Below are 55678 nucleotides of genomic sequence, written 5' to 3'. Positions count from 1 at the left end.
GCTACCTGCACCTCTGCGTCGCGGTCGAGCAGCTCGCGCGGGTCGACCAGTCGATCGCCGTGACGCTCGAGGCGGGCCTCGGGCTCGGCGCGATGCCCGTGTACCGCTTCGGCACGGACGAGCAGAAGGACACCTACCTGCCGTCGTTGGCACGCGGTGAGAACCTGGCAGCGTTCGGTCTCACGGAGGCCGAGGCCGGGTCTGATGCGGGCGGTACCCAGACCACCGCCATCCTCGAGGACGGGTGGTGGACGATCAACGGAACGAAGCAGTTCATCACGAACTCGGGGACGCCGATCACGAACATGGTCACGGTGACGGCGGTCACGGGCGAGCGCGTCGGACGCGATGGATCCGTGGGGCCCGAACTGTCGACGATCATCGTGCCGGTTCCGATCGAGGGGTTCACGGCTCTTCCCGCCTACGACAAGGTCGGCTGGCACACCTCCGACACCCATCCGCTCGTCTTCGACGGAGTCTGCGTGCCGGAGGAGAACCTGCTCGGGGAGCGCGGCCGCGGCTTCGCGAACTTCCTCAGCGTCCTGGACGAGGGGCGTGTCGCGTTTGCCGCCCTGTGCGTCGGCGCCGCACAGGGCTGCCTGGAGGAAGCGGTCGACTACGCGAAGCGGCGCCGCGTCTTCGGCAAGGCCATCGGCGACAACCAGCACATCGCGTTCACGCTCGCCCGCATGCAGTCGCGCGTCGCGGCCGCGCGCGCGGTAATGCACGATGCCGCGCACCGCATCGACGTGGGGATGCCGTTCACGAAGGAGGCGTCCCTGGCGAAGCTCATCGCCTCGGAGGCGGCGGTCGCGAACGCGAACGACGCGACGCAGATCTGGGGTGGCTACGGCTTCCTCAACGTCAATCCCGTGGCCAGGCACTACCGGGACGCTCGGATCCTCACGCTGGGCGAGGGATCGACCGAGGTGCAACTCGGCATCATCGCACGCAGCCTCGGCTTCGACAAGGCGTTCGGGTAGGCCACAACGCGAGACACGACCTTGTGGGCGGTTCGGGTCGCGGGCAGGATGAGTCCGGAGCGCCGAGAGCGCGGCGTTCCGGACGGGACCGGAGAGCGATGAGCACTGACATTGCGAAGAAGCTGCAGATCAAGCCCGATTCCACGACGTGGAAGTGGCCGCCCGAGCACCCGGAGCCGATAGCCGAGGACGTCACGTTCGCGGAGGACCTCGGATCCGCGGACGTCGCCGTCGCGTTCGTCGACACCTCGGCCCAGGTCGACGAGGTGATGACGGCGCATCGCGGCGCGCTCGCCGCGACGCGGGTCGTCTGGTTCGTCTACGCCAAGGGCGGCGCCTCCAGCGTCAATCGCGACACACTCTGGAAACAGGTCGCCGCGTACGGGTGGAAGGCCGTGGCGAACGTGTCGTACAGCGACGCGCTGTCGGCAGTCCGCGTGCGCCCACTGAAGCCGGGGGAACCAACCGCCGCCTGATTGCGGCCGCGATCGATCGCGCCGTCGAGGGTGCGTACTCACACAACCGTATGTAGTATGTCTGCTACATATTGTTGTGACTATCTAGCGAGGTGAATAGTGAGTACTGCACCGTCAACGCCGCACGGCGCGCCGATCATCTCGGTGTCCGACTTGCGGATGCGTTACGGCGACAAGGTCGTGCTCGACGGCGTCGATCTCGAGATCCGGCGCGACGAGATCGTCGCGATGCTCGGCCCGAACGGTGCCGGCAAGAGCACGACGATCGAGATCCTCGAGGGCTTCCGGAGGCCCACCGCCGGCACCGTCTCCGTGTTGGGCGCAGATCCCGCGCACGGCGACGATGGGTGGCGTTCGCAGATCGGCATCGTGTTGCAGTCGTCGAGCGACCACGGCAAGTGGCGGCCGCGCCAGTTGTTGCGCCACATGTCGAACTACTACCGGCCGTACGTCGACCCCTGGCCTGTGGACGACCTCCTCGATGTCGTCGGTCTGACCGAGCAGGCGAACCAGAAGCTGCAGTCCCTCTCGGGCGGCCAGCGTCGGCGCCTGGACGTGGCGCTCGCCGTCATCGGTCGGCCGTCCCTGCTCTTCCTCGACGAGCCGACGACCGGCTTCGACCCGCGAGCCCGTCGTGACTTTCACGATCTCGTGCATCGCCTGAGCGATATCGATGGCGTGACGATCATGCTCACGACCCACGATCTCGCCGAGGCGGAGGCTCTCGCGAGCCGCATCGTGATTCTCGCGGGCGGCCGCATCATCGCCGACGGCTCGCCGCTCGAGCTGACCAGCTCGGCCTCGCGCACGGCCGAGATCAGCTGGATCTCCGGAGGACAGCGGCACCTGCACGCCGCGGAGGGCTCGACGCAGTTCGTCCGTGACCTGTTGATGCACGATGACTCCGTCCGCGATCTGCAGATCCGCCGGGCGACCCTCGAAGACGCCTACCTCTCGCTCGTCGAGGAGTTCGAGGCCGGGCGAGACGTGTCCACGACGCATTTCGAGGAGGTCGGTTCATGAGCGACGTGATCGAGCGGCGAGTGCCGCGCAGCAACCCCACCGTCAACGCCTACCGGACGGGCGTGCGCCGCGGCCTGACGTCGGCGCGCATCCAACTGACGACCCCCGGCGAGATCTTCGGCACACTCGTGATGATGGGCGTCATGATCACCGTGCTGGTGGTGATGTCGAACGGTGATTTCGCGGGCGCCGGCGTGGACCTCGGATCGATGGGCCTCCCGGGCGTGATCGCGATGTCGGTCCTGTTCGGCAGCACGATGGGCATCGTGGGCGTGCTGTCGATGGACCGCACCAACGGGACCCTCCTCCGGTCGAAGTCCGTGCCCGGGGGAACGACCGGGTATCTGGTCGGCGAAATGGTCGCGAACATCCTCACGAATCTCGCCGCGGCCGTACTCATGCTCGTGGTCGGCCTGATCGTGTTCGACGGGCTCGAGTTCGTCTCGCCGCTGCGCTGGCTTCTTTTCACTGCCGTGCTCGTGCTCGGAATGGCCTCGACGATGGCGATCGGCGCGGTTCTCGGCGCCCTCATCTCGAACCCGAAGCACATGGGGTTGGTGATGCTTCCCGTCATGGGGCTCATCGGAATCTCGGGCATCTTCTATCCCCTTGTCGCCCTGCCCGGGTGGGTGCAGGGCATCGCGCAGGTGTTCCCGCTGTACTGGTACGGCCTCGGCCTGCGCGCGTCGTTGCTGCCCGGTGAGACCGCCGCGGTCGAGATTGCCGGATCCTGGCGTCTCGAGTGGGTCTTCGTCGTGCTGGGCGTCTGGGCGATCGTCGGGCTTTCGCTCGCACCGAAGCTGCTCAGCCGGATGGCGCGCCGGGAGTCGGGCTCGACGCTCGCCGCACGCCGCCGCGATGTGCAGCAGCAGTGGGGGGTGTAACGCGGCGTGGCCGAGAGCGTGCACAACCGCATCGCGATGCTGCGCGCCGAGCGCAAGGTGTCGCGCCGCGAGCTCGCGGAGGCGCTCGACGTGCACTATCAGACCGTCGGCTACCTCGAGCGCGGGGAGTACAGCCCGAGCCTCTACCTGGCCCTTCGGATCGCGGCGTACTTCGAGGTCCCGGTGGAGGTGCTGTTCTCGACCGAGCCGTTTCCCCGTATCGGGTAACCGGGGCGCAGGTCGGCGAGTGAGGGTCACCTAACTAAATCCGTGGGAGGATGAGGGGCATGTCATCACCGAAGAAGCCGCGCCGCCAGTACACCTTCCAGGTCGTCGAGAGCGTGTGGCTGTCGCCGCACATGGTGCGTGTCGTCATCGGCGGTGACGAGTTCGATGAGTTCGCCGACGCCGCGGCAGAGCGGCACAGCACCGACCTCTACATCAAGATGCTGTTCGCGAAGCCCGAACTCGGCCTCACCCCGCCATACGATCTCGACGCGCTCCGTGCCGAGCTGGCGCCGGACGACATGCCGAGCCAGCGCACCTACACCGTGCGGAGCATCGACCGCGACGCGCGCACGATCGCGATCGACTTCGTCGTACACGGCGATGAGGGAGTCGCCGGCCCCTGGGCGGCGACAGCGGCGCCGGGTGACTGGGTGTGCTTCTCCGGGCCCGGCGGAAACTACACGCCGAGCCCCGACGCCGACGAGCACCTGTTCTTCGGCGACGACGCCGCGCTTCCCGCGATCGCGGCGGCGATCGAAACGCTGCACGTCGACGCCCGCGGACTCGCGCTCATCGAAGTCGGATCCCCCGACGACGAGATCCCGTTCGCAGCGCCCGCGGGCGTCGAGGTGCGCTGGCTTCACCGCGACGGTACGCCGCACGGATCCGTGCTCGTCGCGGCCGTCGAAGCGCTCGCCGCGCCGACGGCGAACGTCGACGTCTTCGCGCACGGTGAGCGCGGCGCGATGAAGCGGCTTCGTCCGCTACTCCACAAGGAGTGGGGGATCGACCGCTCCGTCCTGTCGCTGTCGGCGTACTGGGCGGCGGGACGCGTCGAAGACGCGTTCCAGGCCGAGAAGCGCGAGCCGATCGGCCAGATCTTCGACCCGGAACCCGGCGACGCCGCGCGCCGAGCCTGATGACGCGAGCGCGAATCGCTCGGATGCGGCCCGCCGCGCAGGGACGTCCCGGCTCGTCCCGGTAGCGTGTCATCCATGCCCCAAGAGAGCCTGGCCGAGGTGGCGCGCGTCGCGCGCGACCTCATCCGCATCGACACCACCAACTACGGGGGCGGCAGGGCGAAGGGCGAGCGCGAGGCCGCGGAATACGTTGGTGCGTATCTCGAAACTCTCGGCCTCGAGCCCCACTATTACGAGGCGTTCCCACGTCGCACGAATGTGATGGCGCGCGTGGAGGGCATCGATCCGACCCGCCCCGCCCTCGTGCTCCACGGACACCTCGACGTCGTGCCGGCGATCTCCGAGGACTGGTCGGTCGATCCGTTCGCCGGCGAGATCATCGACGGCATGCTGTGGGGCCGTGGCGCGGTCGACATGAAGAACATGGACGCGATGATCCTCACCGCGGTCGCCGGCATGCTCCGTGCGGGCGAGCGGCCGCGCCGTGATCTGATCCTCGTCTTCTTCGCCGACGAAGAGAACGGCGGTGTCGAGGGGTCCGCGCAGGTCGTCCGGCACCGCCCCGAATGGTTCCGCGGCGCGACCGAGGCGATCAGCGAGGTCGGCGGGTACTCCATCCCCGTCGGCGATAAGTCGGCCTATCTGCTGCAGGTCGGCGAAAAGGCGCTGATGTGGATCACGCTTCGCGCGAGCGGTCGAGCGGGACACGGCAGTCGCCTGCATGCCGACAACGCCGTGACCCGACTGGCGCGAGCGGTCGAGCGGATCGGCTCGCGCACCTGGCCCGTTGAGCTCACGGACACGACGCGGGCGCTCCTGGACGGGATGCGTGGGATCTGCGGATCCGACGCCGAGGATCCAGACGAGATCGCGGCGATGGCGGGTCCCGCCGAAGCCTTCCTCGCCTCGACATGGCGCACGACGGCGAACCCCACGGGGTTCACCTCCGGATACAAGCACAACGTGATCCCCGACGCGGCGGAGGCGACGCTCGACGTACGCGTGCTGCCCGGGACCGAGGATCGTGTGCTCGCCGAATTGCGGACGCTCGTGGGTGATGACGTTCAGATCGACATCTTCCACCGCGACATCGGTCTCGAGGCGCCGTTCGAAGGGGAGCTGGTTGAGCGGATGGTTGCCGCGATCGGCGTGCACGACCCCGGCGTCCCCGTCCTGCCGTACCTGCTCGGTGCCGGCACCGACAATAAGTCTCTTGCCGCGCTCGGCATCACCGGCTATGGCTTCGCGCCGCTGAAGCTGCCGCGCGAGCTCGACTTCACCGGCATGTTCCACGGCGTGGATGAGCGGGTGACGCTCGACGCGCTCGATTTCGGCCAGCGGGTCCTGACCGACCTGATCCGCACCTGTTGACACTCCAGAAAGCACGAGAATGCACATCATTGAGGCAATCGTCCTGGGCCTCGTCCAGGGGCTGACCGAGTTCCTTCCGATCTCGTCGAGCGCGCACCTGCGCATCGTCGGTGAGTTCCTGCCGTCTGCTGCCGACCCCGGCGCCACCTTCACCGCGATCTCGCAGATCGGCACCGAGGTCGCCGTCCTCGTGTACTTCTGGTCGAAGATCGTGCGCATCATCGGGCGCTGGGCACAGTCCCTCGTGGGCAAGGTCCCGCGCAACGACCCGGACGCGCGGATGGGGTGGCTCGTCATCGTCGCGTCGATTCCGATCGGGGTGCTCGGCTTCACACTGCAGGACTACATCCGCGACGTGTTCCGCAACCTGTGGCTCGTGGCGATCGTGCTGATCATCTTCGGCGTGATCCTCGGCGTCGCCGACCGCTTCGCACGGCGCACCCGTGAGATGTCCGATGTCACGTACCCGCACGGCATCATGATCGGCACGGCTCAGGCCCTCGCGCTGGTGCCCGGCGTCTCGCGCTCGGGAGCGACGACCACGGCCGCGCGTGCGCTCGGCTACAAGCGCACAACTGCCGCCGAGTTCTCCTTCCTCATGGCGATTCCCGCAGTGTTCGGATCCGGGCTGTACGAGCTCAAGCACGGGCTGGAGACGAACGACCTCGGCCCGTACGGGTGGAGTGGCACGGTCGTGGCGACAATCGCCGCGTTCCTCGTCGGCTGGGCCGTCGTCGCGTACCTGATGCGGTATCTCGAACGCGGCACGTTCATGCCGTTCGTGATCTACCGGATCATTCTCGGCGCCGTCATCATGGTGCTGCTCGGCACCGGCGTGCTGTCGGCGTACTGACCCGTCAGCCGCGCGGGGGGCGGCCCTTGCCGCCGCCGTCTCCCCGCAGGTACTTCTCGAAGGCCTGGGCGATCGCGTCTCCCGAGGCGTCGGGGGAGTCCCATGTGTCGCGCGTCTCCTCGAGCTGATGGATGTAGTCCGTCATCTCGTCGTCGTCCGCGGCGGCCGCATCGACCGTCGCTTCCCACGCGGCGGCTTCGGTCGGGAGCGAGCCGAGGTCGATCTCGCGCGCCGTGAGGTCGCTGAGCCGCTCGAGCAGCGCGAGCGTCGCCTTCGGCGACGGCGACGTGCCGGCGACGTAGTGCGGCACGCTCGCCCACAGCGACATCGTCGGAATTCCCGCGCGCTCGGTGGCATCGGTGAGGACGCCGAGGATCCCCGTGGGGCCCTCGTAGCGGCCGCGGTCGATGTCGAGCTGGTCGCGGAGAAGCTCGTTCTCGCTCACGGCGTGCACGGCGATCGGACGCGTGTGCGGCACGTCGCTCATCATGGCGCCCACCGCGATGAGGCCGGTGACATCCTCAGCCAGCAGCGCATCGACGAACTCCGAGGTGAAGCTGCGCCACGCGCGCGCCGGTTCGACGCCGCGCAGCGTCCAGAAGCCGTTCGCATCGCGAGGGCGATACAGGCTGGCCTCGGGCCAGTCGATGTGGCGCCGCCCCTCGCCGTCGGTGCGGAGGAACGGCCGGGTGTACTGATAGTCGAAGAAGAGCTCCGGATCCACCGACGCGACCTCGATGCTGGGGGTCGACTCGCGCAGCACGCTCGTGGCGTGTGAGGCCGCCTCGCCCGCGTCGTTCCACCCGTCGAATGCGGCCACCGCGATCCGCGGACCGAGGGCATCTCGTGTCGTGTCGTCCACCCGTGTCCCTCCTGCTCGATTCCCACCAGGCTATCGCCATCACGGACCCCATAGTCTGGTGAGGTGACTTTCACCGACACTGCCTGGCCGAAGGCCGTCCTGTGGGACATGGATGGAACGCTGATCGACTCCGAACCGTACTGGATGGCGGCTGAGACGCCGCTCGTCGAGCGCTTCGGCGGCACCTGGACGCACGAGGACGCCCTCCAGCTGATCGGCAACGACCTCGAGGGGTCCGCGCGGATCCTCCAGGGTCGCGGTGTGGAGATGGCCGTGCCGGAGATCGTCGACTACCTCACCGACAGCGTGCTGCAGCAGCTCACCGAAAACGGCGTGCCGTTCCGTCCCGGAGCATGGGAATTCCTGCGCGAGCTGCGCGAACGGGGCGTGAAGACAGCGCTCGTGACGATGTCGCGCCACCGGATGGCTGCTCACGTCGCAGGACTCATCGAGTTCGACGCGTTCGATGTGATCTTCGGCGGCGACGACGTCGAGCGACCCAAACCGTATCCGGACCCCTACCTCGCGGGAGCTCGCGCACTCGACGTCGACATTCGCGACTGCGTCGCCATCGAGGACTCGCCGACCGGCCTGCGGGCGGCGGTGTCATCGGGCGCCGCCACGATCGGCGTGCCGAACCTCATCGGCCTGGATGGCCTCGGCGCCGACGTGATCTGGGACACGCTCGCCGGGCGCACCTTCGACCACGCCGCGGACGTCTGGCGAGCGGCGCACTCCGGGACGGGCGCGTGACCCCGATTCGCGGACCCTTCCGCTACGGCGACCGCGTGCAGCTGACCGGGCCGAAGGGCAAGCTGCAGACGATCACGCTGCGCGAGGAGGGTGAGCTGCACACGCACCTCGGTGTCCTCCGCCACGAGGACGTCGTCGGCCGCGACGACGGCTCGGTCGTCCCGAACAGCGATGGTCACGAATACCTGTGCCTGCGGCCGCTGCTGCGCGACTTCGTGATGTCGATGCCGCGCGGCGCGGCGATCGTGTACCCGAAGGACGCCGCGCAGATCATCGCGCAGGCCGACGTGTTTCCCGGAGCGGTCGTCGTCGAGGCGGGCGTCGGATCCGGCGCTCTGTCGGGAAGCCTGCTGCGCGCGGTCGGCGAAACCGGGCGCCTGCATTCGTTCGAGAGACGCGAGGACTTCGCAGAGGTCGCCCGCGCGAACATCGAAACGTTCTTCGGCGAGCTCCCGCCGCAGTGGCGGATCCACCTCGGCGACCTCGCGGAGGCGCTGCCGCGCGAGTTACCCGCCGGGTCCGTCGACCGTGTTGTGCTCGACATGCTCGCGCCCTGGGAGGTCCTGCCCGCCGTCAGCGATGCGCTCGCGCCGGGCGGCGTCGTCACGTGCTATGTCGCGACGGCCACGCAGCTCAGTCGCATCGCCGAGTTCCTGCGGGGGATGGGAAGCTTCACCGAACCCGAATCGAGCGAGACGATGGTGCGCGGGTGGCACGTCGACGGTCTGGCCGTGCGGCCGGATCACCGCATGGTCGCGCACACGGGTTTTCTCATCACGGCGCGCAAACTCGCCGACGGGAGCGTGCCGCCGGAGATCAAACGTCGCGCCTCGAAGCGCAGCTACGGCGACGAGGACGAGCGGCTGTGGACTCCCGGATCCGTCGGAGACCGCGAGATCACCGACAAGAATCTCCGCAAGCGTGCCCGCGAGGCGCAGAAAGCCGCAGACGGAGTCCGCCGCGCGACCGCGGAGCGCGATCAGGGGACGCGCGGCGAATCCAACGGCGACGTGGCCTAAACTGATCCGGTGCGCAAGACGACAGCCGTAGCCAGTGTTCTCGGATTCACCGCGCTCGCCCTCGCGGGGTGCGCCTCCGCACCCGCGACGGCGGAGTCGTGTGGGCGAGAGGCCGTGACCGGCCCCGCCATCGATGCGATCGAGGTCTCGGGTGAATTCGGACCCGACCTGACGGTCGATGCACCCGCCGGATTCACGGCCGCGGGGGCCGCGCACAGCGACATCGTCCCCGGCGACGGCCGCGTGATCGAGTCGCTCGGCCAGGGGGTCGCGCTCGACCTGCTGTTCGTCGACCCTGCCACCGGCGCCACCGTGCCGATGTGGGGCGAGCCGGGCAGCCTCACGCGCATCGTGACGCCGAGCGTCGTGAGCGAGCAGATGCTCCCCGGGATCGACGACGCTCTCCTGTGCGCGAGCGAGGGAACGCGCATGGTCGCCACGTTCGGCGATGACGGCGTTGTGCCGGAATTCGGCGCGCAGGTGCAGCAGGTGCTGCAGCAGGTCGCCGTGCAGCAGGGCAACGACGGCGCCGAGACTCCCGACCTGTCGAGCATCGTGGCCGTGATCGACGTGAATCGCGTGCTGCCGGCCTCGGCCGAGGGGTCGCTCGTCTACAACGCCGACTCCGGCATGCCGCGTGTCGTCCGCGACGCGAACGGTGTGCCCGGAGTGACGATTCCGGCGGGCTCCGCGCCCGCCGAGCAGGAGACCCAGACCCTCATCGCGGGCGACGGCGCCGAGATCGCCGAGGGCGAGCTGCTCACGCTGCAGTACACGAACGTGCGCTGGTCGTCGGGATCCGTGGCGAACTCGACCTGGCAGAGCGACTCGCCGGAGACCGCGACGCTCGAGGAGCTGCCGGAGGGCTTCGCCGAGGCGCTCGAGGGCGCGACGATCGGCTCGCAGATCCTCACCGTGGTGCCGGATGGCGACGGCGACGCGACCGTCTCCGTGATCGATGTGCTCGGAGCCGTGCCCGCCGCCGAGTGATTCCGCTCGGCCGGTCGTAGGATGACGGCGTGGCTGACAGGATCCGCGCCGAAGAACGGCTGATGAACCTCACGGTCGCCCTACTGGGCACCGAGGTCGGCCTCACGCGCGCCCAGATCTTCGAATCCGTCACCGGATACGTCGACCGCGCACGCGAGGGCGTCGACGAGCCGGCGCTCGAGCGCATGTTCGAGCGCGACAAGCAGCAGCTCGCGGAGCTCGGTTCGCGCATCCAGGTCATCGGCGACAGCGACAACCCGCTCAACCTGCGCGAGGCGCGGTACCGGATCCCCCGCGAGGACAACGGCCTCCCAGAAGACCTCGAGTTCACCCCCGCCGAGCTCGCCGTGCTCAGCCTCGCCGCCGACGCCTGGAGCGAGGCGACGATGTCACGCGAGGCCCGCGCCGGCCTGCGAAAGATCCGCGCGCTCGGTCTCGACGTCGACGAGCCCATCATCGGCTTCACGCCGCGTCTGAGCGCCAGGGACGAGTCGTTCGAGCCGCTGCAGCGCGCGATCGACCGCGGGTCCGAGGTCAGATTCGACTACCTGCGGCCCGGAAGCCAACGCATCCGCAACCGCCGGGTGCGGCCGCTCGCGCTCGTGCAGTTCGAGGGGCGCTGGCACCTGCACGCCGACGACGAGGGGACCGGCGAGCCGCGCACCTTCCTCCTGAGCCGCATCGTCTCCGAGGTCCGGACCACGGGAACCCGCTTCGATCCCGCTGACTCAGTGGGCGCCGCCGATCGCGCGCTCGCAGGACTGCGCGCCCTCGCGGATCGCCAGCGGGCGGTCATCGAGGTGACGCCCGGATCCGAGGCGTGGCTGCGCCTCTCGCGCCGCGCGGTGCCGTCCGACGAGCAGGGCCTCACGGTGCCCTACGTGGACGCGCCGGTGCTCGCCGATGAGGTCGCCTCGTACGGACCGGACGCGCGGATCGTCGCGCCGGCGGAACTGCGGGACCTCGTGCTCGACCGCCTCCGAGCCGTCCGCGTGCTGCACGCGCGACCGGCCGACCTCGACCGAGCCGAGTCCGCCGCACCCGAGAAGCCGAAGCGGCGCCCCGCATTCGACTCGTCCGAGCGCATGCGCGTGTACCTGACGCTCGTGCCGTGGCTGCTGGAGCGTGGCGAGGTGCCGGTCGCCGAAGCGGCCCGAGAATTCGACGTGACGCCCGAGCAGATGCGATCGATGCTGCGCACCCTCACCGTCGTCGGCGGACCGTCCGGCGGCTACTACACGGGCGACATGTTCGACATCGACTGGAATCTGCTCGAGCAGCAGGATGCGATCCTGCTGACGCAGACGGTAGGGATCGATCGGGTCCAGCGCTTCACGACGCGCGAGGCGGCCGCGCTCATCGCGGGGCTCCAGCTCGCCCAGGCCATGACGGGGCTGCTCGACGACGACGGGCTCGAGGACCTCAGACGCAAGCTCGCCCGCGGCTCGAGTGGCGCGGGTTCCGCTGCCGTCGCGGTCGACGCGCCGATCGACGAAGCGCGCGCGGAGCTGTCCCGCGCGGTGCGCGAGCGGAAGGTCGTGCGCTTCACGTACCGCAGCCTCAAGGGAGACGCGACGACGCGCACGGTGGATCCCGCGGGAATGTTGCTCTCGAGCAGCGAGTGGTACCTGCAGGGCTGGTGCCACCTGCGCGAGGCGACCCGCACGTTCCATCTCGAGCGGATGAGCGATGTCGTCGTGACCGACGAGATCGCGAATCACGCGGCCGACGTGCGCCCCGAGCTGTTCGTCCCCGGCGCGGCCGACGTCGTCGCCACGCTGCGATTCCCCACGCGGATGCGCGCGATGCTCGCGCAGTTCCTCGAACACGCCGAGGTCGCGGAATCCGGTACGGAGACCTACGCCCGGATTCCGATCGCGGACATCGGCACCCTGCGGCGGATCGCGGCGCGCGGCGGGGGAGACGTCGAGGTGGTCGCACCCGCCGCGGCGCGCGACGCGGCCCGCGAATGGGCGGTTCTCACGGAGAGTCTGTATGTGTCGACGGTAGACTGAGGCCGACGACGCACAGGACGGAGTGCTCATGGGCTTTCTCGGTAACGCCGGGGGTATGCAGATTCTGCTGATCCTCGTGATCATCCTGCTCATCTTCGGCGCGTCGCGGCTGCCCGCGCTCGCGAAGAGCATGGGACAGTCCGCGCGTGCCTTCAAAGGCGAGATGAAGCAGATGCGCGAGGACGGCACGGCCGAGAACACGGCCGAGCCGCAGGACGAGGCATCGACCAGCCGCACCGACGGCGACGCGCCGTCGGGCTCGAAGGACACGTAGCCGGCAGTGGTGGGTTCCCTCCGAGGCGAGGGTGCCTCGGACGGGCGCGGTCTGTCGAACGACCGGAAGATGACGCTCGCAGGGCATCTTCGCGAGCTTCGCAAGCGACTGATGTTCGCCGTGATCGGCCTGATCGCGGGCATGATCGCGGCTGCGTTCGCCACCGAATGGGTCATCGGGTGGCTGACACAGCCGATCGTGCAGGTGGCGGAGAACATCGGGGACGAAGAGTTCACGAGGCTCACCTTCACGACCGTGACCGGACCGTTCGAGATGCGGTTCCGGATCTCGCTGGTCGCGGGCATCGTCATCTCCTCGCCGGTCTGGCTCTGGCAGCTGTGGCGCTTCGTCACCCCGGGCCTGAAGCGCCGGGAGTTCTGGGTCGGCATGGGATTCATGGGCGCCGCGATCCCGCTGTTCGCCGGCGGCATCACGCTTGCGATCTTCCTGCTGCCGAACATCATCACGATCATGGCGTCGTTCTTCCCAGACGACGTCGCGAGCGTCGGACAGCTCTTCGACGCGAGGGAGTACTACAACTTCGTCTTCCGCACCCTCATGATCATCGGCATCGGGTTCGTCACCCCGGCCGTGCTCGTCGCACTGAATCTCGTCGGCGTGGTGCAGGGCAAGCAGGTCATGCGCGCGTGGCGGTGGGTCCTGCTCCTCTGCCTCGTCTTCGGGATGTTCGCATCGCCTCCGGCCGACATGGTGACGTTCCTCGTCGTCTCAGCCATCATGTTCGTGCTGTACATGATCGCGGCGTGCGTCTGCCTGCTGTTCGACTGGCGTCGGCGCAAGCGGAACCCCGATCTGTTCGTCGCATACGACTGACGGCGCCGGGTCGTGGTGGGATGGGACCATGTCCTCCGCCACACCGTCCGAGCGATACGCCGAGGCGAAGAGCGTCCGCGAGCACCCCGTCACCGCTGAGTTCGCCGACGCGCAGCGATTTGAACTCGATCCGTTCCAGGCCGCCAGCTGTCGTGCGCTGGAAGGCGGGTCGAGCGTGTTGGTCGCCGCGCCGACAGGCGCCGGCAAGACGATCGTCGGCGAGTTCGCGATCCATCTCGCGATGCGCTCTGACACGGACAAGGCGTTCTACACCACGCCGATGAAGGCGCTGTCGAACCAGAAGTTCCGCGAGCTGCAGGAGGTCTACGGGGCAGAGAACGTCGGTCTGCTCACCGGCGACACGAACATCAACTCGCACGCGCGCGTCGTCGTGATGACGACCGAAGTGCTGCGGAACATGATCTACGCCTCCTCGCGCGCGCTCCTCGATCTGCGCTACGTCGTCATGGACGAGGTGCACTACCTTGCCGATCGGTTCCGCGGCGCCGTGTGGGAGGAGGTCATCATCCATCTCCCCGAGAGCGTGCGGCTCGTCGCCCTGTCGGCGACGGTGTCGAACGCCGAGGAGTTCGGCGATTGGCTCGGCACGGTGCGCGGATCCACGGAGGTCATCGTCTCCGAGACGCGACCGGTTCCGCTGGAGCAACATGTGCTCACGCGCGGCGAGCTCCTGCCCCTCTTCGATGAGCGGGCCCGCCCCGGCGAGCCGAGCGTCAACACGCAGCTGCTGCGGATGGGGCGCGGTCTCCCGTCCGATGGCGGACCGCCGCGGCGCGGCCGCGGGAACCGACGCCCGCCGCGCGCGCCGCGCATGGGAGCGCGCCTCGACAGGGCCGAGGCGATCGGTCTGCTGGATCGACAGCAGCTGCTTCCGGCGATCTTCTTCATCTTCAGCCGCATCGGGTGCGACCAGGCCGTCGCGCAGGCGCGGCGCGCGGGGATCCGCCTGACGACGAGGGAGGAGCGCGAGGCCATTCGCGAGATCGTGCGTCGGCGCACGGCGTCGCTGCAGGACGAGGACCTCGGCGCACTCGGCTACTTCGAGTGGGCGAACGATCTCGAGCGCGGCCTCGCGGCGCACCATGCGGGGCTGCTTCCGGCGTTCAAGGAGATCGTCGAGGAGCTCTTCCAACGCAAGCTCGTCAAGGTCGTCTTCGCGACCGAGACGCTCGCGCTCGGCATCAACATGCCCGCGCGCACTGTCGTGCTCGAGAAGCTCGAGAAGTTCAACGGCGAGGCGCGGGTTCCGATCACCTCGGGCGAGTACACGCAGCTGACCGGGCGTGCCGGCAGACGCGGCATCGACGTCGAGGGCCACGCCGTCGTGCACTGGACGGACGGCCTCGACCCGCACGCGGTCGCCTCGCTCGCGTCGCGGCGCACGTACCCGCTCAACTCGTCCTTCCGGCCGACATACAACATGGCCGTGAATCTCATCGACCAGTTCGGCCGCTCGTCCGCCCGCGAGATCCTCGAATCGTCGTTCGCCCAGTTCCAGGCCGACCGCGCGGTGGTCGGCCTCGCCCGAGAGGTGAGGCGCGCGGAGGAATCGCTCGAGGGGTACCTCACGGCCATGCGTTGCCATCGGGGGGACTTCGCCGAGTACGCGGCGATCCGGCGCGAGCTGAGCGATCTCGAGAAGAAGGCGCGCAGAGACCAATCGACGTCGAAGGCGCGCGAGGAACAACGTCGACAGCAGATCACGAGCCTCAAGAAGAGCATGCAGCGGCACCCCTGTCACCGGTGCGAAGATCGCGAGCAGCACGCGCGATGGGGCGAGCGCTACTACAAACTGAAGCGGCAGACCGACAAGCAGCGGCGGCAGATCTCGTCACGCACGGGAACGGTCGCACGGCAGTTCGACCGCATCGTCGACGTCCTCGCCGCGCTCGACTACGTGCGGACCGCGGAGGGCGACACCGTGCTGACCGAGGCCGGCAGCCGCATGAAGCGGATCTACGGTGACCGCGATCTCCTCGTCGCCGAGTCGCTGCGACGCGACCTGTGGCGGCGACTCGACCCCGCAGCGCTGGCGGCGCTCGCCTGCACGCTCGTGTACGAACCGCGCCGCGGCGAGCAGAACGGCGACTACGGGCTACCCCGCGGGCCCTTCCGGGAGGCGCTGGACGTCACCGAACGGCTCTGGGCCGAGCTCGACGACCTCGAGCACGACCACCGCCTCCCCGGCACCGCTCCGCTCGCCCCCGGTCTCGCCCAGGCGATGACGATGTGGGCGCGCGGGCAATCGCTGGATCACGTACTCGGCACGGCGGACATGGCGGCGGGCGACTTCGTGCGCTGGACGAAGCAGACGATCGATCTGCTCGACCAGATCTCCCTCGTCGCCGACGGCGACCTCGCCCGCACGGCCCGTCGCGCGCTCGAGGCCGTCCGGCGAGGAATCGTGGCCCACACCGGCCTGTAGCTCCCGCCCCCACGCGCGCCGCGTTCGCACGGTCCCTCCTCCTAGGCGGGTGTCACCGTGACGACCGCGTGCTTGAACTCCGGCATCGCGCTTCGGGGGTCGGTGGCGTCGCTCGTGAGCAGGTTCGCGCTTTCGTCGCCCGCGTAGTGGAACGGCAGGAACACCGTGTCGGGGCGGATCCCCGGAGTCAGCCGAGCCTCCGCCTCGACGACTCCGCGCCCGTTTGCCACCCGGACGCGGCCGCCCTCGACGATCCCACGATCGCGCGCTGTGACGGGATGCAGCTGCACCGTGAGACGCGGGTTCGGATCGTTCAGCTCCGCGACGCGGCGCGTCTGCGTTCCCGACTGGTAGTGCTCGAGGATCCGTCCCGTGACGAGGTTCACCTCGGATCCGTGCGGCGCCGCCGGACCACGGGGGCGCACCGGCACGAGTCGCGCGCGACCGTCGTCGTGCGCGAAGCGGTCGAGGAAGACGCGCGGCGTGCCTGCGGACCCGTGAGGAAACGGCCAGTGCGCTGCCACGCCCGTGTCGAGCAGCGCGTGGGAAAGGCCAGAATAATCACTGAGGCCGCCCGCGCTCGCTCGCGCGAGTTCGTCGAACACGTCCGCGGGATCCAGCGACCAGACGCCGGGCGCATCGAGGCGCGCCGCGAGTTCGCGCAGGATCCACAGCTCGCTCCGCGCGAGGGGCGGCGGCGCGACGGCCTGGCGACGACGGATCACGCGCCCCTCGAGGTTCGTCATCGTGCCCTCCTCCTCCGCCCATTGCAGGACGGGGAGCACGATGTCCGCCAGCTGCGCCGTCTCGGAGAGGAAGAAGTCGCTGACGACGAGCAGGTCGAGCAGGCTGAGCGACTCGCGCACGCGCGACACGTCCGGCGCCGAGACGACCACGTTGGATCCGTGGATGAGCAGTGCCCTGATGCCACCGGCGGCACCGCAGGATGCGAGCAGCTCCACCGCGGGGATCCCGGGGCCGGGGATCGCCGCGGGGTCAACGCCCCAGACCGCCGCGACGTGGGCGCGCGCGTCGGGATCCGTGATTTTGCGGGAACCCGGCAATTGGTCGCACTTCTGCCCGTGCTCGCGTCCGCCCTGGCCGTTGCCCTGCCCTGTGAGCGTGCCGTAGCCGGCTCCCTCGCGACCGACGAGGCCGAGCAAGAGCGCGAGATTGATCGCGGCGGTCGCCGTATCGGTGCCGTCGACGTGCTGCTCCACGCCGCGCCCCGTGAGGATGTAGGCCGAGCGCGCGCCCGCGAGGCGGTGCGCGATATCGCGGATGACGCGTGCGGGAACCCCCGTCACCTGCTCGGTGCGCTCTGGCCACCACGCGGCGACAGAGCGACGTACCGCGTCTGAGCCCGTGGTCCGCGCGGACAGGAAGCCGTCGTCACACAGGTCATCGGCGATCACGACGTGGCTGATGCCGAGCAGGAGCGCCATGTCCGTTCCGGGAGCGGGCTGCGCGTGGAGACCCGAGCCGTTCGCGGTGAGCTGCGCCGTCGTCGATCGCCTCGGGTCCACGACGATGAGTCCGCCCCGCGCCCTGACGCCCTGCAGATGCTGGACGAACGGCGGCATCGTGTCGCCGACGTTCGAGCCGAGCATCAGCACGGCGTCGGCCGCGTCGAGATCGTCGAGGGGGAAGGGCAATCCGCGGTCGAGCCCGAAGGCGCGGGTGGCGGCCGCCGCCGCCGACGACATGCAGAAGCGTCCGTTGTAGTCGATGCGGCTCGTCCCGAGCGCGACGCGGGCGAACTTGCCGAGTTGGTAGGCCTTCTCGTTCGTCAGCCCGCCGCCGCCGAACACGCCGACAGCGTCGGCGCCGACCTCGTTGCGGATTCGCGTCACCTCGCGCGCGATCCGGTCCAGCACCTCGTCCCAGGACGCCTCGGCGAAGGAACCGTCCGCTAGCTTGACGAGCGGGGCCGTGAGCCGGTCGCCGCGCCCGAGGAGCTCGGCCGACGTCCACCCCTTCTTGCACAGCCCGCCGCGGTTCGTCGGGAACTCCCGCCCCGTCACCGTGGGCGGCGCCGCCGCGTCCGTCCCGGGGGTGAGCGTCATGGCGCACTGGAGAGCGCAGTACGGGCAGTGCGTGTCGGCGGGGCGCGATGTCACGCGGGCTGCCCTTCGGACTCGCGGAGCATCTCGGCGATGCGGGCGCGGCATCCGCCGCATCCCGTTCCCGCTCGCGTACAGCGCCCGACGGCCTCCACCGTGGTGCAGTCGTGTTCGCGGACCGCGTCCTCGATCGCGCCGGCCGTGACAGCGTTGCAGAGGCAGATGGTCTGGTCGCGGTCGTTCGCCGATGGCGCTTCGTCAACGGCATCGAGCCGGAGGAGGAGCGAGCGATCGCTCGGCAGCTCTCCGCGCCGCTGGTACAGCACGCTCAGCTCCGCGGCCGCGCGCGGCATGCCGACGGTGACGAAGCCGTCGAGCACGCCGCCCGTCGTCGCCATCGCGACGTACGTGCCGTGCTGCGGATCCGCCCACATCGCCGTGTCGGTCACGGGCTCGTCGCGCGGCGTGGGGGCGAAGGGATCCGCGGGCACGCGGCCCGCCGCGACCAGGTCGAGCTGAGAGGCCTTCATGGTGACGATGCCCGGCAGGTCCTCGACGTAGTCGGGCTCGGTGTTGCCGTCGAGCTCTGCCAGCAGCGACCGCGCGAGCCATTCGGCCTGGCGCCAGCCGGGCCCGACGAGACCGCTCGCGCCGCCGGGCACGGTGCGCGAATGACGGTGCGCTGACGGATCCGCCACATGCGCAACATCGCCGATCGCGTGGATGCGCGGATCGGACCAGGACCGCAGTCGGTTGTCGACGAGCACGCCGCGCGCCGTCCGCAGACTCGCGTCGACGGCGAGCTCGTCGCGCGGGCGCACGCCGCAGGACAGCACGAGAAGGTCGGCCTCGATGCGCTTGCCGTCACTCGACACGAGCGCCCGGAATGTGCGGCGGCCCGCGACCTCGCGCGTGACGATGGCCTCGGCGCGCGTGTGCGGTACGACAGCGACGCCCGCGTGAGCGAGGAGGGCCGAGAGCACATGCGCGGAGCCGCGGTCGAGCTGGCGCGGCATCGGGATCGGACCGAAGTGCGCGAGGTGGGGGCGGGAGCCGGTGCCCGCGAGGAGCAACGCGAGTTCGAGGCCGAGGACGCCCGCGCCGAGGACCGCGACCCGGCCGCCGGCCGTAACGACGCTCCGTACGCGCTCGGCGTCGGCAATCGACCGGAGCGCGCACACACCGTTCGTGAGCACGGCATCGAGCCCCGGCGAGGAGGGGGCCGACTGGGAGAGGCCGTCGAGGCGCGGGACGTTCGCCTGCGCACCGGTCGCCAGCACGAGGCGGTCGTAGGGGAGCCGTCGTCCGTCGTCGAGCTCGATCTCGCGGCCCTCGGGGCGGATCCGGGTCGCGCTCCGGCCCGCAAGCACTCGCACGCCCCGCGCGGCGAGGTCCGTGGGATCCGCGATCGGCAGGTTCTCGCGCGCGACGTCGCCTGTCGCGTACTCGGCGATCATGATGCGGTTGTACGGATCCTCGCGCTCGGCGCCGACGACCGTGAGGGCGACCCGGCCGTCCTCGACCGCGGGAAGGATCTCCTCGGAAAACCGCACGCCGACCGGACCGAAACCGATGAGAACGATGCGTTGCGGGGCGGTCCGCTCGCCTCTTCTGGCCACGCGTCAGACGATCCGTCCGGCGAGCGAGGCGCGCGGCACGAGGTAGACGACAGCCGTGAGCACGCCGAGCGCGGCGTAGACGCCGATGAACCCGGTGAACGCGACCGTGTAGGCGCCCGTGGCCTGCTGCGAGAGGTTCAGCACCTGCGGTACGACGAACCCTCCGTACGCGCCGAGCGCCGAGATGATGCCGAGCGCGGCGGCACCCTTGCGCTGCGCGCCGACCGCGTGCTCCCCGCCGGCCCTCGTCACCCCGCGACCGGGGGGAGCAGCCTCGCGGCCGCGAGTTGTCCACTCTGCCGCCGTCGCGGCGCCGCGGGCCGCGAAGATCGAGGGGATCATGCGGTACGTGGCGCCATTCGCGATGCCGGTCGCGCTGAACAGCGCGAGGAAGCACGCGAGAAACACCCAGAAGCTCGCGAGAGGCAGCGTGAGCACGACCGCGAGCGTCGCCGCGATCATCGCCGTAAAGGAGGCGACCGTCATGCGCGCGCCGCCGAAGCGGTCGGCGAGCCTGCCGCCGTAGGGGCGCGTGAGCGAACCGACGAGGGCGCCGAGGAACGCGAGGGAGAGCGAGGCGCCGCCCACCTGGAACGTCGAGAACGTGGGGAACTGGTCGGCGATGAGTTTCGGGAACACACTCGCGAAGCCGATGAAGGATCCGAACGTGCCGATGTAGAGCAGCGCCATGATCCACAGATGGGGCTCCCTGAGCGCGGCGGCCGCGCCCGCCACGTCGCTCCTGGCGGTCGAGAGGTTGTCCATGAACCGCCACGCGCCCCAGATGGAGATGAGGATGAGCGGCACCCAGATGAACCCGGCGTACTCAAGGTTCAGCGTGCCGACGGCGCCGAGCGTGACAGCGATCGGGACGATCAGCTGCGCGATCGCCGCACCGACGTTGCCGCCAGCGGCGTTGAGCCCGAGGGCCCAGCCCTTCTCGCGCTGCGGGAAGAAGAACGTGATATTCGCCATCGAGCTGGCGAAGTTGCCGCCGCCGAGGCCGCCGAGGCCCGCGACGAGCAACAAGACCGGGTAGGGGGTCTCGGGGTTCTGCACGACGATGCCGAGCAGGATCGCGGGGATCAGCAGGAGCCCCGCGGAGATCATCGTCCAGTTGCGCCCACCGAACCGGGCCACCATGAACGTGTAGGGGAATCGCAGCGTCGCGCCGACGAGGCTCGCGACCGAGATGAGCCAGAACTGCTGCGCCGAGGTGATGTCGAACCCCGCAGCCGGGAGCATGACGACGACGATGCTCCACAGCTGCCAGACGACGAAACCGAGGAACTCAGCGAACACCGACCAGCCGAGGTTCCGCTTGGCGATCGCGCGCCCCTGGTCCTGCCATTGCACCGGATCCTCGGCGTTCCAGCCGTCGATCCAGCGGCCGCGATGGAACACCAGGCCCGCCCGCCGCGGGATCGGGCTCTCGGGAGCGGTGCTCGTCGTGCTCGTCGGCGTTGCCATGGCGCCTCCTGCGCTGGATTCGGTCGGTGTCGACCCGACCCTAGGTCGGGGGTGTTTCCGCGCGTGCGCCCGTGGGTTGCGTCAGGGTCACCGTTCCGTCACGCGCCCCGCGGGGGCGACGTCAGAGGTGGGAAACGCGCACGAAACACGCGGTCCGCCCCATACAAGTCCGCACGATCCCGCCAGGTCCACACGTCTCCGACGAGTCCGCCGCGAACAGCGACGGACTCGTCGGAGACTTGTCGAATAGCATCGGGGGATGCGCATCGATATCGTCACGATCTTCCCGGCGTTCTTCGACGTGCTCGATGTGTCGCTCATCGGGAAGGCGCGCGAATCCGGCGTGCTCGACCTGCGCGTGCACGATCTGCGTGAGCACACCCACGACCGTCATCGCACCGTCGACGACACCCCTTACGGCGGTGGCGCCGGCATGGTGATGAAGCCCGAGCCGTGGGGAGATGCGCTCGACGGGATCCTCGACGACGACGCCGTTCTCGTCGTGCCGACACCCTCCGGAGAGGTGTTCACGCAGCGCACAGCACGCGAGCTCGCGCAGGAGAAGCACCTTGTCTTCGCGTGCGGCCGCTACGAGGGCATCGACCAGCGCGTACTCGACCACTACGCCACCCGCGGACGCGTCAAGCTCGTGAGCATCGGCGACTACGTGCTCAACGGCGGCGAGGTCGCGTCGATGGCGATGATCGAGGCGATCGGACGCCTCGTGCCCGGTGTCGTCGGCAACCCCGAGAGCCTCGTCGAGGAATCGCACGAGACGGGCCTGCTCGAGTACCCGATCTACACGAAGCCCGCCGAATGGCGAGGCCTCGCGGTCCCCGACGTCCTGTTGAGCGGGCACCACCGCAAGGTCGCCGAGTGGCGTCACGCGCAGGCGCTCGAGCGCACGCGCGAGCGCCGACCCGACCTCATCGAGGGATCCGCGGAATGAGCGCGGGATCCGAGCCGGCACGGCACGCGCATCGGGGCACGGGGGCGGACCGAGCGGCACGAGAACACGCCGCGGTCCTGACCGTGAGCGATCGATCCGCCGCGGGAGCGCGCGAGGACCTCGCGGGCCCCGCCGCCGTCGGCGCGCTGCGCGAGGCGGGCTTCGCGTGCGCCGATGCTGTCATCGTCCCGGACGGCGCAGACGCCGTCGCGCGCGGCATCCGCGACGCCCTCGGATCGGGTGCGCGTCTCGTCGTCACGACTGGCGGCACCGGCATCGCGCCGCGCGACGAGACGCCGGAGGGGACACGAGGGGTCATCGACCGCGAGGTGCCAGGCATCGCTGAGGAGCTGCGCCGGATCGGATCCGCCGCCGCGCCGGGCGGAGTGCTCTCGCGCGGTATCGCGGGCGTCGCGGGCGACGCGCTCGTGGTCAACCTTCCCGGATCCCCGAAAGCCGTCGCGGAGGGCATGCCCGTGATCCTCCGGGTCGCCGCGCACGCGCTCGCACAGCTCGCGGGAGGCGACCATGACTGACGCGAACGGACACGGCGGCGAGGTGCGTCGCGCGGCGCTCAGCGCCGATCCGATCGCGCTCGCGGCGCACACCGCGCTCGTCGACGACCCCCGCATGGGAGCCGAAACCAGCTTCGTCGGCCGCGTACGCGACCACGACCCTGACGCGGCCGGCGCGGTGACGGCGCTCGAGTACACGTCGCACCCTGACGCCGAGCGGATCCTCGGGGAGATCGCGGCGCGCGCCGCCGTCCGTACGGGATCCCTCATCGCGGTCAGTCACCGTATCGGTCGCCTCGCCGTCGGAGATGCGGCGGTCGTCATCGCGGTCGCGTCACCGCACCGCGCGGAGGCGTTCGACGCGTGCCGCGCGGTGATCGAGGACATCAAGCGCGAGTTGCCGGTCTGGAAGCGCCAGATCGAGGCCGATGGCACGACCGCGTGGAAGGGCATCGGCGGCTGAGGCGCTTACCCGCCGGCGAAGGGCGGGAGGATGTCGATCGTTTCGGATCCGGTGAGCGGCAGATCGTCGTCGTGGCGTGCGCCGTCGACGAGCACGGCGCAGCGGGGGAGGATCGCGCCGAGACCGGCGTGGTCGGCGACGAGCGCGTCGCGGAGCGCGTCGAGCGTCGTCTCGGACCGCGTCTCCGAGGCCACGCCAGCGGCTTCCTCGGCCGCAGCGAAATAGCGCACGGTCGTCATGCGTCCCACTCCTCTGCGAGTGCCGTGACCTTCGCGATCGCGGCGCGCGCGGCGTCGGGATCGGTGGATCGCCCCGCTGCGAGCCCCGTGAGGAACGTCGTCAGCGGTGCCGCCGGACGCGCCACGCCGTGGGCGATGTCGCGTGCGAGATCGAGCACGAGGGAGATATCGACGTCCGCCCGGCTGAGCCCCAACTCAGCGCATGCCGCGCGGGTCCACTCATCCAGCGCCTCGGGTGGCAGGTGCCTCTGATCGCTCATGGGGTGTTCCCTCCTCGTCGCTCCGATCCTCCCATGCGACGGCGCTTCCGGGGCGCCGAGAGAGTCCGCGAGTGCGTACGCGCCCATTTCGGCGCGTGAAAGGGCGCGTACGCACTCGCGTACGCCGCCATACCCCTACTCACTCGCCGGGGCGGGTCCAGTCGCCGCTGCGTCCGCCGGTCTTGTTCACGATCCGGGCGTTCTCGATGAGCGCCGTGCGGTCGATGCCCTTCACCATGTCGACGACGGTGAGTGCGGCGACGGTGACGGCGGTGATCGCCTCCATCTCGACGCCCGTGCGGTCGGCGGTGCGGCACGTGGCCTCGATCGCAATGCCGTCGTGTGTCACCTCGAGGTCGACGGATGCGCCGTGCACGCCGATGACGTGCGCGAGCGGCAGCAGGTCGGGCGTCTTCTTCGCGGCCTGGATCCCCGCGATCCGCGCGACGGCGAGCACGTCGCCCTTCGGTACCGTCTGATCGCGCAGTGCCTCGATGGTCTCCGCCGCCACGCGCACGAACCCGCGCGCGGTCGCGGACCGCACGGTGGGCTGCTTCGCGGTGACATCGACCATGCGGGCGTGGCCGGCGGCGTCGAGGTGAGTAAAGGAGGTCATGAGACCAGCATGACATCGACGAGATCGCCCGATGCCACTTCCGCCACGTCTGCGGGGACGACCGCGTAGCCCTCGGCGCGCCCAAGCCCGCCGACGAGATGAGATCCGGATCCTCCCGCCGTCGCGGGACGCACACCCGACCCGTCGACGACGATCGGGAGGACCTGCAGGCGCCCCGCCGGCGTGCGCCACCCCGTCGTGGCGGGGAGGGCGAACCGCGGGCGGTCGATGTCGGCGCGCCCTTGCACGCGGAGCAGGGCGGGCCGGACGAACATCTCGTACGACGCCGCGACGCTCACGGGATTGCCGGGGAGGCCGAAGAACAGCGCGCCGGAATCGAGCACGCCGAACCCCTGCGGCTTACCGGGCTGCATCGCGATGCGGTCGAAGCGGATCCGGCCCGCGAGCGCCTGCTTCACCGGTTCGTATGCGCCCGCACTCACGCCGCCGGACGTGATGACGACGTCGGCGTCGACCTCGTTCAGCAGCGCGCGAAGGGCGGCGGGATCGTCGCCCACCGAGGTACGCAGCGTCACGCGCGCGCCGGAATCGGCGACGAGCTCGGCGAGAAGCGCCGAATTGGAATCCGGGATCTGGCCGGGTGCCGGATCCGTCCCGGGTGGCACGAGCTCGGATCCGGTGGAGACGACGGCGACGCGAGGGCGGCGGACGGCGGACACCTCGCGGACGCCCGCCGCGATGAGGGCGGAGAGCTGCAGCGCGCCGACGACCGCGCCTGCGGACAGAGCCACTCGTCCCGCAGCGATGTCCTCGGCGACCCGGCGAATGTGTGCGCCGCGGGCGCGCGGCGGCACGGAGACGGCCGCTTCCGTCAGCGAGTCGCCAAGACCCCCGATGGTCTGTTCGAACGGGACGACGGTATCTGCGCTCGTTGGCACCCGTGCCCCCGTCATGATGCGCGCGGCCTCGCCGGGCGAGAGCGCCGGATCCGCGGCGGACCCCGCCGCCACGTCGGCGACGACCCTGAGCACCGCGGGGGCATCGCGGCTCGCCTCCGCGACATCGGCGTGCCGCACCGCGAAGCCATCCATCGCCGAGTTGTCGAAGGCAGGAATGTCGAGGCGCGATATCGCGTCGGCAGCGAGCGTGCTCCCGACCGAATCCGCGACGGCCAGCTCCTCGGATTCGAGTGGCCGCGCCGCGTTGAGCACCCGCGTCCGGTGCTCCGCGACGGAAATCAGGTCACTCATCGGTGCCTCCCATCCACGAGTCGATGCGGCGCCGAGAACGTCCCGGGGGACCGTCGAGCTGCCGCGTGGCTGGGGATACGGCCCATCACGCGCTGAACCAGGCGCTCAGGCCGCCGGACAGCGAGCGAGACGGGACCCCTGCGCGAGCGAGGGCAGCCGTGGCGCGCGCGGATCGGGCGCCGGCTGCGCAGACGGTGACGACGTCGCGCCCGGCGGCCTCGGCGCGCAGGCGGTCTGCGGCGGCGGCCGGGTCGGCGAGGATGTCGTCGATAGGGATCCACGCGGAGCCGCCGATCGCGGCTTCCGCGCGCTCCGCCTGGCTGCGCACGTCGACAACGAGCGGCGCGGCGTCGGAGCGGAGCCGCGCCGTGAGCGCACCCACGTCGATTTCGGGCATCATGTGCGGGGCGCGCGGTTCGTCGCCGGCAGACCCCGTCGCCCGCGCGCGGAGCGGCACCTCCCGCGTCGTCGATCGGAGCCCATCGATGAGTGCGATGCGGCCGACGAGCGGATCGCCGATCCCCGCGATGAGGAGGATCGCCTGCGTCGACATGATCGACCCGACGTGCATGACGAGCGCGCCGAGGACGCCGACCGCGGCGCACGTCGGCAACTCGCCGGCGGAACCTGGCGGGTAGAGATCGCCGAGTCGCGTCGGCGGGACGCCGGCCGGGGGCTTCGACCAGAACACGGTCACCTGCGCCTGGAACTCCTGTACAACGCCCCAGACGAGCGGCACGCCGAGGCGCTCGCACGCGCTCGCAACGGCCTCGCGCGTCGCGAGCGTGTCGGTGCCGTCCAGCACGACGTCCGCCCCGGAGAGCAGCCGCTCGGCGTTTTCCGGCGTGACTCGCTCGCGGATCTCCGTGACGTCGCACTCGGGCGCGAGGTCGCGCGCGGCGCGCACGGCGGACGCGGTCTTCGCGGACCCCAGGTCGCTCATGCGGTGCAGCACCTGGCGCTGCAGATTCGAGGCCTCCACGACGTCGTCATCGATGATCGTGATCCGCCCGATGCCGGCCGCGGCGAGCGCGAGCACGGCGGGGGAGCCGAGCCCTCCCGCGCCGACGATGGCGACGTGCGCGGCCGCGAGACGGCGCTGTCCCTCGCCACCGAACGGGTAGAGCGCGGCGTGTCGCGCGGTGCGCGCGGCTTCCGCCTCGGTGAGCGCGGTGATCGGGTCGACGAGCGGTGGGAACGCCATGGCTCGAGCGTACCGACGTGACGGGGCCGCAGGGCGCGAGAGGATGGACGCATGCGCCGACCGTGTCTCATTCTCGCCGCGGCCCTCGGCGTGCTCTTTCTCGCGTCGTGTTCTGCGGCCGACGAGACGCGGACGCTGCGCGTCGCGGCGGCGGCCTCGCTGAATGGCGCGTTGGAGGAGATCGTGACGGGCTTCGAGGCCGCCCACGATGGCGTCGAGGTCGCACCGGTCGTGTACGACGGGTCCAGCACCCTGGCAACACAGATCGCGGAGGGCGCGCCGATCGATGTCGTCGCGTTGGCGGACGAAGACACGATGGCGCGGATCGCGGATGAGATGGATCCGCCGCGCATCTTCGCGACGAACGAGCTCGTGATCGCGGTGCCGGCCGGATCGAGCAAGGTCACCGCGCTGGAGGACCTCACGGATCCGGCGCTCGACGTCGTCGTGTGCGCCAGCGCGGTGCCGTGCGGCGCCGCGACGACCCGGGCGCTCGACGCCGCGGGGCTGGTCGTTGCGGCCGCGAGCTATGAACAGAACGTCGCGGCCGTCGCGCGGAAGGTGGCGAACGGCGTTGCGGATGCGGGCCTCGTGTACCGCACCGACGTGGAGGCGGATGATGCGATCGATGCCGTCGATGACCCGCGCTTCGACGACATCGTGAACTCCTATCCGATCGCCGCGTCGGCGAGCGCGGGGGACGACGCGGACGCCTTCGTCGACTACGTCTTGTCCGCGGAGGGACAGCACGTGCTCGCGCGGTGGGGCTTCGGCACGCCATGATGGACTCAACAGCCACTACGACGACGGGGGAACGGATGACGCGCACGGCACGCAGAATGCGCACGCCGCACCCCCGCCTGCTCTGGATTCCCGCGGCCCTCGCGCTCCTCTTCCTCGCGCTGCCGCTTGCCGCCCTCATCTCGCGCGTCGAGTGGTCGACGCTCTGGCGCGATACGACGTCCGAGGCGGCGCTGAACGCGCTCGTGCTGTCACTCGTGACCGCCGGCACGGCGACCGTCGTGTGCATCGTCATCGGCGTGCCTCTCGCGATCTTCATCGCGAGAGCGCCACGCGGAATTGCCGCCGCCGCGCGGATCCTTGTCGCGATCCCGCTCGTCCTTCCTCCCATGGTCGGCGGTGTCGCGCTGCTGTTCCTCTTCGGCGGATCCAGCGTGCTCGGCGGGTGGCTGAGCGACGCGTTCGACGTCGCCCTGCCGTTCACGACCGTCGCCGTCGTGCAGGCTCAAATATTCGTCGCGCTGCCGTTCCTCGTACTGGCGGTCGAGGGATCCGTGCGCACCGCCGGCACCGAATACGAGCGCACGGCGAGCGCGCTCGGTGCGCGCCGGTGGACGGTGCTCTGGCGCATCACGCTGCCGCTTGCGGGCAACGGCCTGCTCGCCGGCGTCATCCTCTGCTTCGCCCGCGCCATCGGCGAGTTCGGAGCGACGGCGCTGTTCGCCGGCAACGCGCCGGGCGTGACCCAGACGATGCCGCTGGCGATCTACACGGCCTTCAACGGATCCGGCGTCGAGCAGGGTGCGGCCGTCGCGCTATCGGTCATGCTGATTGTCGCGGTGCTGCTCGTGCTGCTCGTCACGCGTGCCTGGCGACCCGGGAGCCTCACATGACGGCGTCGGTGATCGCAGGCCGCGTGGTCGTGCGGCGCTCGGCGCGCTTCGAACTCGACGCCGAGCTCGACGTCGGCCACGGCGAGGTGCTCGCTGTCATGGGACCGAGCGGGGCGGGAAAATCCACGCTCCTGCAGGCGCTGGCCGGCGACCTGAGCGTCACGGGTGGCGAGGTGAGGATCGGAGGCGATGTCCTGACGCGTCGGCGCCGCCCGGACAGGCGCCGACGCGGCGTCGTGATGTTAGGGCAGAATCCGCTCCTGTTCCCGCACCTGAGCGCCAGGGACAACGTCGCGTTCGGGCCCCGCGCGGGGCGCATGCCGCGTCGCCGCGCGCGCACCGACGCCGACGAGTGGCTGTGGCGCGTCGGACTCTCTGGCATCGGCGACCACCGGCCGAACGAGCTCTCCGGCGGACAGCAACAGCGCGTGGCGCTCGCGCGCGCTCTCGCCACGACGCCGCGCCTCCTCTTGCTCGACGAGCCCCTGACGTCGCTTGACGTCGAAACGGCGAGCGACATCCGCTCGCTGCTGCGCGAACAACTGGCGTTCACGATGACGCCGACGATCCTCGTGACCCACGACGCGTTCGATGCGGCCGCTCTCGCGCGCCGCATGATCGTGATCGAGGACGGCGAGGTGACGCAGCGCGGCGCCGTCCGCGATGTGCTCGCGCGACCCGCGACGTCCTTCGTCGCCTCCGCGGCCGGCCTCAACCGGTTGCCGGGCACGGCCGACGATGGTGTCTGGACCGGGTCGAGTTTCGGTATGCCGCTCACCATCACGTCGGCCGACAGCGGTCCGCGGCCCGCGGACGGCGACGAGATCGTCGCGGTGTTCCGCCCCGCCGACGCGCGCATTGCGCGAGCCGAGGAGACCACGTGGACGGGTGCACTGCAGGTGGCGCGCTCGGGCGCGGACGATGAGACGCCCGGCGAATGGCTTGCGCGCGTCGAACGCCTCGAACCCGCGCCGGGCGGGGCCCGCGTGCATGTCTCCGAGCCACTCCTCGCCATCGACGTCCCGACGGCCCAGATCGCCGCGCTCGGCATCGCGCCGGGCGATCCGGTACGCGTGTCAGTGCCTCCAGACGCCGTGCGCCTCATCCCGTCAGAGAGTTCCCTCCCCGGCGCGCCGGGCAGCCGGCCACGTCCTACGCTGGAGGGATGATGCGTCGATCGGGGGCGAGCGCGTGAGCGCCGTGCAGATCCGGCTGGGCGAACGGCGCCCGGCCGAAGTGCTGCCGGACGACATGCCGACATCGGGGGCCCTCGTCGACCGGTTCGGGCGCGTGCACCGCGACCTCCGCATCTCGCTCACTGACCGCTGCTCGCTGCGCTGCACCTACTGCATGCCAGAGCAGGGCAACGAGTGGCTCGCGCGGCAGAGCATCCTCACCCTCGACGAGATCGAGCGCGTCGCGCGGATTGCGGCGGCGAACGGCATCTCGACGTTCCGACTCACGGGCGGGGAGCCGCTGCTGCGCCGCGATCTCGCCGACATCGTCACACGCCTGGCGCGCCTCGAGACCGAAACCGGCCCGGTCCAGATCGCGATGACGACGAACGCGATCGGCCTCGATACCCGCCTCGACGAGCTCATCGATGCCGGGCTCGGCCGACTGAACATCTCGATCGATACCGTGCAGCGCGAGAAGTTCCGCGAGCTCACCCGCCGCGATCGCCTCGACGACGTGCTCGCCGGGATCCGCGCTGCCGCGGCGTCGTCGCTGCGACCCCTCAAGCTCAACGCGGTGGCGATGCGCGGCGTCAACGAGGACGAACTCGTGGACCTCGTGCAGTTCGCGCTCGATCACGACGCCCAGATGCGGTTCATCGAGCAGATGCCGCTTGACGCTGGACACACCTGGGATCGCGCGCAGATGGTCACGCGCGAGGAGATCCTCGAGAAGCTCGCGACGAGATGGCACCTCGAACCCGTGCCCGGCCGCGGGGGCGCGCCTGCCGAGTCGTGGCGCCTTGACGGATCCGCTCATACGGTCGGGGTCATCGCGTCGGTCACGGCGCCATTCTGCGGCGCGTGCGACCGGTTGCGCCTGACCGCAGACGGGCAACTGCGCAACTGTCTCTTCTCGAACCGAGAGTTCGACCTCGTGCCGCTCCTGCGCGGATCCGGAACCGACGCGGATATCGAGCGCACCCTGCGCGGCTGCATCTGGCGGAAGCTCCCCGGCCACGCCATCAACGACGAAGGGTTTCTACAGCCCGCACGCGGCATGAACGCCATCGGGGGCTGAACCGCTGTCGCGGATCAGTGCGTGCACGACAGACGTGCGACGCCCTCGCGGAATCGCTCGGCGACGATCTCAGCGACGCGCGGATCCGTGCCGACCGGCTCCGTGGTGACGTCGGCGCCGGCGTTCGCGATGAGGTTCGCGAAGTGGCCGGGCGCGAGCACATAGCTCGCGACGATCACGCGGCCGGCTGTGCCCCGCGCGTGGGCGACCGCGTCCGCGACCGTCGGAGACGCGCCGTAGGCGTAGCCCGCGGTGACGGGAACGCGGAGCCTCGCCGCGAGCTCCGCGCGGACGTCTGAGACGCGCGCGATCGCCTCCGGCCGTGAGGATCCCGCGGCGGCGAGCACTACGCGATCGCTGTGATCCAAGCCCGCGGCGCGCACGCGGTCCTCGAGCACGTCGAGGAGCAGGGGATGCGGACCGAGGGTGCCGGTGGCGACGACGTCCTCGCGCGCCGCGGCCGCGCGGCCGATGTCGACCTGCGTGTGGTAGCCGGGGGAGAGCAACAGCGGCACGATCACGCCCGGTCCCTCGAGGGCTGCGACGACTTCGTCGACCTGCGGATGCTGCACGTCGACGAAGGTCTCGGCGAGCGGGGCGCCGACGAGCTCCGCGGCGCGCTTCGCGAGCGTCGTCACGACGGCGCGGCCGGCTGCGGAATCCGTGCCGTGGGAGCACGCGACGAGTGTGGGAAGCGTCACGCGGGCTCCTCGACCGAGAGGCGATAGCCGCGCTTGATGACCGTGGTCACGAGGTCGGCGTATCCGAGCGATTCGCGCAGGCGCGCGACGGCCATCTCGACGGCGTGCGAGCTGCGGCGAGACCGTGGCAGGACGGAGTGGAGGCGTTGACGGCTGATGACGGCGCCGCCGGCATCGAAGAGCGCGGTGAGCAGCGCCGTGCTCGCGGGCGAGAGTGGCAGGAACTCGCCATCGAGGATCGCCCCCGAACTGCGCACCTCGAGTCGGCCGCGGGGCGTGGTCACGCTCGGTGCCCCGCCGTCGCCGAAGTGCGCGACGACCAGGCGCACGAGCGACCCGAGCCGGCCGCGCGACGCGATCACAGCGGGCACCCCGCGCCGGTCGAGCGGACGTGCCGTGATCGGGCCGACGGCCGCCATGACGAGGTGTCCGCGTGCGGCGCGATCGCGGATGTCGTCGAGCGCGCCGCGGCTTTCGGCGACGTCGAGCCAGGCGTCCGCCCCCGGCGCCGCGGTGAACAGCACGGCATCGACGGACCCTTCGGCCGCCTGCGCCACCGACTGGCGAACGGCCTCCGGATCTACCGGCGGCCCCCACCGGTACACCGAGAGGCTGACGACGGTGGCGCCGTGCGCGCGCAGCAGCTCATCGAGGCCGTCCGCGCCGGATCCGTGATGCTGCACCGCGATCCTCTTGCCCGCGACGTCGCTTGCGAGGAGGAACTCGCCAACCTCCTGCGCGGTCTCGGACGCGGCTGTCCAGTGCACGTCGAACCCCGCTTGCTGAACCGCGCCGCGCGCCTTCGCGCCCCTCGCGACGATCCGCGCGCCCGCGAACGACCGTGCGAGGTCGTCGGCGAGGTCGGCCTCGTGCGCGGCCTCAACCCAGCCGCGGAACCCGACGCCGGTCGTCGCCACGACGATGTCGGGGGCCGAGTGGATCAACGCGTGCGTCGCATCGAGGAGCGCCGCATCGTCGATGTGCGGGATGATCGAGAGGGCGGGCGCTCGCTGAACGGTCGCGCCGTGGCGTTCGAGGGCTGCCTGCAGTTCGCCCGAGCGGCGATCCACGGCGACGACGACGGAACACCCCTCGAGAGCGGACGACAGCGGAACGGGCGCGACGATGGGCGTCATCCAGGCGTTCCCTCGCGCGCCGCGACGGCGTGCGCGGGGAGCAGGAGATCGGGGCGCGCGACCTCGCCGATGACGATGACGGCGGGATTGGCCACGCCGGCCGAGCGGGCGGCATCGCCGGCGTCACCGAGCGTTGCCCTCGTCGTACGCTGCCGGATCGTGTGCCCGTTCTCGACGAACGCGACGGGCGTGTTCGCGGGGATTCCCGCGTCGAGGGCCGCGCGGGCGATCCCGTCGAACGCGCGCACTCCCATGAGCATGACGGTCGTCACGGCGGGATCCCTCAGCGACGCCACGGTGGCAGGGGAGAGCCCCGACTGCCCGTTGATGACGTGCACGCTCGAGGCGACGCCGCGGTGCGTGACAGGGATCCCCGCCGCCTGCGGCACCGAAACCGCGCTCGTCACGCCCGGCACGACGTCGACGGGAACGCCCGCGGCGAGGCAGGCCGACACCTCTTCGCCGCCGCGCCCGTAGACGAACGGGTCTCCGCCCTTGAGTCGCACGACGCGTTTCCCGGCGCGGGCGTGCGCAATCAGCAGATCGTTGATGCCGTCCTGCATGACAGTGTGATGCCCTGGCGCTTTGCCGACGTGAATGACCTCGACGTCCGGTTCGAGCTCGTCGAGCACGGCGGTCGCGCCGAGGCGGTCGGCCACGACCACGTCGGCCTCAGCGATGAGTCGGCGCGCCCGCAACGTCATGAGGTCGACGGGGCCCGGCCCGCCGCCGATGAGGGCCACGGATCCGGCAGCGTCGCCGCGCACGCGGCGCAACGGCGCGCGGCCGGATTCGAGCAGCTCACGCACCGAGCGGTGGACGCGCGCGGTGCGGCGCGGATCCACGCCGGCGTCGCTCGTGACGCCCACGAGGACGTCGCCCGCTCGCGATTGCGCGGTCATCCGCGCGGATCCGTGAGCGCCGACAGAGGCGTTGATGCAGAAAGTCCGCCGCGCCTCACACCACGCTGAGACCCGGGCGTCGACCGCGCTGTCGCCCGTCGCGGTGTGCACGAGCCACGCGCCATCGAGGTCGGACTCGACGATCGCGCGAGCGTGCCAGGGCACGTCGTGATCCGCGATGAGCTGCTGCGTTTCGGCGGCGAGGTCGGGCGCGACAACCAGCACGTCGGCGCGCTCGTCGAGAAAGCGGCGCAGGCGGCGTGCGGCGACGCTTCCGCCGCCCGCGAGCACGACGCGGCGGCCGTCGAGAGACACTCCGAGCATCGTGGTCATCTCACGCCTCCTCCCATTTCACGAACACCTGACCGTCGTCCACCGCGACCGCAAACGACGTGATGTGGCGCTCGTCGTGGCCATGCGTTTCGACGACGGTTCCGGTGCGCAGATCCCACGACTGCTTGTGCAACGGGGAGGTGATCGTCGGAATCACCGCGCCGCCTGCGAACGCCGCCGTCCCGACGATACCGCGAGAGAGGACGTGCGCACCGCTGTACGGGTCATAGTTCGACACAGCTCGCACGGTGCCGTCGGCGAGCAGGAAGAGCGCGATCTGGGTGTCGCCCACGAGCGCCGCCCGCCCACGCTCCACACTCAGCTGCTCGAACGCGCACAGGCGCACCCACCGCGCGGCGCGCACGGGTGTCGTCGGATTCGTCACCATGGTCATTGCCGTACCTCCAGTGTCGTACCCGCGATCATCACGGATCCGGATTGCCGCTCCTCGTCGGACGCGGGGCGCACCTGCCCGCGTTCCGCCACATAGGCGAGGGACGGATCCGGGGTGGTCGGTGCGTTGACGAACGAGTGGAATCTCGTGAGCTTGTCGGGATCCTTGAGGGTCGCCGCCCACTCGTCCTCGTAGGCGTCGACGTGTCGCGCCATCGCGTCGTCGAGGTCGCCCGCGATGCCGAGCGAATCATCGATGATGACCTCGCGGAGGCCGTCGAGCCCGCCGTCAAGATCCGCTAGCCAGGGCGCGGTGCGCTGGAGGCGGTCGGCCGTGCGGATGTAATACATGAAGTACCGGTCGATGGTGCGGATCAGGGCGTCGTCGTCGAGGCCCTCTGCGAGCAGCTGCGCGTGACGTGGCGTGAATCCGCCGTTGCCGCCGACGTACAGGTTCCAGCCGTTCTCCGTCGCGATGACGCCGGCGTCCTTGCTGCGGGCCTCGGCGCACTCGCGCGCGCAGCCGGAAACGCCCAGCTTGAGCTTGTGGGGCGACCGCAGGCCGCGGTAGCGCAGCTCGAGACGCACCGCCATGCCGACGGCGTCGAGCACGCCGTACCGGCACCAGGTGGATCCGACGCACGACTTCACGGTGCGCAGCGACTTGCCGTACGCCTGGCCGGATTCGAAGCCCGCCTCGACGAGGCGGCGCCAGATGTCCGGGAGCTGTTCCAGACGGGCGCCGAACATGTCGATGCGCTGTCCGCCCGTGAGCTTCGTGTAGAGCCCGAAGTCGCGCGCGACCTCGCCGATCACGACGAGCCCGTCCGGCGTCACCTCGCCTCCGGGCATGCGGGGAACAACCGAGTAGGAGCCGTCCTTCTGCATGTTCGCCATCACGTGGTCGTTCGTGTCCTGCAGCGCCGCGGATTCGCCGTCGAGCACGTGTTCGCCCACGAGTCCGTGGAGGATGCTGGCGATCGTCGGCTTGCACACGTCGCAGCCGCGGCCGCGGCCGAATCGCTCGAGGATTCCGCTGAACGTCGTCTCGCGCGAGACCACGATGGCGTCGTAGAGCTGCCGGCGCGACAGATCAAAGTGTTCGCACAGCGCGCTGCTCACGGACTTTCCGAGTGCCGTGAGCTCCTGCGCGGTGATCTTCTTCACCATCGCGAAACAGCTACCGCACGTCGCGCCCGCCTTCGTGCAGGCTTTCACCTCGCCCGCGTCGGCGCAGCCGTCCTCGTGCACCGCGCTGCGGATCCGGCCCGCCGTGACGGACGAACACGAGCAGACGATCGCCTCGTCGGGGAGCTCGCCCGCCGGGGCCTCCATGCCGCCGGAGGGCAGGAGATACGCAGCGGGATCCGCGCCCAGTGGCCTGCCGACGAGGGGACGGAGGGCGCCGTACGACGCGGCGTCGCCGACGAAGATCCCGCCGAGGAGCGTGGACGCGTCGTCGCTGAGGACGAGCTTCTTGTACACGCCGCCGACCGGATCCGTGTAGACGACGTCGAGCGCATCCGGCGCGGTGGCCAGCGCGTCGCCGAAAGAGGCGACGTCGACGCCCGAGAGCTTGAGCTTCGCCGAATCGTCATACCCGGGAAACGTCGCGGAACCACCGAAGAGGCGGTCGGCGGCGACTTCGGCCATGGCGTAGCCGGGGGCGACGAGGCCGACGCAGCGCCCATCGAAGGCCGCGACCTCACCGATCGCCAGGATCCGCTCGTCGGAGGTGCGGCACGTGTCATCGATCCGTACGCCGCCGTCAGACTCGCACGCGAGCTGCGCCTCGCGCGCCAGGGCGTCGTTCGGCCGCACGCCGACCGTGAAGACGACGACGTCCGTTGGCTCCCGGGAGCCGTCGTGAAACTCGAGACCGGCGACACGGCCCGTGCGGTCGGCGTCGATGCGCGTCGTGCGCGTCGACGTGCGCACCGTGATGTCGCGGCGCTCGATGAGGCGCCCGAGAACGTCACCGCCCGCGCGGTCGAGCTGCGCCGACATCAGGTGGGTTCCGGAGTGCACGACGGCACCGTCGACCCCCAGCTCCTGCAGCGCGCCGACGGCCTCCAGGCCCAGCAAGCCGCCGCCGATCACCTTTCCCGTGAGCGGGCGCCCGAGCTGACGCTCACGCTCGGCGACGTATTCCCGTAGCGACGACAGGTCGTCGATCGTGCGGTAGACGAAGCACCCGGGAAGGTCTGCCCCCTCCACGGCTGGCCTGGCTGCGGAGGATCCGGTGGCCAGGACGAGAGTGTCGTAGGGCACCGTGGCGCGGCTTGCGGTGAGGACGGTCGCCGCGCCGCGGTCGATGCGGATGACCGGATCGCCCGCGAGGAGGTCGACGCGGTGGTCGTCGAAGACGCTGCGGTCGAGGGTCAGGTCGTCCGGGGTCGCGCCCGAGAGGAACGACGTGAGCGCGACGCGGTCGTAAGGGCGGTGGGGTTCCTCGCCGATGACTGTGACGGTCGTCGCGGTGTCGGCGCGCGCGAGAAGGCTCTCCACGAAGCGGTGCGCGACCATGCTGGCACCCACGACGACGACGCGGTGTGGGGGAGATGTCTCGGTCACGTGGTGCTCCTGCCTCGGGCGTCTTGTCGGTGACACCCACGGTAGGAACGCCGTGTTTCCGCGACGGTCGCGCGATCGTTTCCTCGGAACGACGAAACCCTCACACCAGGCCTGGGCGAGATGTGAGGGTTTCGTCGGGAGAGGGCTATCTGGCCGTGAGGACGATCGGGCCGTCTTCGGTGATCGCGATCGTGTGCTCGCTGTGTGCTCCACGGGATCCATCGGCGCTGCGGAGCGTCCAGCCGTCGCGCTCGTCGGTGACGAGCTTGTCGGTCGTCTGCAGGAACCATGGCTCGATCGCCACGACGAGCCCCGGCTTCAGGGGGAAGCCGCGTCCGGCGCGACCATCGTTGGGGATGTGCGGGTCTCCGTGCATCGTGCGACCGACGCCGTGGCCGCCGAAGTCGGTGTTGATGCTGAGACCGTCACCCCGGGCGACGGCGGCGATGGCGGCGGAGATGTCGCCCACCTTGCTGCCGGTCTGCGCGGCCGTGATCGCGGCCTCGAGCGCGCGCTCGGTCGTGTCGATGAGCGCGAGGTCCTCATCGCGCGGCGTGCCGACGACGAAGGACACAGCGGAGTCGGCGACCCAGCCGTTGATCGACACGGCGAAGTCGAGCGTGACGAGGTCTCCGTCGCGCAGCGTGTAGTCGTAGGGACGCCCGTGCAGCACCGCATCGTTGACCGAGGTGCAGATGACATGACCGAACGGACCTGACCCGAACGACGGCGCGTAGTCGAGGTAGCAGCTCTCGGCACCGGCCGCGCGGATCATCGCGTGGGCGCGTCGATCGATCTCCAGCAGGTTCATGCCGACCTTCGTCTCTTCGGAGAGGGTCTGCAGCGTCTCCGCGACGAACCGTCCCGCCGGTCGCATAGCCTCGATCTCGGCGGGTGTGCGCAGCTCGATCATCTGGTGTCCTTTCGGGTCGCTGACCATTCTCGCGCATGTCGACCGGGCGGGTCCCGAGAACGCTGTGAGCGGTGGAGCGCGCATGTGGCACAATAGACGTTTGTGCCGTGGCCGGCGCGCCCGTTGGTGCGTCCGGTTTCGACTCTGCCACAGGGGAGTCGAGGATCTGTTCGTCAGTTCGGCTCTCATGCGCACCGCGATCTCCTGACCTTTTGCGCGGGCGACCTGTGGCGGCCGCAGGAAGCGAACCATCATGAACATCATCGATGCCGTCGACGCAGCATCGCTGCGGACCGACGTCCCGGAGTTCGGGCCAGGTGACACCGTCAAGGTGCACGTCAACATCATCGAGGGCAGCCGCTCCCGCGTCCAGGTCTTCCAGGGCGTCGTGCTCGGTCGCCAGGGTGGTGGCGTGCGCGAGACCTTCACCGTGCGCAAGATCAGCTTCCAGGTCGGCGTGGAGCGCGTGTTCCCCGTGCACTCGCCGATCATCGACAAGATCGAGGTCGTCAGCCGCGGTGACGTGCGCCGTGCGAAGATCTACTACCTGCGCGGCCGCACCGGTAGGCGTGCGAAGATCCGCGAGAAGCGCGAGAACGTCTGATCGTCGAGCGATCGTGACTGAACGCCCCGCGACGCTTCCGTCGCGGGGCGTTCGACGTATGGGATCCTGAAGGCGATGACAACAGAAGCAGAGACGGCCCCGGCAGACGACCGACCGGGCGGACGCGGAGTCCTGACGTTCCTGCGCGACGTCGTCATCATCATCGTCATCGCTGCCGTCGTGTCAATGCTCATCAAGGCCTTCGTCGTGCGGTCGTTCTACATTCCGTCGGCATCGATGGAGGACACGCTCATGACGGATGACCGGATCCTCGTCGACGAGTTGACTGTGAACTGGACGGGGTACGAGCGCGGCGACGTGATCGTGTTCGCGGATCCGGGCGGCTGGCTGCCCGATCCGGGTGGCGAAAGCCCCGGCGGACTCGCCGGCGCGATGAACTGGCTGCTCACGGCCATCGGCGTCTCGGCGGCCGATTCCGAGGAACATCTCGTCAAGCGCCTCATCGCTCTGCCGGGCGACCACGTCGAATGCTGTAACGCTCTCGGCCAGCTCACTGTCAACGGCGCGGGTGTCGACGAGCTCGATTACCTGCGCCTTCCCGACGGATCCACGCGCGCGTCGATGACCGACTTCGACGTCGTCGTTCCGGACAACGCCGTCTGGGTCATGGGAGACAATCGCAACCGGTCGCAGGACTCCCGCTACCACGACACGCAGCCCGGCGGCGGGTTCGTCCCCGTCGACAAGATCGTCGGCCGCGTCGTCCTGCGCACCTGGCCGCTGTCGCACTTCGGCCCGCTCGACGATCGCACCCCGGCGTTCACCGGCGTTCCGGAGTCCGACCGATGACCCCGGTCGCTCCCACGCTCGACCTCGAGCGACGTCTGCTCGACACGGCGCCGCTCGTGATCGGCCTCGACGAGGTGGGCCGGGGAGCTCTTGCCGGGCCTGTCACCGTCGGGGCCGCGGCCATCGACCACGCCGTCGCGGCGACGGCCGTCCCGGAAGGGCTGCGCGACTCGAAGCTCGTCACTGCCCGTCGACGTCCCGATGTCGCCGCGCGCACCGCCGAGTGGGTGTGCGGCAGCGCCCTCGGGTGGGCGACTCCGGGCGAGGTCGATGAACATGGGATCCTCGGAGCGCTCGGTCTCGCGGCCGTACGCGCCCTCGGGGCGCTCCGCGCCGGCGGGCTCGACGTGCCGTCGGGCGTCGTGCTTCTCGACGGCAACCACGACTATCTCTCACCCGTGGCGTCGACGATGATGGGGCGCCTCGACCTGCGGACCGTCGTGGGAGGCGACCGCGACCGCGCGTCGATCTCGGCGGCCTCGATCGCCGCGAAGGTCGCGCGCGATGCGCTGATGGTCGACCTCCACGACGCCCACGCCTCGTACTCCTGGGACCGCAACAAGGGCTACGGCAGCGCAGCGCACCGTGCGGCGATCCGGGAACGCGGCCTGACCGACCATCACCGACGTTCGTGGGCAATCGCCTAGGCTGGGGACACCATGGATGAGGACTCCTTCGAGGAATTCGACCGCGAACTCGAACTCGCGCTGTATCGCGAGTACCGCGATGTCGTCGGCCAGTTCCAGTACGTCGTGGAGACCGAGCGACGGTTCTATCTCGCGAACGACGTCAACGTCGTGCGCCACGACACCGAGCACGACTTCTACTTCGAGCTCACGATGCGCGACGTGTGGGTGTGGGACATCTACCGCGCCGACCGCTTCGTGACGTCGGTGCGCGTGCTGACGTTCAAGGATGTCAACGTCGAGGAGCTGCCGCGACGCGACTTCGAGCTCCCCGACGACCTCTCGCTCGGCAAGAGCTGACGCCCCTCGGCGTGTCGGCGAGGCCGTCTGGCTCGTCCACAGCCCGTCGGATTTACGACCCGTCCGCAGCGCCCCCGGAATGACGCGGGAGCGCTGATCCGCTCGTCGCCGAATCGCGGCACCGTGAGGTCATGCCTCACAACCTGACCCTGGGACGCGCGGGAGAGGATCGCGCGGCCGAACTGCTCATCTCCGACGGCTACATCGTCGTCGACCGCAACTGGCGGTGCGCGTCGGGCGAGATCGATCTCGTCGCCGTCCGGCGCGACGTCGTCGTCATCGTCGAAGTCAAGACCCGCACGAACCGGCGTTACGGTCACCCGTTCGAAGCGCTCGACGCGCGGAAGACCGCGCGTCTGTGGCGCCTGGCGCACATGTGGGCCCGGGTGCATCCGGACGTCGCTCGCGGGCGCCGGCTGCGCGTCGACGCGATCGCGATCACCGGATCGGATCCCGTCTCTGCGGCGGTGGAGCACCTGCAGGGGATCTCGTGATCGTGGTGCGGACGTGGGCGGTCGCGCTCACGGGCCTGCGCGGCACGCTCATCGAGGTCGAGGCCGACATCACGCAGCATCGGCCCGATTTTCGTCTCATCGGGATGCCCGACAAGGCGCTCGGCGAAGCCGTCCGGCGCGTCACGAACGCGTGCGAGAACAGCGGGCTCGCGCTGCCGGACCGGCGCCTCACGGTCAATCTGTCGCCAGCCAGTTTGCCCAAGCAGGGATCCGGGTTCGATCTGTCGGTGGCACTCGCGGCGCTGGCGACCGACGGTCGGCTCGATCCCGCGTCGCTCGCTGGCACGGTGCACATCGGCGAGCTCGGGCTCGATGGCCGCGTTCGCGCAGTGCCCGGCGTGCTCCCGGTCGTCCTCGCGGCGGTCGCCGCCGGTCGGCCGCGCGTCGTCGTGCCCGAGAGGAACCGCGCGGAGGCCGAGCTCGTCTCCGACGCCGAGATCATCAGCGTGCGCACACTGGCCGAGGCGGCACGGCTGCACGGGGCCGAGATCGACGACCCTGTTCTCAAAGGCCCCGAGGCGCCGGCCACCAGTACCGAGTCGGACGTCACGGCGCCGGAGCCGGACGTCGATCTCGCCGACGTCGTCGGGCAGCCGGAGGCGGTCGATGCGCTGCTCGTGGCCGCGGCGGGCGGTCACCATCTGCTGATGTCGGGGCCTCCGGGCGCGGGCAAGACGATGCTCGCGCGGCGACTGCCCGGGATCCTTCCGGCGCTGACCGACGAGGAGGCACTCGAGGTCGCCTCCGTCCGGTCGCTGACGGGGGAGCGCATCGCGGCGTTGACGCGACAGCCCCCTTTCGAAGCGCCGCACCACTCCGCCACCCTCGCGGCGCTCGTGGGAGGCGGATCCCGTCGGGCGAGTCCCGGGGCGATCGCACGGGCCTCGCGAGGCGTGCTGTTCATCGACGAGGTCGCCGAGGCGCCACGCTCTGTGCTCGACGCCTTGCGTCAGCCGCTCGAGAACGGAATGATCGCGATCCATCGGGCGGGCTTCACCGCCAGCTTTCCCGCGCGATTTCAACTCGTGCTCGCGATGAACCCGTGTCCGTGCGGCGAGTTCGGCGTTGCGGGCGGGGTCTGCACCTGTTCGCCCGCCGAGGTGCGACGCTACGCAGCGAAGCTCTCCGGGCCACTGCTCGACCGGATCGACATCGACCTGCGATTGCGGCGCGTGTCGCGGGCTGACGATGCGCCGGGCGGCGTGACGAGCGCGGAGGCGAGGCGTCGGGTGACGACGGCCCGCCAACGCGCGGCCGAGCGCCTGGCCGAAACGCCGTGGGTCACGAACGGTCAGGTGTCGGGCACGTGGCTGCGAAAGGGCCCCCGCCCGCTGCGGGGCGAGGCGCGTCGCACGCTCGAATCCGCGCTGGAACGCGGCTTGCTGACGTTGCGTTCGCACGATCGCGTCGCCCGAGTGGCATGGACGGTCGCCGATCTCGAAGGGCGCAACGAACCGGTGGCGAGCGACGTCGGACGGGCGCTCTTCTTGAAGAAGGGGGTGATCGCGTGACGCGGCGGCTTGAGGTCGGCGACCTGATCTCCCACGACGTGCGCCGGGAAGCGGCCGCCTGGATCGGGACGGGCGATGAGGACGCGGTCGCGCGTGTCGCGTGGTCGGTTCTCATCGAACCGGGCGACGGCGTCGCCGGCGAGGCGATTGCGCGCTTCGGGCCCCGCGCGGCGCTCGACAGGGTGACGACGGCACCCCGCGGTGCGGACATCGGCAACGCCCTCGACCGGTGGGCCTCGCGATGGGACGCCGGTCTCGTGCGGGACGCAATCGCGGCGGCGCGGCGTCGGCAGATCCGGCTGCTCCTCCCTGGCGACGCCGAGTGGCCGGTCGGCCTCGACGACCTCGGCCCGCATGCGCCCGTGTGCCTCTGGGTGCGCGGCGAGGCCGAGGCGTTGGCGCACGGCCTCTCGGCAGGTCTTGTGGGAGCACGCGCCGCTACTGGTTACGGCGAGCACGTCGCGACCGACCTCGCGAGCGCTCTCGCCGACGACGACGTCGTCATCGTCTCCGGCGCGGCGTATGGCATTGACGGCGCCGCTCACCGCGGGGCGATGCGCGTTGGAGGTCGCACGGTGGCGTTCGTCGCGGGCGGCGCGGACCGTGTGTACCCGGCGGGGCACGCGCACCTGCTGCAGCAGATCACCGAGCGCGGTGCCGTCGTCGCGGAGTGTCCCCCGGGCACCACACCGACGAGGTGGCGCTTCCTGTCGCGCAACAGGCTGATCGCGGCCGTCTCTGCAGCGACAGTGGTGGTCGAGGCCGGCGGGCGCAGCGGCAGTATCAACACCGCCGGACACGCGGCGGCACTCGGGCGCCCGCTCGGGGCGGTCCCCGGCCCGGTGACGAGCTCGACCTCGGCGGGCTGCCATCGCCTGCTGCGGGAGTACGACGCGATCTGCATCACGAGTGCGGGGGACGTCAGAGAGCTGCTCGGCGCAGGACCGGACCCACAGCCGCTCGCCTACGAGGCCCCGGAGACGATCCGCCTCGCCGATGCGCTCAGCAGACGGCGGGCTCGTACGGTCGACGAGCTGGCTCGTCGCAGCGGGCTCGCACCGGCAGACGTGGTGGCGGCGCTCGGGCTCATGGCACTCGCCGGGTCTGCCGAGGCCCGCGAGGACGGCTGGGTCTCCGCGACGTGACGTCGGCGCCCGAGCCCTCCGCGCGTGGTGCCGCGCGTCGGGGCGCAGTGGGGGCCAGACTGGACTCATGCTCCTCACCCAGGCGGTCGACGCGTTCACGGCTCACCTCGCCGACGTGCGCCGCCTGTCACCGGCCACCGTCCGCGCCTATCGCGCCGACCTGGCGGACCTTGCGTCGACGGTCGGAGACGTCGAGATCGCTGAGGTCGACCTCGAGCATCTGCGCGAGTGGCTGTGGCGCGCGGCGAAGCGCGGTGACGCGCGTTCGACCCTGGCGCGTCGAACCTCGTCTGCGCGCGGGCTATTCGCGTGGGCGCTCGAGGCGAGCGCCGTGCGCACGGATCCGAGCCTGCGCCTTGTGACTCCGAAGCGCGGACGCACGCTGCCGCGCGTCGCCACCGCCGACGGACTCGAACAGATGCTCGCGCGCGTCGGTGAACGCGCCGCCGAGGGCGACCCCGTCGCGCTGCGTGACCACGGCGTGCTCGAGCTGCTGTACGGCACCGGGATCCGCGTGGCCGAGCTGTGCGGCGCAGATGTCGACGATCTCGATCTCGGACGGGCGACCGTGCGGGTGACCGGCAAGGGTGACAAGGAGCGGGTGGTGCCGTTCGGGGGCCCCGCACGTCGAGCGCTGGATGCCTACCTGACGCGTGCGCGCCCGGTTCTGGCCGCGCGCCGGGACGGCGCGACGGCTGCCGTCTTCCTGGGCGTCCGGGGTGGCCGGTTAGGGCCGCGAACCGTCTATGACCTCGTCGCCCGCACGCTCGGTCCGGTCGTCGGATCCGCCGCGGTCGGCCCGCACGCGCTGCGTCACTCCGCGGCGACGCACCTGCTCGACGGCGGCGCGGACCTGCGTGCCGTGCAGGAGCTGCTCGGGCACGCGAGCCTCGGAACGACGCAGGTGTACACGCACGTATCATCGGAGCGACTCTCCGCCGCGTACCGGCTCGCGCACCCACGCGCCTAGCGGCCGCATACCGCCTCGCACACCCGCGCGACTCAGGGCGGGCCGTCGCAGCACGGCAGGAGGATGGGGCGCGTCGCCGCGCCGAGGAGCGCGAGCGGATTCACGTACGCGCCGTTGATGCGCGCCCCCAGATGCACCGCGCCTGCGGGCGTATGGCCGCCCGAGGCGAGCGTTCCGACGGCGGTGCCACGCGTCACCCGCGCGCCGGGGGAGAGCTCGCTTGCGACCGGCTCCAGCGTCGAGACCAGGCCGGCACCGTGATCGATTGTGATGAGGGGACGATCGACGACGGTACCGCGGAACGCGACGACGCCATCTGCCGGTGCCACGATCTCCTGGCCCGAGACCGCCACGTCGAGGCCCCGGTGGCCGGCTCCGTAGTCGTGAGCCGGGGCGTCGAACGGGCGCACAATTTCCGCACGGCCGCCCGGCCACGCCCAGGGTGCACTCGGATGCATCGCCTCGTCGGACGCGAGCGGCGCCGTAGGAGGCGGGTCGGAGATATTCGCCGCGGCGGGCGCGGCGGCGTCGAGGGCAACCCACACGAGGACAAGTGCGATCGTTGCGCGTCCACGGCGCCCGCGCCGTCGACGCTCGACGACGTGATTTTCGGGTCGGAGTACGAGAGCCATCTCGTCACCGTGACGCATCCGGTGCGCGCGTGCGCCGCGGGTGAGAGCGAATGTGGACGGATCCGCGGATTTCCGCACGTGGGGACGTGCCGACCCGGCGCGACGACGGTGATCTCGCCCGCCGGCGTGCTGTATACTTGAGGTCGCATCTCGTGTATCGGGATGACTTCGCGTGCCCTCGCGGCTTCGGCCGTGACGCCACCTCCCACCGGTCCCTCCTCGCGGAGGGCGGGAGGACGTCGGGCACCAGGATCGCCGGCCCGTGCCGGCTCAGTAACCGAAATCGGCGCGCTCGTGCGCGCCCTGACGCAAGGAGACGGCAATGGCCGTTGTGACGATTCGCCAGCTGCTCGACAGCGGCGTTCACTTTGGACACCAGACCCGCCGGTGGAACCCGAAGGTCAAGCGCTTCATCCTCACGGAGCGCAGTGGAATCCACATCATCGACCTGCAGCAGTCGCTGGCCTACATCGACAGCGCCTACGACTTCGTCAAGGAGACCGTCGCCCACGGCGGCACGGTGCTCTTCGTCGGCACGAAGAAGCAGGCGCAGGAGGTGCTCGCCGAGCAGGCTCTGCGTGTCGGCCAGCCCTACGTCAACGAGCGTTGGCTCGGTGGTCTGCTCACGAACTTCCAGACGGTGTCGAAGCGCCTCGCGCGGATGAAGGAGCTCGAGGAGCTCGACTACGACGACCCCGCTGCATCGGGCTTCACCAAGAAGGAGCTCCTGCTCAAGAAGCGCGAGCTCGACAAGCTCCACAAGTCGCTCGGCGGCATCCGGAACCTGACCAAGACGCCGTCGGCCCTCTGGGTCGTCGACGCCAAGCGCGAGCACCTCGCGATCGACGAGGCACGGAAGCTGGGCATCCCGGTCATCGGCATCCTCGACACGAACGTCGACCCCGATGACCTGGCGTACCCGATCCCGGGCAACGACGACGCGATCCGTTCGGTCTCGCTGCTGACGCGCATCATCGCTGACGCCGCGGCCGAGGGGCTGCAGCAGAAGCACCAGCCGGGCGACGGCAACGTCGAGGAGCCGCTGGCTGAGTGGGAGCAGGAGCTGCTCGCCTCGGGCGGAACCGAGACGCCCGCTGAGGCTCCGGCCGAGCCGGCTGCCGAAAAGGCGCCTGCGGACGAGAAGCCCGCCGAGGAGAAGCCCGCCGAGGAGAAGCCCGCCGAGCAGGCGCCCGCGGACGAGAAGCCCGCCGAGGCGCCCGCAGCCGAGTAATCACCACCGACAGCAAGGGAAAGCCACACATGGCAAACGTCAGCATCGCCGACATCAAGACGCTGCGTGAGCAGCTCGGCACCGGCATGGTCGACACCAAGAAGGCCCTTGAGGAGGCGGACGGCGACCTGGAGAAGGCCGTTGAGATCCTCCGCCTGAAGGGTGCGAAGGGGAACGCCAAGCGCGCCGATCGCGCCGCGACGGAAGGTCTCGTCGCCGCGACCGAGTCGGACGGCAAGGCGACCATCATCGAGCTCGCCTGCGAGACGGACTTCGTCGCCAAGAACGAGAAGTTCGGCGCCCTCGCCGACACGGTCCTCAACGCGGTCGCCGCGGCCAGCGCGACCGACGTCGCCTCGGCGCTCCAGGCGGACGCCGGCGGGAAGACCGTCGAGCAGACGATCGCCGACGAGGCGGCCGTCATCGGCGAGAAGGTCGAACTGCGTGGTGTGACGACGCTCTCGGGCGACGCGTTCCAGGTCTACCTCCACAAGACGAACAAGGACCTGCCGGCTCAGGTGGGCGTTGTCGTCGCGTTCTCCGGGGACGACGCCGAGACGGCTCGCTCGATCGCGCAGCACATCTCGTTCGCGGCTCCGGAGTACCTCACGCGCGACGAGGTCCCGGCCGACGTGGTCGACAAGGAGCGCGACATCGTCACGGAGATCTCTCGGAACGAGGGCAAGCCGGAGGCTGCGCTGCCCAAGATCATCGAGGGTCGCGTGAACGCGTTCTTCAAGCAGGTCGTGCTCTTCGACCAGGCTTACGCGAAGGACAACAAGCTGTCGATCCAGCAGGTCGCCGACGCGGCCGGTATCACGATCACCGGCTTCGCGCGCTACAAGGTCGGCGCGTAACACGCCGCGACGCCGTCACAGGGTCCGATCCGCTCAGAGCGGATCGGACCCTGTTTCTCTTGGCGTGCATGCAGGGTTCAGCACGGTCTTCTGCGCTAGCGTGGACACAATGCCCACGCGGCCGATCCGAGAGGGAGTCAACGTGACCCGTGACGCCAACGCCACCACCCGCCGTGTCCTCCTCAAGCTCTCCGGAGAGGCGTTCGGAGGTGGTCAGTTGGGCGTCGCCCCCGATGTCGTGAGCACGATCGCGCAGGCGATCGCCGCGGCGGCGCGCGAGGCCGAAGTCGCCATCGTCGTCGGCGGTGGGAACTTCTTCCGCGGCGCTGAGCTCTCGAAGAACGGCATGGAGCGTTCCCGCGCCGACTACATGGGCATGCTCGGCACCGTGATGAACGCGCTCGCGCTGCAGGACTTCCTCGAGCAGGCGGGAACCGAGACGCGTGTGCAGTCCGCGATCGAGATGCGCCAGGTCGCGGAGCCCTACATTCCCCGTCGTGCGCAGCGTCATCTGGAGAAGGGCCGCGTCGTGATCTTCGGCGCCGGTGCCGGGCTGCCGTACTTCTCGACCGACACGGTCGCGGCACAGCGCGCGCTCGAGGTCCGCGCCGACGAGGTGCTCGTCGCGAAGAACGGTGTCGACGGCGTGTACACCTCCGACCCGCGCGTCGACGAGACTGCCACGAAGCTGGATCACGTGACCTACGCCGACGCGCTCGTCGGCGGACTGAAGGTCGTCGACTCCACCGCGCTGAGCCTGTGCATGGACAACGGGATGAACATGCGGGTGTTCGGCATGGAGCCGGCCGAGAACATCACGCGGGCGATCCGCGGCGACGACATCGGCACGAGCGTCACGGTGTGAGCTGACGCTCGCCGGTAGAATTCTCAGCAACCACGAATGAATGGAGCCCCCGTGATCGCCGACGTTCTGGCGGAAGCCGCGAACCGTATGGAGAGAGCCGTCGAGTCCGGCAAGGAGGACTTCGCGACTGTCCGCACGGGTCGTGCCAACCCGCAGATGTTCCAGAAGCTGATGGTCGACTACTACGGTTCGCCGACCCCGCTGCAGCAGCTCGCGTCGCTGGCGAACCCCGAGGCGCGCACGCTCCTCGTGACGCCCTACGACAAGTCCGCCCTCACCGCGATCGAGGCGGCGATCCGCGACATGCCGAACCTCGGCGTCAACCCGACGAATGATGGCGCCGTCGTGCGCGTGACGATGCCGGAGCTGACAGAGGAGCGCCGCAAGGAGTATGTGAAGCTCGTGCGCGCCAAGGCCGAAGACGCGCGCGTGCGCGTGCGCGGTGTCCGTCGCCAGACGAAGGACGATCTCACCTCGCTGAAGGATGACATCGGCGAAGACGAGGTGGCGCGCGGAGAGAAGGACCTCGACGCCCTCACGAAGAAGCACGTCGACATGATCGATGACGCCCTCGGGATCAAGGAAGCGGAGCTCCTCGAGGTCTGATGATGCCTGACGCTCGAGACGACGATCAGCGGCGGGTCCCCCCGACCGCCGATGACGCGTCCCCGGGCGAATCGTCCGCTTCGTTCCGGCACCGGCTCACGGGCGCGCGAGATGATCTCGAACACCGGGTCGACCGTGCACGTGACCAGCTCGATGCGACCAACGAGCGCATCAAGAAGCGCACTGGTCGTGATCTCTTCGCCGCGATCGGCGTGGGGGTGCTCGCAGGTGCGGCCGTCGTCGCGTCGCTGCTCTTCGTGAAGTGGGCGTTCGCGATTCTCGCCATCGCCATCGCCGCACTTGGCGTGTTCGAGCTCGCACGCGCGCTCCAGGCGCGAGGGCGTCGGATCGACATCGTCCCGCAGCTGGTCGGCGCGGCGATCATCATCTCCGCGGCGTATTGGTTTCCGTCTGCCGTGCACTGGGCCGCCGTCTTCTCGACGCTCGCGATCATCATCGTCTGGCGGGTCGTCGCGCAGATGACGGCGCTCGACGGTCGCGTGTACGCATCGATCTTCGCGGACATCGTGGTCGGTTGCTTCGTGCAGCTGTATGTGCCGTTGCTCGCGAGCTCGGCGCTCGTCCTGCTCCGGCAGGACAACGGCGAATGGTGGGTGCTGTCCTTCATCCTCGTGGTGGTCGTCGCCGACACGGGCGCGTACGCGTCGGGATTGGCGTTCGGATCCCACAAGATGGCGCCGCGCATCAGTCCGGGCAAGACCTGGGAGGGCTTCGCCGGGGCCGCGATCATCTCGATCGTCACCGGAGCTCTCGCCGGGGCGTTCCTGCTCGACATCCCGTGGTGGGGCGGTGCGCTCTTCGGCGCGGCGCTCGTCGCCTCCGCGACAATGGGCGACCTCGGCGAATCGATGATCAAGCGCGATCTCGGGATCAAGGACATGAGTTCGTGGCTGCCGGGGCACGGAGGAGTGCTCGACCGGCTCGACAGCATCCTCCCGTCAGCCGTCGTGGCGCTGGCCATGTACCAGCTGCTGCTGCCCACCATCGCGACCGGTTAGACGAGGAGAACGATGACCGAGCAGAGCGTCGACACGCCGTTCACCCGCGAGGCGCGTGCGCGCCGCGGCTACGATCCCGAGGCCGTGCGCACGTTTCTGGCGGGTGCCAGGGAGTCGTTCCAGTCTGCGGCTGGCGGCGTGTCGAGCAGCGACATCCGCACGGCGTCGTTCCCCCTGGTGCGCGGCGGATTCTCCGTCCGCGAGGTCGACGCCGCCCTCGCTCGGCTGGAGGACGCCTTTGCCCAGCGCGAGCGCGAGGCCGCCATCGGCGCGGGCGGGGCAGACGAGTGGGTCGCGGGCGCGAGGGAGCAGGCGCGGGAGATCCTCGCCCGGGTGACGCGCCCGGAGGGACAGCGGTTCGACCGTGTGAGCCGTCTCCGCGTCGGCTACGCGACGGTCGAGGTCGACATGGTCGCGGAGCGCATTGCTCGCTATCTGGCCCGGGGGGACGCTCTCACGACCGAGCAGTTGCGCACTGCCGCCTTCCACACCGCGCGCGGTGGATATCGCGAAGAGCAGGTCGATGCCCTTCTCGACGCGACGGTGCACGTGATCTTGGCGGTGCGGTGAACAGACCCGCGCATCGGTCACGGTGATGTCACGTTCAGGTAACAGTCGGGTATACTCGCGAACACTGTGACTCCTGAGCACCCCGATACCCACCCGATGACCCGACGCGATGCCCGCGCGATCGAGCGCTCCGCCGTCGTCGAGGCACGCCGCACCCAGCGCACCGCCGCCGCGGTCGAGAGGCGCGGAGCGCGCGCCGCCACACGCAGCTGGGGTGCACGCCGCGCGTTCGGCGCCGTCGCCGGCGGCGTGGCGGCGCTCGGGATCCTCGCGGCATCGATCGCGCCCGTCGTCACGTCGCAGGTTGCCGAGGCGAGCCAGGATCCGCGTGCGTCGACGTACGCTGTCGCGGCCGACGAGGCGCAGCTGTTCGCCGCATCGGCTGAAGGCGGCACGATCGCCGCGCTCAGCGCCGTGACCTACGAGGCCGAGTTGCGCACGCCCGAGCCCGAGCCGGAGCCCGCGGCCGTTCCCGACGAAGATGGCGGCGACTCGAGCGAGGGCAGCGCTCCCGCGCCCTACCAGCCGCCTGCGCCGTACACGGGCGGCGGTTCGCCGGCGGAGTGGATGTCCGCGGCCGGAATCGCCGAGAGCGACTGGGGTTACGTCGACTACATCGTCACTCGTGAGAGCGGGTGGAACCCGAACGCCACGAACCCCTCCTCTGGAGCGTGTGGTCTCGTGCAGATGTACCCGTGCAACAAGGCCGGCGTGAACAGTCGCGATCCGGTGGCGAACCTCGCATGGGCGAACTCCTACGCGATCGGCCGGTACGGCAGCTGGGCAGGAGCCCACGCGTTCTGGACCGCCAACCACTGGTGGTGACCGGCGCTCGGCTATGGGACGCTCGCGTAAGCGCCCACGTCGGCAGCCTCCGGTCGCTGATGACCGCCTCGATCGTCTGATCTCCGGCTGGCGTCGCACGGAAGTGCGCCATGGCGCCGAATGGAACGTGCAGCCGGTCGGCACCGGCCGCAGCGACAAGCCCTACACGTGCCCCGGTTGCGGGGGTACGATCGCGGCGGGCCTCGCACACCTCGTGACGTGGCGCGCTGACGGAGTTCTCGGCGACCGCGCCGACCTCGAGGCTCGCCGCCACTGGCATTCGCACTGCTGGAGCATCTGAAAGGAGCGACCATGGAGATCCGCGGCGCCACCGTCCTTCCCGCCCGACGCGAGGACATCGAACTGACGACCTCGGATGGGCTCACGCTCGTCGGCGAGCTCGCCCTTCCCGCGGATCGTGAGCCGACCGCGACGCTCGTGACGCTCCACCCGCTGCCCACGCACGGCGGCTTCATGGATTCCCACATCATCCGGAAGGCCGCAGCACGACTCCCTGCGCTGGCCTCGCTCGCGGTGCTCCGCTTCAACACTCGCGGCACGACATCGCCGCGCGGCACGAGCGACGGTGCGTTCGGCGAGGGTGTCGACGAGCGTGCCGACGTGGCCGCGGCTATGGCGTTCGTCGCCGAGCGTCAGCTGCCGGATCCGTGGTTCGTCGGCTGGTCCTTCGGCACCGAGCTGGCGCTCAAGTACGGCCGCGAGCACCCGGTCCGCGGGGCGATCCTCCTCTCGCCCCCGCTGCACCGCACGAGCGAAGAGGAACTGGCCGCGTGGGCAGGCGATGCGCGTGAGCTCATCGCGCTCATTCCCGAGCACGACGACTATCTCCAGCCGGCCGAGGCCGAGGAAAGATTCGGCGTCGTGCCCGATGCGCGACTCATCGCGGTCGAGGAGGGCAAGCACCTCTGGGTCGGCGAGAAGCAGACCACGCGGGTGCTGAACGAGATCGTCGAGATCGTCGCGCCGGACCGCGTCCCGCTGCCCACGGAGTGGCCTGACGACTGATCAGCGCTCGTTCATTCGGGGGATCAGCACCTGGCGGTAGATGATCAGCACGCTCGCGGCGACAGGGATCGCGATGAGCGCGCCGAGAAGGCCGAGCAGCGCGCCGCCAGACAGTGCGGCGACGACGACGACGCCACCGGGGACGGAAACGGCGCGGCTCATGACGCGCGGCGAGAGCACGTAGGCCTCGATCTGCATGTACACGAGGTAGTAGATGGCCGCGATCAGGGCCGTCGTCGTGTCGCCGACCCCCGGGATGAGGCAGACGAGCACGATGATCGTCGACCCTGTGATCGTGCCGACGAGCGGGATCATCGAGCCGAGGAAGGCGATCACAGCGAGCACCATCGCGAACGGCGCGTCGATGATCGACAGGAATACGGCGCTCAGGGTGCCGTTGATGACCGCGAGCGTGATCTGCCCCATGACGTAATAGCCGACGGAATTCGTGATCTGCTCGGCGATGTGGGCGAAGTTGTTGCGCCGCGAGGCGGGGACCAGCTGGTAGATCGCGCTCTTGAGCATCGGCGTCGACGCCGTGAGATAAATGGTCAGGATGAGGATGATGAACGCGCCGAAGAGGCCGTTCGCGACGCCGACCGTGACGTTCACAAGGCTCTCGCTGATGGAGAAGATGTTGTCCGTCAGCCAATCGTTCACGGCGTCGATGAGCACCGGCACGTCGAGGTTCGGGAACGTCGCGGCAGCCCATTCCTCCATGTCCATCTGCCAGCCGGATCGATTGAGCTGCAACGTGATGCGCCGGACGAGCTGGGAGACCTGATCGATGAGCACCGGAATGACGATGAGCAGGATCCCCGTGAACAGCGCGAGCACGCCGACGATCGCGAGGAGCACCGCCGCCCAGCGCGGCAGCTTCCGTCGCTCGAGCCAGGTGACGACGGGGTCGATGCCGAGTGAGATGAACAGCGCCGTTCCGACGTACAACAACACGGTCGACAGGCTCTGCATGCTCTGGAGGAGCACATAGGCGAGCCCGACGCCGAGCGTCGCGATGAAACCCAGTCGAAACGGGTTGTGGATCTTCATAGCGCTCCTGCTGCGTGGCGGGTCGTCAGTGGCGAGCGTACCGGGCCGGGCATGCGGGACGCGCGCAGCGCGCCCGCCGGGGTAAGTTCCGAGCGTACGCGTGTGTGAGTTTGTTTAGACTCCCAGGCGCCGTCGTTACTCTGAAACATTGGTGACGCCTGTGGCATCCGTCGCAGGCGGGGCGAACGAGGAGAAGTGATTCGTGCGATTTGTCTGGGCGGTCGTCGCCTTCCTCGCGGCGGCGGCGCTCGTCGGAGCCGGCGTGATGCAGCTGAATTCGCTGCGAGCGGCTGAGACCACGACGAGCGAGATCGAAGTGCCGGACACGGAACTTCCCTACACGGTCGTCGACGCCGACGTCCTCAAGGTGTATCCCGGGCAGCAGGGCATCGAGATCTCCGGGGCCGGTGACGAAGAGATCTTCGTCGCGTACGGCCGCACGAGCGACATGACCTCGTGGCTGTCCGACGCGGCATACAACCACGTGACGTTCGGGGGCGTGTCCTCCGAGGAGACCGGTGAGCCCGTGGTCACGGCCGACGTCATCGAGCCGACGAATGAGTTCGAGGACACCGGTGAGCGCGTGTGGTGGAACCCGCGCGCAGCCGATGTGTGGATCGAGGAGATCACCGCGGAGGGCGAACTCGTGCGCGATTTCACGCTGCCGCAAGGCATGAGCATTCTCATCTCGACGAACGGCAACGCGCCGGCGCCGTCGGACATCAGCGTCACGTGGACGACGTCCGAAGAGACCGCGCCGTGGGCCGGGCCCCTCATCGTCCTCGGTTGCGTCGTTCTGCTGATCGGCCTGTTCTTCTGGATCGCCGGGTTCGTGCACATGCGCCGTCGCCGCGGTCCGCGTCGCAAGGGGTCGAAGTTGCCGAAGACCGAGCCGATCGAGAAGGCTCCCAGCGGCCGCGCGTCCCGCAGGCGCGCGTTCGTCGCACTTCCGTCGGTGATCGTCGCGGGCGCCATGCTCGCGTCGTGCTCGCCAGCGGCGTGGCCCGAGTTCGACGAGGAACCGACGCCGACGCCGACGGCAGAGCCGGAGGAGTCTGTCGACGCCGAGACGCCCGCCGTGACCGAAGCGCAGGCCGAACGCATCGTCGCCGACGTGTCGCAGGTGATGAAAGACGCCAACGACAACGCCGACGCGGAGATGGCGTCGAAGCGACTCACGGGCGCTGCGCTGTCGGCCCGGGAGACGGCCTACGACATCGCGAAGGACGTCGACGACTGGAAGCTGCCTCCCGTCGTGCCGGACGGCCCCGTCAGCGTCCTGCTGCCGCAGGCGAACGACGGCTGGCCACGCTCGGCCCTCATGGTCGTGGGCGACGCCGAATCCGAGACGGCGCCGACGATCCTCATGACGACACAGCGCAGCCCGTGGGAGAACTACAAGGTCTCGTACATGGCAGCGATCCCGGCGAGCACCGCGCTCCCGGAACTCGCCCCCTCGTGGCTCGGTGCGGCGCTCGTGCCGCCGGACTCGTCGTTCCTGCAGGTCGCGCCCGATGAGCTCGCGGACGCCTACGCCGACACGCTCGAGAACGGCGAGGACAGCGACTACGCCGATGTCTTCGACCTCGAGACGGATCCGTTCCGCCAGGCACTGAACGACAAGCGCGACTCGACGCGCGAGAACTTCAACGAGACCGCGGAAGGCACCGCGAAGATCCGCTTCGGTCAGCGTGCTGGTGGAAGCGATCCGCTCGCGCTCGCGACCTTCAACAGCGGAGCGATCGTGGCGGTCACGCTGACCGATATGGAGACGGTGTGGCCGACCGAAGAGGACGGCATCATCAAGGACCTCAACCCCGAGATCCAGCACTTCGTCGGGGAGGAGGAGACCTCGACCGGCGTGCGCACCGCCTACGACAATGTGCTCTTCTTCTCGGTTCCGGCGAAGGCGTCGGACGAACCGATCCGCGTTCTCGGCTACTCGGACACCCTTTCGGGCAGTGAACTCCTCCCCGAAGAGGAAGACGAGGGAGAATAGAGTAAGCCCCCGACCCCCTCTCGAAAGGTGATCGATGTCTGACGCCTCTCTCGGTTCCGCCCTGCGCGGCGCCGTCGACCTGTCATCGCTGCGAAACCGCCGACCCGCTCCACCCGAGGGCGCCCCCGCGCCCGCCGGGCAGCAGGCGCCCGGCACCCTCGACGTGGTGATGGACGTCACCGACCAGATGTTCTCGCAGGTGCTGGAGCTCTCGCAGCAGGTGCCCGTCGTCGTCGACCTGTGGGCGGATTGGTGTGAGCCGTGCAAGCAGCTCAGCCCCATCATCGAGAAGGTCACGCGAGAGCTGCGCGGCCGTGTCGTGCTGGCCAAGGTCGACGTCGATCAGAACCCGCAGATCCAGCAGGCGTTCCAGGCCCAGTCGATCCCCATGGTGGTCGCGCTCGTGGGCGGACGCCCTGTGCCCCTGTTCAACGGCGCCGTCCCGGAGCAGCAGGTCCGCGAGATCTTCGGCCAGCTGCTCGAGGTCGCCGCCCAGCAGGGCGTCACCGGCACGATTCCCGTCGATGAGACCCCGGGGGACGCCGAGGCCGCACCCGAGGAGCCGCCGCTGCCGCCGCTGCACCAGGAGGCATACGACGCGATCCAGCGTGGCGACAACGCCGCGGCGATCGACGCGTACGAGCGGGCGCTGAAGGAGAACCCCCGCGACGCCGACGCATCGGCCGGCCTGGCGCAGGTCCGCCTGCTGCACCGCATCGAGGGCCTCGACCTGCAGACCGCCCGCCAGGCTGCCGCAGACAGGCCAGAAGACCTCGACGCTCAGCTCGCGGTCGCCGACATGGACGTCGCCGGCGGCCACGTCGAGGATGCCTTCGACCGCCTCCTGGACGTGTTCGCCGCAACCATGGGCGACGATCGCACGCGCGTGAAGGATCGCCTGCTCGAGATCTTCGAGCTCGTGGGCCAGGCCGACCCGCGCGTCACGTCGGCGCGCACCCGCCTGACGAACCTCCTGTTCTGAGCGACCAGATGGTGTACCTCGACCACGCAGCGACGACTCCGCTCCGGGTCGAGGTACGTGACGCGTGGCTGGGCGCGCACGAGAGCGTCGGCA

General features: G+C 70.0%; 59 protein-coding genes (2 of these 59 only partly in view). 42 read left to right on the top strand and 17 right to left on the bottom strand.

Annotated features, from left to right (window positions below):
- The 8 genes from IEW87_RS11175 to IEW87_RS11140 form a co-directional block, all read left to right on the top strand.
- Positions 1-983, top strand: partial view of an acyl-CoA dehydrogenase family protein gene (locus tag IEW87_RS11175; protein ID WP_373285130.1) — the 3' portion only. It extends 184 nt beyond the left edge of the window; only the last 983 of its 1167 coding nucleotides appear in the window; its start codon lies off the left edge, out of view; the stop codon is at positions 981-983.
- Positions 984-1081: 98 nt separating this feature from the next.
- A complete protein-coding gene (locus tag IEW87_RS11170; protein WP_188712282.1) occupies positions 1082-1459 on the top strand; it encodes a hypothetical protein in 378 nt (125 codons plus the stop codon).
- 99 nt (positions 1460-1558) lie between these two features.
- Complete coding sequence (locus IEW87_RS11165; protein ID WP_229731110.1) at positions 1559-2482, top strand: ABC transporter ATP-binding protein; 924 nt, start codon at positions 1559-1561, stop codon at positions 2480-2482.
- Positions 2479-3366: an ABC transporter permease gene (locus IEW87_RS11160; RefSeq protein WP_188712281.1), complete on the top strand. Its 888-nt coding sequence runs from the start codon at positions 2479-2481 to the stop codon at positions 3364-3366. Before IEW87_RS11165 ends, IEW87_RS11160 begins: the two co-directional genes overlap by 4 nt.
- A gap of 6 nt (positions 3367-3372) precedes the next feature.
- The gene (locus tag IEW87_RS11155) at positions 3373-3594 is read left to right on the top strand and encodes a helix-turn-helix transcriptional regulator (protein WP_229731108.1); all 222 of its coding nucleotides are present in this window, start codon (positions 3373-3375) and stop codon (positions 3592-3594) included.
- Between the two features lie 59 nt (positions 3595-3653).
- Positions 3654-4514, top strand: coding sequence for a siderophore-interacting protein (locus tag IEW87_RS11150; protein WP_188712280.1), 861 nt, complete (start codon positions 3654-3656; stop codon positions 4512-4514).
- A gap of 75 nt (positions 4515-4589) precedes the next feature.
- Positions 4590-5885 carry a M20/M25/M40 family metallo-hydrolase gene (locus IEW87_RS11145; protein WP_188712279.1) on the top strand — a complete coding sequence of 432 codons (1296 nt, stop codon included), beginning with the start codon at positions 4590-4592 and terminating at the stop codon, positions 5883-5885.
- A 19-nt stretch (positions 5886-5904) separates the two neighbouring features.
- The gene (locus IEW87_RS11140; protein WP_188712278.1) at positions 5905-6738 is read left to right on the top strand and encodes an undecaprenyl-diphosphate phosphatase; all 834 of its coding nucleotides are present in this window, start codon (positions 5905-5907) and stop codon (positions 6736-6738) included.
- A gap of 4 nt (positions 6739-6742) precedes the next feature.
- Here IEW87_RS11140 and IEW87_RS11135 read toward each other — a convergent pair whose 3' ends face one another.
- Entirely contained in the window at positions 6743-7600 is an 858-nt protein-coding gene (locus IEW87_RS11135) for a proteasome assembly chaperone family protein (RefSeq protein WP_229731106.1), read from the bottom strand.
- Positions 7601-7708: 108 nt separating this feature from the next.
- Between IEW87_RS11135 and IEW87_RS11130 the strand changes: the two genes are divergently transcribed.
- Genes IEW87_RS11130 through IEW87_RS11100 form a run of 7 tightly spaced genes read left to right on the top strand, consistent with a single transcriptional unit; the run spans position 7709 to position 15931 of the window.
- Positions 7709-8353 carry an HAD family hydrolase gene (locus IEW87_RS11130; RefSeq protein ID WP_188712763.1) on the top strand — a complete coding sequence of 215 codons (645 nt, stop codon included), beginning with the start codon at positions 7709-7711 and terminating at the stop codon, positions 8351-8353.
- Positions 8350-9372 carry a tRNA (adenine-N1)-methyltransferase gene (locus IEW87_RS11125; RefSeq protein WP_188712277.1) on the top strand — a complete coding sequence of 341 codons (1023 nt, stop codon included), beginning with the start codon at positions 8350-8352 and terminating at the stop codon, positions 9370-9372. The genes IEW87_RS11130 and IEW87_RS11125 overlap by 4 nt, the downstream gene beginning before the upstream one ends.
- Positions 9373-9381: 9 nt before the next feature.
- Entirely contained in the window at positions 9382-10362 is a 981-nt protein-coding gene (locus tag IEW87_RS11120; RefSeq protein ID WP_188712276.1) for an FKBP-type peptidyl-prolyl cis-trans isomerase, read from the top strand.
- 29 nt (positions 10363-10391) lie between these two features.
- The gene (locus IEW87_RS11115; RefSeq protein WP_188712275.1) at positions 10392-12377 is read left to right on the top strand and encodes a helix-turn-helix transcriptional regulator; all 1986 of its coding nucleotides are present in this window, start codon (positions 10392-10394) and stop codon (positions 12375-12377) included.
- Between the two features lie 55 nt (positions 12378-12432).
- Complete coding sequence (tatA, locus tag IEW87_RS11110) at positions 12433-12651, top strand: twin-arginine translocase TatA/TatE family subunit (RefSeq protein ID WP_188712274.1); 219 nt, start codon at positions 12433-12435, stop codon at positions 12649-12651.
- 9 nt (positions 12652-12660) lie between these two features.
- Entirely contained in the window at positions 12661-13485 is an 825-nt protein-coding gene (gene tatC, locus IEW87_RS11105; protein WP_188712273.1) for a twin-arginine translocase subunit TatC, read from the top strand.
- Between the two features lie 28 nt (positions 13486-13513).
- The gene (locus IEW87_RS11100; RefSeq protein WP_188712272.1) at positions 13514-15931 is read left to right on the top strand and encodes a DEAD/DEAH box helicase; all 2418 of its coding nucleotides are present in this window, start codon (positions 13514-13516) and stop codon (positions 15929-15931) included.
- Positions 15932-15972: 41 nt separating this feature from the next.
- Here the strand turns inward: IEW87_RS11100 and IEW87_RS11095 are convergent, their stop codons facing one another.
- From IEW87_RS11095 to IEW87_RS11085, 3 genes are read right to left on the bottom strand one after another with little or no spacing between them, the layout of a single operon-like run.
- A complete protein-coding gene (locus IEW87_RS11095; protein WP_268234598.1) occupies positions 15973-18051 on the bottom strand; it encodes a molybdopterin oxidoreductase family protein in 2079 nt (692 codons plus the stop codon).
- Positions 18048-19613 carry an FAD-dependent oxidoreductase gene (locus IEW87_RS11090; protein WP_188712270.1) on the bottom strand — a complete coding sequence of 522 codons (1566 nt, stop codon included), beginning with the start codon at positions 19611-19613 and terminating at the stop codon, positions 18048-18050. Before IEW87_RS11090 ends, IEW87_RS11095 begins: the two co-directional genes overlap by 4 nt.
- Positions 19614-19616: 3 nt before the next feature.
- Entirely contained in the window at positions 19617-21083 is a 1467-nt protein-coding gene (locus IEW87_RS11085; RefSeq protein ID WP_188712269.1) for an MFS transporter, read from the bottom strand.
- Positions 21084-21342: 259 nt separating this feature from the next.
- Between IEW87_RS11085 and trmD the strand changes: the two genes are divergently transcribed.
- The 3 genes from trmD to IEW87_RS11070 are packed head-to-tail and all read left to right on the top strand — an operon-like array spanning position 21343 to position 23010.
- Positions 21343-22032 carry a tRNA (guanosine(37)-N1)-methyltransferase TrmD gene (trmD, locus tag IEW87_RS11080; protein ID WP_188712268.1) on the top strand — a complete coding sequence of 230 codons (690 nt, stop codon included), beginning with the start codon at positions 21343-21345 and terminating at the stop codon, positions 22030-22032.
- On the top strand, positions 22029-22568 hold the full coding sequence (locus IEW87_RS11075) for a MogA/MoaB family molybdenum cofactor biosynthesis protein (protein ID WP_188712267.1): 540 nt from the start codon (positions 22029-22031) through the stop codon (positions 22566-22568). Before trmD ends, IEW87_RS11075 begins: the two co-directional genes overlap by 4 nt.
- Positions 22561-23010, top strand: a complete 450-nt coding sequence (locus IEW87_RS11070) for a molybdenum cofactor biosynthesis protein MoaE (RefSeq protein ID WP_188712266.1) — start codon at positions 22561-22563, stop codon at positions 23008-23010. Before IEW87_RS11075 ends, IEW87_RS11070 begins: the two co-directional genes overlap by 8 nt.
- Before the next feature lie 5 nt (positions 23011-23015).
- Here IEW87_RS11070 and IEW87_RS11065 read toward each other — a convergent pair whose 3' ends face one another.
- The 5 genes from IEW87_RS11065 to IEW87_RS11045 form a co-directional block, all read right to left on the bottom strand.
- Positions 23016-23249, bottom strand: a complete 234-nt coding sequence (locus tag IEW87_RS11065) for a MoaD/ThiS family protein (protein ID WP_188712265.1) — start codon at positions 23247-23249, stop codon at positions 23016-23018.
- Complete coding sequence (locus IEW87_RS11060; protein ID WP_188712264.1) at positions 23246-23509, bottom strand: DUF6457 domain-containing protein; 264 nt, start codon at positions 23507-23509, stop codon at positions 23246-23248. The genes IEW87_RS11065 and IEW87_RS11060 overlap by 4 nt, the downstream gene beginning before the upstream one ends.
- 139 nt (positions 23510-23648) lie before the next feature.
- The gene (gene moaC, locus IEW87_RS11055) at positions 23649-24125 is read right to left on the bottom strand and encodes a cyclic pyranopterin monophosphate synthase MoaC (protein WP_188712263.1); all 477 of its coding nucleotides are present in this window, start codon (positions 24123-24125) and stop codon (positions 23649-23651) included.
- A complete protein-coding gene (locus tag IEW87_RS11050; protein ID WP_188712262.1) occupies positions 24122-25336 on the bottom strand; it encodes a molybdopterin molybdotransferase MoeA in 1215 nt (404 codons plus the stop codon). The genes moaC and IEW87_RS11050 overlap by 4 nt, the downstream gene beginning before the upstream one ends.
- 85 nt (positions 25337-25421) lie before the next feature.
- A complete protein-coding gene (locus IEW87_RS11045) occupies positions 25422-26540 on the bottom strand; it encodes a ThiF family adenylyltransferase (protein WP_188712261.1) in 1119 nt (372 codons plus the stop codon).
- A gap of 51 nt (positions 26541-26591) precedes the next feature.
- Here IEW87_RS11045 and modA point away from each other — a divergent pair, with 51 nt between their 5' ends.
- From modA to moaA, 4 genes are read left to right on the top strand one after another with little or no spacing between them, the layout of a single operon-like run.
- Positions 26592-27323, top strand: a complete 732-nt coding sequence (gene modA, locus IEW87_RS11040; protein WP_188712260.1) for a molybdate ABC transporter substrate-binding protein — start codon at positions 26592-26594, stop codon at positions 27321-27323.
- Between the two features lie 35 nt (positions 27324-27358).
- Complete coding sequence (locus IEW87_RS11035) at positions 27359-28174, top strand: molybdate ABC transporter permease subunit (RefSeq protein WP_229731105.1); 816 nt, start codon at positions 27359-27361, stop codon at positions 28172-28174.
- Positions 28171-29343 (top strand): ABC transporter ATP-binding protein, encoded by a 1173-nt coding sequence (locus IEW87_RS11030; RefSeq protein WP_188712259.1) that lies wholly within the window; start codon positions 28171-28173, stop codon positions 29341-29343. The genes IEW87_RS11035 and IEW87_RS11030 overlap by 4 nt, the downstream gene beginning before the upstream one ends.
- Before the next feature lie 22 nt (positions 29344-29365).
- Complete coding sequence (gene moaA, locus IEW87_RS11025) at positions 29366-30430, top strand: GTP 3',8-cyclase MoaA (RefSeq protein WP_373285114.1); 1065 nt, start codon at positions 29366-29368, stop codon at positions 30428-30430.
- A 14-nt stretch (positions 30431-30444) separates the two neighbouring features.
- Here the strand turns inward: moaA and IEW87_RS11020 are convergent, their stop codons facing one another.
- From IEW87_RS11020 to map, 6 genes are all read right to left on the bottom strand, one after another.
- Positions 30445-31131: a sirohydrochlorin chelatase gene (locus tag IEW87_RS11020; protein ID WP_188712258.1), complete on the bottom strand. Its 687-nt coding sequence runs from the start codon at positions 31129-31131 to the stop codon at positions 30445-30447.
- Positions 31128-32267: a uroporphyrinogen-III synthase gene (locus IEW87_RS11015; RefSeq protein ID WP_188712257.1), complete on the bottom strand. Its 1140-nt coding sequence runs from the start codon at positions 32265-32267 to the stop codon at positions 31128-31130. Before IEW87_RS11015 ends, IEW87_RS11020 begins: the two co-directional genes overlap by 4 nt.
- A complete protein-coding gene (gene cobA, locus IEW87_RS11010) occupies positions 32264-33502 on the bottom strand; it encodes a uroporphyrinogen-III C-methyltransferase (RefSeq protein WP_188712256.1) in 1239 nt (412 codons plus the stop codon). Before cobA ends, IEW87_RS11015 begins: the two co-directional genes overlap by 4 nt.
- Before the next feature lies 1 nt (position 33503).
- Positions 33504-33896 (bottom strand): nitrite reductase small subunit NirD, encoded by a 393-nt coding sequence (gene nirD / locus IEW87_RS11005; protein ID WP_188712255.1) that lies wholly within the window; start codon positions 33894-33896, stop codon positions 33504-33506.
- The gene (nirB, locus tag IEW87_RS11000; protein WP_373285113.1) at positions 33893-36469 is read right to left on the bottom strand and encodes a nitrite reductase large subunit NirB; all 2577 of its coding nucleotides are present in this window, start codon (positions 36467-36469) and stop codon (positions 33893-33895) included. Before nirB ends, nirD begins: the two co-directional genes overlap by 4 nt.
- Positions 36470-36614: 145 nt before the next feature.
- Entirely contained in the window at positions 36615-37382 is a 768-nt protein-coding gene (map, locus tag IEW87_RS10995; protein WP_188712253.1) for a type I methionyl aminopeptidase, read from the bottom strand.
- A gap of 253 nt (positions 37383-37635) precedes the next feature.
- Here map and rplS point away from each other — a divergent pair, with 253 nt between their 5' ends.
- From rplS to IEW87_RS10955, 8 genes are all read left to right on the top strand, one after another.
- On the top strand, positions 37636-37986 hold the full coding sequence (rplS, locus tag IEW87_RS10990) for a 50S ribosomal protein L19 (RefSeq protein ID WP_188712252.1): 351 nt from the start codon (positions 37636-37638) through the stop codon (positions 37984-37986).
- A 75-nt stretch (positions 37987-38061) separates the two neighbouring features.
- Complete coding sequence (gene lepB / locus IEW87_RS10985; RefSeq protein WP_188712251.1) at positions 38062-38796, top strand: signal peptidase I; 735 nt, start codon at positions 38062-38064, stop codon at positions 38794-38796.
- The gene (gene rnhB, locus IEW87_RS10980) at positions 38793-39443 is read left to right on the top strand and encodes a ribonuclease HII (RefSeq protein ID WP_188712250.1); all 651 of its coding nucleotides are present in this window, start codon (positions 38793-38795) and stop codon (positions 39441-39443) included. Before lepB ends, rnhB begins: the two co-directional genes overlap by 4 nt.
- Positions 39444-39455: 12 nt before the next feature.
- Complete coding sequence (locus IEW87_RS10975; protein ID WP_188712249.1) at positions 39456-39782, top strand: DUF2469 family protein; 327 nt, start codon at positions 39456-39458, stop codon at positions 39780-39782.
- A gap of 131 nt (positions 39783-39913) precedes the next feature.
- Complete coding sequence (locus IEW87_RS10970) at positions 39914-40276, top strand: YraN family protein (protein WP_188712248.1); 363 nt, start codon at positions 39914-39916, stop codon at positions 40274-40276.
- The gene (locus IEW87_RS10965) at positions 40273-41808 is read left to right on the top strand and encodes a YifB family Mg chelatase-like AAA ATPase (protein ID WP_188712247.1); all 1536 of its coding nucleotides are present in this window, start codon (positions 40273-40275) and stop codon (positions 41806-41808) included. Before IEW87_RS10970 ends, IEW87_RS10965 begins: the two co-directional genes overlap by 4 nt.
- The gene (gene dprA, locus IEW87_RS10960; RefSeq protein WP_229731104.1) at positions 41805-42953 is read left to right on the top strand and encodes a DNA-processing protein DprA; all 1149 of its coding nucleotides are present in this window, start codon (positions 41805-41807) and stop codon (positions 42951-42953) included. The genes IEW87_RS10965 and dprA overlap by 4 nt, the downstream gene beginning before the upstream one ends.
- A gap of 67 nt (positions 42954-43020) precedes the next feature.
- On the top strand, positions 43021-43923 hold the full coding sequence (locus tag IEW87_RS10955; RefSeq protein ID WP_188712245.1) for a tyrosine recombinase XerC: 903 nt from the start codon (positions 43021-43023) through the stop codon (positions 43921-43923).
- Between the two features lie 32 nt (positions 43924-43955).
- Here IEW87_RS10955 and IEW87_RS10950 read toward each other — a convergent pair whose 3' ends face one another.
- The gene (locus IEW87_RS10950) at positions 43956-44555 is read right to left on the bottom strand and encodes a murein hydrolase activator EnvC family protein (protein WP_188712244.1); all 600 of its coding nucleotides are present in this window, start codon (positions 44553-44555) and stop codon (positions 43956-43958) included.
- A 322-nt stretch (positions 44556-44877) separates the two neighbouring features.
- Here IEW87_RS10950 and rpsB point away from each other — a divergent pair, with 322 nt between their 5' ends.
- The 9 genes from rpsB (at position 44878) to IEW87_RS10905 (ending at position 51554) form a co-directional block, all read left to right on the top strand.
- Positions 44878-45786, top strand: a complete 909-nt coding sequence (gene rpsB, locus IEW87_RS10945; RefSeq protein WP_188712243.1) for a 30S ribosomal protein S2 — start codon at positions 44878-44880, stop codon at positions 45784-45786.
- A gap of 29 nt (positions 45787-45815) precedes the next feature.
- Positions 45816-46643: a translation elongation factor Ts gene (gene tsf / locus IEW87_RS10940; RefSeq protein ID WP_188712242.1), complete on the top strand. Its 828-nt coding sequence runs from the start codon at positions 45816-45818 to the stop codon at positions 46641-46643.
- A gap of 109 nt (positions 46644-46752) precedes the next feature.
- On the top strand, positions 46753-47508 hold the full coding sequence (pyrH, locus tag IEW87_RS10935; protein ID WP_188712241.1) for a UMP kinase: 756 nt from the start codon (positions 46753-46755) through the stop codon (positions 47506-47508).
- Between the two features lie 51 nt (positions 47509-47559).
- Positions 47560-48114 carry a ribosome recycling factor gene (gene frr, locus IEW87_RS10930; RefSeq protein ID WP_188712760.1) on the top strand — a complete coding sequence of 185 codons (555 nt, stop codon included), beginning with the start codon at positions 47560-47562 and terminating at the stop codon, positions 48112-48114.
- A 2-nt stretch (positions 48115-48116) separates the two neighbouring features.
- Positions 48117-49133 carry a phosphatidate cytidylyltransferase gene (locus IEW87_RS10925; RefSeq protein WP_229731102.1) on the top strand — a complete coding sequence of 339 codons (1017 nt, stop codon included), beginning with the start codon at positions 48117-48119 and terminating at the stop codon, positions 49131-49133.
- A gap of 12 nt (positions 49134-49145) precedes the next feature.
- Complete coding sequence (locus tag IEW87_RS10920) at positions 49146-49703, top strand: DivIVA domain-containing protein (RefSeq protein ID WP_188712239.1); 558 nt, start codon at positions 49146-49148, stop codon at positions 49701-49703.
- Between the two features lie 66 nt (positions 49704-49769).
- Positions 49770-50528: an aggregation-promoting factor C-terminal-like domain-containing protein gene (locus tag IEW87_RS10915; RefSeq protein ID WP_229731101.1), complete on the top strand. Its 759-nt coding sequence runs from the start codon at positions 49770-49772 to the stop codon at positions 50526-50528.
- A 13-nt stretch (positions 50529-50541) separates the two neighbouring features.
- Entirely contained in the window at positions 50542-50829 is a 288-nt protein-coding gene (locus IEW87_RS10910) for an Rv1322 family protein (RefSeq protein ID WP_188712238.1), read from the top strand.
- An 11-nt stretch (positions 50830-50840) separates the two neighbouring features.
- Entirely contained in the window at positions 50841-51554 is a 714-nt protein-coding gene (locus IEW87_RS10905; RefSeq protein WP_188712237.1) for an alpha/beta hydrolase, read from the top strand.
- Here the strand turns inward: IEW87_RS10905 and IEW87_RS10900 are convergent, their stop codons facing one another.
- Positions 51555-52604 carry an AI-2E family transporter gene (locus IEW87_RS10900; protein WP_188712236.1) on the bottom strand — a complete coding sequence of 350 codons (1050 nt, stop codon included), beginning with the start codon at positions 52602-52604 and terminating at the stop codon, positions 51555-51557.
- 202 nt (positions 52605-52806) lie between these two features.
- On the opposite strand from IEW87_RS10900, the gene IEW87_RS10895 reads away from it, so the two are divergent.
- The 3 genes in view from IEW87_RS10895 to IEW87_RS10885 are tightly spaced (at most 34 nt apart) and all read left to right on the top strand, a layout consistent with a single transcriptional unit that may run on beyond the window.
- Positions 52807-54603, top strand: a complete 1797-nt coding sequence (locus tag IEW87_RS10895) for a DUF8094 domain-containing protein (protein ID WP_188712235.1) — start codon at positions 52807-52809, stop codon at positions 54601-54603.
- Between the two features lie 34 nt (positions 54604-54637).
- A complete protein-coding gene (locus tag IEW87_RS10890) occupies positions 54638-55585 on the top strand; it encodes a tetratricopeptide repeat protein (protein ID WP_188712234.1) in 948 nt (315 codons plus the stop codon).
- 8 nt (positions 55586-55593) lie between these two features.
- Positions 55594-55678 carry the 5' portion of a cysteine desulfurase family protein gene (locus IEW87_RS10885; RefSeq protein ID WP_188712233.1) on the top strand. It continues 1082 nt past the right edge of the window, so only the first 85 of its 1167 coding nucleotides appear in the window; the start codon lies at positions 55594-55596; its stop codon lies beyond the right edge, outside the window.

The sequence above is a fragment of the Microbacterium faecale genome, from assembly GCF_014640975.1.
Taxonomy (GTDB): domain Bacteria; phylum Actinomycetota; class Actinomycetes; order Actinomycetales; family Microbacteriaceae; genus Microbacterium; species Microbacterium faecale.
The sequence above is the reverse complement of the archived record's forward strand: the minus strand, read 5'-3'. Positions and strand labels throughout refer to the sequence as shown.

Bases quoted from the DNA above. Each gene is read 5' to 3' on its own strand.
- nirD (WP_188712255.1), bottom strand. From the start codon at position 33,896: ATGACCATGGTGACGAATCCGACGACACCCGTGCGCGCCGCGCGGTGG.
- moaC (WP_188712263.1), bottom strand. From the start codon at position 24,125: ATGACCTCCTTTACTCACCTCGACGCCGCCGGCCACGCCCGCATGGTC.
- pyrH (WP_188712241.1), top strand. From the start codon at position 46,753: ATGCCCACGCGGCCGATCCGAGAGGGAGTCAACGTGACCCGTGACGCC.
- IEW87_RS11050 (WP_188712262.1), bottom strand. From the start codon at position 25,336: ATGAGTGACCTGATTTCCGTCGCGGAGCACCGGACGCGGGTGCTCAAC.
- IEW87_RS10955 (WP_188712245.1), top strand. From the start codon at position 43,021: ATGCTCCTCACCCAGGCGGTCGACGCGTTCACGGCTCACCTCGCCGAC.
- IEW87_RS11100 (WP_188712272.1), top strand. From the start codon at position 13,514: ATGTCCTCCGCCACACCGTCCGAGCGATACGCCGAGGCGAAGAGCGTC.
- IEW87_RS11070 (WP_188712266.1), top strand. From the start codon at position 22,561: ATGACTGACGCGAACGGACACGGCGGCGAGGTGCGTCGCGCGGCGCTC.
- IEW87_RS11065 (WP_188712265.1), bottom strand. From the start codon at position 23,249: ATGACGACCGTGCGCTATTTCGCTGCGGCCGAGGAAGCCGCTGGCGTG.
- IEW87_RS11045 (WP_188712261.1), bottom strand. From the start codon at position 26,540: ATGGCGTTCCCACCGCTCGTCGACCCGATCACCGCGCTCACCGAGGCG.
- tatA (WP_188712274.1), top strand. From the start codon at position 12,433: ATGCAGATTCTGCTGATCCTCGTGATCATCCTGCTCATCTTCGGCGCG.
- IEW87_RS11160 (WP_188712281.1), top strand. From the start codon at position 2,479: ATGAGCGACGTGATCGAGCGGCGAGTGCCGCGCAGCAACCCCACCGTC.
- rpsB (WP_188712243.1), top strand. From the start codon at position 44,878: ATGGCCGTTGTGACGATTCGCCAGCTGCTCGACAGCGGCGTTCACTTT.
- trmD (WP_188712268.1), top strand. From the start codon at position 21,343: ATGCGCATCGATATCGTCACGATCTTCCCGGCGTTCTTCGACGTGCTC.
- IEW87_RS11085 (WP_188712269.1), bottom strand. From the start codon at position 21,083: ATGGCAACGCCGACGAGCACGACGAGCACCGCTCCCGAGAGCCCGATC.
- IEW87_RS10905 (WP_188712237.1), top strand. From the start codon at position 50,841: ATGGAGATCCGCGGCGCCACCGTCCTTCCCGCCCGACGCGAGGACATC.
- IEW87_RS11060 (WP_188712264.1), bottom strand. From the start codon at position 23,509: ATGAGCGATCAGAGGCACCTGCCACCCGAGGCGCTGGATGAGTGGACC.
- cobA (WP_188712256.1), bottom strand. From the start codon at position 33,502: ATGACCACGATGCTCGGAGTGTCTCTCGACGGCCGCCGCGTCGTGCTC.
- IEW87_RS10950 (WP_188712244.1), bottom strand. From the start codon at position 44,555: ATGGCTCTCGTACTCCGACCCGAAAATCACGTCGTCGAGCGTCGACGG.
- rplS (WP_188712252.1), top strand. From the start codon at position 37,636: ATGAACATCATCGATGCCGTCGACGCAGCATCGCTGCGGACCGACGTC.
- rnhB (WP_188712250.1), top strand. From the start codon at position 38,793: ATGACCCCGGTCGCTCCCACGCTCGACCTCGAGCGACGTCTGCTCGAC.
- tsf (WP_188712242.1), top strand. From the start codon at position 45,816: ATGGCAAACGTCAGCATCGCCGACATCAAGACGCTGCGTGAGCAGCTC.
- IEW87_RS10970 (WP_188712248.1), top strand. From the start codon at position 39,914: ATGCCTCACAACCTGACCCTGGGACGCGCGGGAGAGGATCGCGCGGCC.
- IEW87_RS11035 (WP_229731105.1), top strand. From the start codon at position 27,359: ATGACGCGCACGGCACGCAGAATGCGCACGCCGCACCCCCGCCTGCTC.
- IEW87_RS10910 (WP_188712238.1), top strand. From the start codon at position 50,542: ATGGGACGCTCGCGTAAGCGCCCACGTCGGCAGCCTCCGGTCGCTGAT.
- IEW87_RS11075 (WP_188712267.1), top strand. From the start codon at position 22,029: ATGAGCGCGGGATCCGAGCCGGCACGGCACGCGCATCGGGGCACGGGG.
- IEW87_RS11030 (WP_188712259.1), top strand. From the start codon at position 28,171: ATGACGGCGTCGGTGATCGCAGGCCGCGTGGTCGTGCGGCGCTCGGCG.
- IEW87_RS10890 (WP_188712234.1), top strand. From the start codon at position 54,638: ATGTCTGACGCCTCTCTCGGTTCCGCCCTGCGCGGCGCCGTCGACCTG.
- IEW87_RS11130 (WP_188712763.1), top strand. From the start codon at position 7,709: ATGGATGGAACGCTGATCGACTCCGAACCGTACTGGATGGCGGCTGAG.
- modA (WP_188712260.1), top strand. From the start codon at position 26,592: ATGCGCCGACCGTGTCTCATTCTCGCCGCGGCCCTCGGCGTGCTCTTT.
- IEW87_RS10925 (WP_229731102.1), top strand. From the start codon at position 48,117: ATGCCTGACGCTCGAGACGACGATCAGCGGCGGGTCCCCCCGACCGCC.
- IEW87_RS11150 (WP_188712280.1), top strand. From the start codon at position 3,654: ATGTCATCACCGAAGAAGCCGCGCCGCCAGTACACCTTCCAGGTCGTC.
- lepB (WP_188712251.1), top strand. From the start codon at position 38,062: ATGACAACAGAAGCAGAGACGGCCCCGGCAGACGACCGACCGGGCGGA.
- map (WP_188712253.1), bottom strand. From the start codon at position 37,382: ATGATCGAGCTGCGCACACCCGCCGAGATCGAGGCTATGCGACCGGCG.
- IEW87_RS10975 (WP_188712249.1), top strand. From the start codon at position 39,456: ATGGATGAGGACTCCTTCGAGGAATTCGACCGCGAACTCGAACTCGCG.
- IEW87_RS11140 (WP_188712278.1), top strand. From the start codon at position 5,905: ATGCACATCATTGAGGCAATCGTCCTGGGCCTCGTCCAGGGGCTGACC.
- IEW87_RS11145 (WP_188712279.1), top strand. From the start codon at position 4,590: ATGCCCCAAGAGAGCCTGGCCGAGGTGGCGCGCGTCGCGCGCGACCTC.
- IEW87_RS10900 (WP_188712236.1), bottom strand. From the start codon at position 52,604: ATGAAGATCCACAACCCGTTTCGACTGGGTTTCATCGCGACGCTCGGC.
- IEW87_RS10920 (WP_188712239.1), top strand. From the start codon at position 49,146: ATGACCGAGCAGAGCGTCGACACGCCGTTCACCCGCGAGGCGCGTGCG.
- IEW87_RS11170 (WP_188712282.1), top strand. From the start codon at position 1,082: ATGAGCACTGACATTGCGAAGAAGCTGCAGATCAAGCCCGATTCCACG.
- IEW87_RS11015 (WP_188712257.1), bottom strand. From the start codon at position 32,267: ATGACGCCCATCGTCGCGCCCGTTCCGCTGTCGTCCGCTCTCGAGGGG.